This window comes from Xanthobacter pollutisoli, assembly GCF_040044995.1.
Lineage (GTDB): Bacteria > Pseudomonadota > Alphaproteobacteria > Rhizobiales > Xanthobacteraceae > Xanthobacter.
The window spans coordinates 114093-169181 of record NZ_JBDZDP010000008.1 but is presented as its reverse complement, the minus strand read 5'-3'; the positions used below and the strand labels follow the sequence as shown (position 1 = coordinate 169181).

General features: G+C 69.9%; 52 protein-coding genes (2 of these 52 running past the window's edge). 33 read left to right on the top strand and 19 right to left on the bottom strand.

Annotation, left to right across the window (positions count from 1 at the left end; translation table 11 throughout):
- The 3 genes from ABLE93_RS16720 to pap form a co-directional block, all read left to right on the top strand.
- A protein-coding gene (locus tag ABLE93_RS16720; protein WP_348840981.1) for a DnaJ C-terminal domain-containing protein crosses the window boundary here: on the top strand, positions 1–106 show its end. 842 nt of this gene lie to the left of the window's left edge; 106 of the gene's 948 nt are visible here — the last part of the coding sequence; its start codon lies off the left edge, out of view; its stop codon occupies positions 104–106.
- A 133-nt stretch (positions 107–239) separates the two neighbouring features.
- Positions 240–692, top strand: coding sequence for a MaoC family dehydratase (locus ABLE93_RS16715; RefSeq protein ID WP_348840980.1), 453 nt, complete (start codon positions 240–242; stop codon positions 690–692).
- Positions 693–734: 42 nt separating this feature from the next.
- Positions 735–2222, top strand: a complete 1488-nt coding sequence (pap, locus tag ABLE93_RS16710) for a polyphosphate:AMP phosphotransferase (RefSeq protein WP_348840979.1) — start codon at positions 735–737, stop codon at positions 2220–2222.
- Positions 2223–2649: 427 nt separating this feature from the next.
- Here pap and ABLE93_RS16705 read toward each other — a convergent pair whose 3' ends face one another.
- Both ABLE93_RS16705 and ABLE93_RS16700 read right to left on the bottom strand, forming a co-directional pair.
- The gene (locus tag ABLE93_RS16705; RefSeq protein ID WP_348840978.1) at positions 2650–3639 is read right to left on the bottom strand and encodes an MBL fold metallo-hydrolase; all 990 of its coding nucleotides are present in this window, start codon (positions 3637–3639) and stop codon (positions 2650–2652) included.
- A 53-nt stretch (positions 3640–3692) separates the two neighbouring features.
- Positions 3693–4064 (bottom strand): winged helix-turn-helix transcriptional regulator, encoded by a 372-nt coding sequence (locus ABLE93_RS16700; RefSeq protein WP_348840977.1) that lies wholly within the window; start codon positions 4062–4064, stop codon positions 3693–3695.
- Between the two features lie 215 nt (positions 4065–4279).
- On the opposite strand from ABLE93_RS16700, the gene ABLE93_RS16695 reads away from it, so the two are divergent.
- Complete coding sequence (locus ABLE93_RS16695) at positions 4280–5293, top strand: zinc-binding alcohol dehydrogenase family protein (RefSeq protein WP_348840976.1); 1014 nt, start codon at positions 4280–4282, stop codon at positions 5291–5293.
- A gap of 81 nt (positions 5294–5374) precedes the next feature.
- Here the strand turns inward: ABLE93_RS16695 and ABLE93_RS16690 are convergent, their stop codons facing one another.
- From ABLE93_RS16690 to ABLE93_RS16675, 4 genes are read right to left on the bottom strand one after another with little or no spacing between them, the layout of a single operon-like run.
- On the bottom strand, positions 5375–6049 hold the full coding sequence (locus tag ABLE93_RS16690) for a TetR/AcrR family transcriptional regulator (RefSeq protein ID WP_348840975.1): 675 nt from the start codon (positions 6047–6049) through the stop codon (positions 5375–5377).
- Complete coding sequence (locus tag ABLE93_RS16685; RefSeq protein ID WP_348840974.1) at positions 6046–6546, bottom strand: MaoC/PaaZ C-terminal domain-containing protein; 501 nt, start codon at positions 6544–6546, stop codon at positions 6046–6048. The genes ABLE93_RS16690 and ABLE93_RS16685 overlap by 4 nt, the downstream gene beginning before the upstream one ends.
- Complete coding sequence (locus ABLE93_RS16680) at positions 6546–7358, bottom strand: enoyl-CoA hydratase/isomerase family protein (protein WP_348840973.1); 813 nt, start codon at positions 7356–7358, stop codon at positions 6546–6548. The genes ABLE93_RS16685 and ABLE93_RS16680 overlap by 1 nt, the downstream gene beginning before the upstream one ends.
- On the bottom strand, positions 7355–8977 hold the full coding sequence (locus ABLE93_RS16675; protein ID WP_348840972.1) for an acyl-CoA synthetase: 1623 nt from the start codon (positions 8975–8977) through the stop codon (positions 7355–7357). Before ABLE93_RS16675 ends, ABLE93_RS16680 begins: the two co-directional genes overlap by 4 nt.
- A gap of 107 nt (positions 8978–9084) precedes the next feature.
- Here ABLE93_RS16675 and ABLE93_RS16670 point away from each other — a divergent pair, with 107 nt between their 5' ends.
- The 7 genes from ABLE93_RS16670 to ABLE93_RS16640 all read left to right on the top strand — a co-directional run bounded on the left by ABLE93_RS16670 (position 9085) and on the right by ABLE93_RS16640 (position 18270).
- Positions 9085–10290 (top strand): ABC transporter substrate-binding protein, encoded by a 1206-nt coding sequence (locus ABLE93_RS16670; protein WP_348840971.1) that lies wholly within the window; start codon positions 9085–9087, stop codon positions 10288–10290.
- Between the two features lie 60 nt (positions 10291–10350).
- Positions 10351–11949 carry an acyl-CoA carboxylase subunit beta gene (locus ABLE93_RS16665; protein WP_348840970.1) on the top strand — a complete coding sequence of 533 codons (1599 nt, stop codon included), beginning with the start codon at positions 10351–10353 and terminating at the stop codon, positions 11947–11949.
- A 5-nt stretch (positions 11950–11954) separates the two neighbouring features.
- Positions 11955–13949 (top strand): acetyl/propionyl/methylcrotonyl-CoA carboxylase subunit alpha, encoded by a 1995-nt coding sequence (locus tag ABLE93_RS16660; protein WP_348840969.1) that lies wholly within the window; start codon positions 11955–11957, stop codon positions 13947–13949.
- The gene (locus tag ABLE93_RS16655) at positions 13949–14722 is read left to right on the top strand and encodes an SDR family NAD(P)-dependent oxidoreductase (RefSeq protein WP_348840968.1); all 774 of its coding nucleotides are present in this window, start codon (positions 13949–13951) and stop codon (positions 14720–14722) included. Before ABLE93_RS16660 ends, ABLE93_RS16655 begins: the two co-directional genes overlap by 1 nt.
- A gap of 41 nt (positions 14723–14763) precedes the next feature.
- Entirely contained in the window at positions 14764–15228 is a 465-nt protein-coding gene (locus ABLE93_RS16650) for a MaoC family dehydratase (protein ID WP_348840967.1), read from the top strand.
- Positions 15225–16097 carry an HpcH/HpaI aldolase/citrate lyase family protein gene (locus ABLE93_RS16645; RefSeq protein WP_348840966.1) on the top strand — a complete coding sequence of 291 codons (873 nt, stop codon included), beginning with the start codon at positions 15225–15227 and terminating at the stop codon, positions 16095–16097. Before ABLE93_RS16650 ends, ABLE93_RS16645 begins: the two co-directional genes overlap by 4 nt.
- A gap of 259 nt (positions 16098–16356) precedes the next feature.
- On the top strand, positions 16357–18270 hold the full coding sequence (locus ABLE93_RS16640) for an ABC transporter ATP-binding protein/permease (protein WP_348841030.1): 1914 nt from the start codon (positions 16357–16359) through the stop codon (positions 18268–18270).
- A gap of 49 nt (positions 18271–18319) precedes the next feature.
- Here ABLE93_RS16640 and ABLE93_RS16635 read toward each other — a convergent pair whose 3' ends face one another.
- Positions 18320–18493 carry a hypothetical protein gene (locus tag ABLE93_RS16635; RefSeq protein ID WP_348840965.1) on the bottom strand — a complete coding sequence of 58 codons (174 nt, stop codon included), beginning with the start codon at positions 18491–18493 and terminating at the stop codon, positions 18320–18322.
- Between the two features lie 251 nt (positions 18494–18744).
- Between ABLE93_RS16635 and ssuD the strand changes: the two genes are divergently transcribed.
- The 8 genes from ssuD to ABLE93_RS16595 all read left to right on the top strand — a co-directional run bounded on the left by ssuD (position 18745) and on the right by ABLE93_RS16595 (position 27278).
- Positions 18745–19917 carry an FMNH2-dependent alkanesulfonate monooxygenase gene (gene ssuD, locus ABLE93_RS16630; protein ID WP_348840964.1) on the top strand — a complete coding sequence of 391 codons (1173 nt, stop codon included), beginning with the start codon at positions 18745–18747 and terminating at the stop codon, positions 19915–19917.
- A gap of 23 nt (positions 19918–19940) precedes the next feature.
- A complete protein-coding gene (locus ABLE93_RS16625; RefSeq protein ID WP_348840963.1) occupies positions 19941–21002 on the top strand; it encodes an ABC transporter substrate-binding protein in 1062 nt (353 codons plus the stop codon).
- Between the two features lie 11 nt (positions 21003–21013).
- Complete coding sequence (locus ABLE93_RS16620; protein ID WP_348840962.1) at positions 21014–21838, top strand: ABC transporter ATP-binding protein; 825 nt, start codon at positions 21014–21016, stop codon at positions 21836–21838.
- Positions 21831–22679, top strand: coding sequence for an ABC transporter permease (locus ABLE93_RS16615; protein WP_348840961.1), 849 nt, complete (start codon positions 21831–21833; stop codon positions 22677–22679). Before ABLE93_RS16620 ends, ABLE93_RS16615 begins: the two co-directional genes overlap by 8 nt.
- A gap of 198 nt (positions 22680–22877) precedes the next feature.
- Positions 22878–23300, top strand: coding sequence for a nucleoside-diphosphate kinase (ndk, locus tag ABLE93_RS16610; RefSeq protein WP_348840960.1), 423 nt, complete (start codon positions 22878–22880; stop codon positions 23298–23300).
- A 181-nt stretch (positions 23301–23481) separates the two neighbouring features.
- Complete coding sequence (locus ABLE93_RS16605; protein ID WP_348840959.1) at positions 23482–24186, top strand: TerC family protein; 705 nt, start codon at positions 23482–23484, stop codon at positions 24184–24186.
- A 172-nt stretch (positions 24187–24358) separates the two neighbouring features.
- Positions 24359–25096 (top strand): TerC family protein, encoded by a 738-nt coding sequence (locus ABLE93_RS16600; RefSeq protein ID WP_348840958.1) that lies wholly within the window; start codon positions 24359–24361, stop codon positions 25094–25096.
- A 64-nt stretch (positions 25097–25160) separates the two neighbouring features.
- A complete protein-coding gene (locus ABLE93_RS16595) occupies positions 25161–27278 on the top strand; it encodes a molybdopterin oxidoreductase family protein (RefSeq protein ID WP_348840957.1) in 2118 nt (705 codons plus the stop codon).
- Between the two features lie 40 nt (positions 27279–27318).
- On the opposite strand, the gene purN is transcribed toward ABLE93_RS16595, so the two are convergent.
- From purN to ABLE93_RS16580, 3 genes are all read right to left on the bottom strand, one after another.
- Complete coding sequence (gene purN, locus ABLE93_RS16590) at positions 27319–27987, bottom strand: phosphoribosylglycinamide formyltransferase (RefSeq protein WP_348840956.1); 669 nt, start codon at positions 27985–27987, stop codon at positions 27319–27321.
- The gene (purM, locus tag ABLE93_RS16585) at positions 27984–29057 is read right to left on the bottom strand and encodes a phosphoribosylformylglycinamidine cyclo-ligase (protein WP_348840955.1); all 1074 of its coding nucleotides are present in this window, start codon (positions 29055–29057) and stop codon (positions 27984–27986) included. Before purM ends, purN begins: the two co-directional genes overlap by 4 nt.
- Positions 29058–29121: 64 nt before the next feature.
- On the bottom strand, positions 29122–30018 hold the full coding sequence (locus tag ABLE93_RS16580) for a hydrogen peroxide-inducible genes activator (protein WP_348840954.1): 897 nt from the start codon (positions 30016–30018) through the stop codon (positions 29122–29124).
- 122 nt (positions 30019–30140) lie between these two features.
- Between ABLE93_RS16580 and ABLE93_RS16575 the strand changes: the two genes are divergently transcribed.
- On the top strand, positions 30141–31646 hold the full coding sequence (locus tag ABLE93_RS16575; protein ID WP_348840953.1) for a catalase: 1506 nt from the start codon (positions 30141–30143) through the stop codon (positions 31644–31646).
- A gap of 105 nt (positions 31647–31751) precedes the next feature.
- On the opposite strand, the gene aqpZ is transcribed toward ABLE93_RS16575, so the two are convergent.
- On the bottom strand, positions 31752–32441 hold the full coding sequence (aqpZ, locus tag ABLE93_RS16570; protein ID WP_348840952.1) for an aquaporin Z: 690 nt from the start codon (positions 32439–32441) through the stop codon (positions 31752–31754).
- 403 nt (positions 32442–32844) lie between these two features.
- On the opposite strand from aqpZ, the gene ABLE93_RS16565 reads away from it, so the two are divergent.
- On the top strand, positions 32845–33105 hold the full coding sequence (locus tag ABLE93_RS16565) for a hypothetical protein (RefSeq protein WP_348840951.1): 261 nt from the start codon (positions 32845–32847) through the stop codon (positions 33103–33105).
- A gap of 95 nt (positions 33106–33200) precedes the next feature.
- Entirely contained in the window at positions 33201–35783 is a 2583-nt protein-coding gene (locus ABLE93_RS16560; RefSeq protein ID WP_348840950.1) for an RHS repeat domain-containing protein, read from the top strand.
- An 88-nt stretch (positions 35784–35871) separates the two neighbouring features.
- On the opposite strand, the gene mdoH is transcribed toward ABLE93_RS16560, so the two are convergent.
- Positions 35872–37707, bottom strand: a complete 1836-nt coding sequence (gene mdoH, locus ABLE93_RS16555; protein ID WP_348840949.1) for a glucans biosynthesis glucosyltransferase MdoH — start codon at positions 37705–37707, stop codon at positions 35872–35874.
- Positions 37708–37793: 86 nt separating this feature from the next.
- Between mdoH and ABLE93_RS16550 the strand changes: the two genes are divergently transcribed.
- On the top strand, positions 37794–38810 hold the full coding sequence (locus ABLE93_RS16550) for a zinc-dependent alcohol dehydrogenase (RefSeq protein WP_348840948.1): 1017 nt from the start codon (positions 37794–37796) through the stop codon (positions 38808–38810).
- 57 nt (positions 38811–38867) lie between these two features.
- Here the strand turns inward: ABLE93_RS16550 and ABLE93_RS16545 are convergent, their stop codons facing one another.
- The gene (locus ABLE93_RS16545; RefSeq protein WP_348840947.1) at positions 38868–40466 is read right to left on the bottom strand and encodes a DHA2 family efflux MFS transporter permease subunit; all 1599 of its coding nucleotides are present in this window, start codon (positions 40464–40466) and stop codon (positions 38868–38870) included.
- 32 nt (positions 40467–40498) lie between these two features.
- Positions 40499–41785, bottom strand: a complete 1287-nt coding sequence (locus ABLE93_RS16540) for an HlyD family secretion protein (RefSeq protein WP_348840946.1) — start codon at positions 41783–41785, stop codon at positions 40499–40501.
- Between the two features lie 143 nt (positions 41786–41928).
- Here ABLE93_RS16540 and ABLE93_RS16535 point away from each other — a divergent pair, with 143 nt between their 5' ends.
- From ABLE93_RS16535 to ABLE93_RS16520, 4 genes are all read left to right on the top strand, one after another.
- Positions 41929–42597: a TetR/AcrR family transcriptional regulator gene (locus ABLE93_RS16535; protein ID WP_348840945.1), complete on the top strand. Its 669-nt coding sequence runs from the start codon at positions 41929–41931 to the stop codon at positions 42595–42597.
- A 142-nt stretch (positions 42598–42739) separates the two neighbouring features.
- Positions 42740–43186 (top strand): 6-pyruvoyl trahydropterin synthase family protein, encoded by a 447-nt coding sequence (locus ABLE93_RS16530; RefSeq protein ID WP_348840944.1) that lies wholly within the window; start codon positions 42740–42742, stop codon positions 43184–43186.
- Positions 43183–44235: a glycosyltransferase family 4 protein gene (locus tag ABLE93_RS16525; RefSeq protein ID WP_348840943.1), complete on the top strand. Its 1053-nt coding sequence runs from the start codon at positions 43183–43185 to the stop codon at positions 44233–44235. Before ABLE93_RS16530 ends, ABLE93_RS16525 begins: the two co-directional genes overlap by 4 nt.
- Positions 44232–45086 (top strand): SAM-dependent methyltransferase, encoded by an 855-nt coding sequence (locus tag ABLE93_RS16520; RefSeq protein WP_348840942.1) that lies wholly within the window; start codon positions 44232–44234, stop codon positions 45084–45086. Before ABLE93_RS16525 ends, ABLE93_RS16520 begins: the two co-directional genes overlap by 4 nt.
- A gap of 3 nt (positions 45087–45089) precedes the next feature.
- Here ABLE93_RS16520 and ftsY read toward each other — a convergent pair whose 3' ends face one another.
- From ftsY to dapF, 3 genes are read right to left on the bottom strand one after another with little or no spacing between them, the layout of a single operon-like run.
- Entirely contained in the window at positions 45090–46358 is a 1269-nt protein-coding gene (gene ftsY / locus ABLE93_RS16515) for a signal recognition particle-docking protein FtsY (RefSeq protein WP_348840941.1), read from the bottom strand.
- Positions 46359–46380: 22 nt separating this feature from the next.
- Entirely contained in the window at positions 46381–47664 is a 1284-nt protein-coding gene (mtaB, locus tag ABLE93_RS16510; protein WP_348840940.1) for a tRNA (N(6)-L-threonylcarbamoyladenosine(37)-C(2))-methylthiotransferase MtaB, read from the bottom strand.
- Positions 47664–48521 carry a diaminopimelate epimerase gene (gene dapF / locus ABLE93_RS16505; RefSeq protein ID WP_348840939.1) on the bottom strand — a complete coding sequence of 286 codons (858 nt, stop codon included), beginning with the start codon at positions 48519–48521 and terminating at the stop codon, positions 47664–47666. The genes mtaB and dapF overlap by 1 nt, the downstream gene beginning before the upstream one ends.
- Positions 48522–48711: 190 nt before the next feature.
- On the opposite strand from dapF, the gene ABLE93_RS16500 reads away from it, so the two are divergent.
- The 4 genes from ABLE93_RS16500 (at position 48712) to ABLE93_RS16485 (ending at position 52255) form a co-directional block, all read left to right on the top strand.
- Positions 48712–49437 carry a GyrI-like domain-containing protein gene (locus ABLE93_RS16500; RefSeq protein WP_348840938.1) on the top strand — a complete coding sequence of 242 codons (726 nt, stop codon included), beginning with the start codon at positions 48712–48714 and terminating at the stop codon, positions 49435–49437.
- 174 nt (positions 49438–49611) lie between these two features.
- Positions 49612–51084 carry a DUF3300 domain-containing protein gene (locus ABLE93_RS16495; protein WP_348840937.1) on the top strand — a complete coding sequence of 491 codons (1473 nt, stop codon included), beginning with the start codon at positions 49612–49614 and terminating at the stop codon, positions 51082–51084.
- Positions 51085–51252: 168 nt separating this feature from the next.
- Positions 51253–51786: an RNA 2',3'-cyclic phosphodiesterase gene (thpR, locus tag ABLE93_RS16490; protein WP_348840936.1), complete on the top strand. Its 534-nt coding sequence runs from the start codon at positions 51253–51255 to the stop codon at positions 51784–51786.
- Between the two features lie 49 nt (positions 51787–51835).
- Positions 51836–52255, top strand: a complete 420-nt coding sequence (locus ABLE93_RS16485) for a YkvA family protein (RefSeq protein WP_348840935.1) — start codon at positions 51836–51838, stop codon at positions 52253–52255.
- A gap of 6 nt (positions 52256–52261) precedes the next feature.
- On the opposite strand, the gene ABLE93_RS16480 is transcribed toward ABLE93_RS16485, so the two are convergent.
- Positions 52262–53242 (bottom strand): NADPH:quinone oxidoreductase family protein, encoded by a 981-nt coding sequence (locus ABLE93_RS16480; RefSeq protein ID WP_348840934.1) that lies wholly within the window; start codon positions 53240–53242, stop codon positions 52262–52264.
- A gap of 334 nt (positions 53243–53576) precedes the next feature.
- Here ABLE93_RS16480 and ABLE93_RS16475 point away from each other — a divergent pair, with 334 nt between their 5' ends.
- Positions 53577–54101, top strand: a complete 525-nt coding sequence (locus tag ABLE93_RS16475; RefSeq protein WP_348840933.1) for an invasion associated locus B family protein — start codon at positions 53577–53579, stop codon at positions 54099–54101.
- A gap of 62 nt (positions 54102–54163) precedes the next feature.
- Here ABLE93_RS16475 and ABLE93_RS16470 read toward each other — a convergent pair whose 3' ends face one another.
- Entirely contained in the window at positions 54164–54655 is a 492-nt protein-coding gene (locus ABLE93_RS16470; RefSeq protein ID WP_510183042.1) for a YidB family protein, read from the bottom strand.
- A gap of 164 nt (positions 54656–54819) precedes the next feature.
- Here ABLE93_RS16470 and ccmI point away from each other — a divergent pair, with 164 nt between their 5' ends.
- Positions 54820–55089, top strand: partial view of a c-type cytochrome biogenesis protein CcmI gene (gene ccmI, locus ABLE93_RS16465; RefSeq protein WP_510183045.1) — the start only. 933 nt of this gene lie beyond the right edge of the window; 270 of the gene's 1203 nt are visible here — the first part of the coding sequence; its start codon is at positions 54820–54822; its stop codon lies beyond the right edge, outside the window.

The following is a 55089-nucleotide window of genomic DNA, read 5'->3' as shown; positions in this document are numbered from 1 at the left end:
CGGTGGCCATGGCGACCTGTTGGCGCGGGTCAACATCGTGCTGCCGAAGGAGAAGGACGCGGCGCTGGAAGATCTCATGCGCAAGCTGAAGGATGCGGAGGCCTGAGGCCGCCGCGCCCACCCGCCACCCTCTTGCGCTTCCCTCCTGCTACGCTCGCGCTTGCGCCCAACGCCTGCTTTCCACGTGGGCAGGCTGCCTCTATTGTGCGCGCCCTGACCGTCACAGCGGATGCGCGCCCATGTTCCTCGAGCTGCAGAACCTCTATTTCGAAGACCTCTCCGTGGGCCGCGCCGAGCGCATCTCCAAGACCGTGTCGTCCTCCGACATCGTCGGCTTCGCCGAGCTGACGGGCGACCGCAACCCCATCCATCTCTCCCAGCACTTCGCCGCGAAGACACCCTTCGGCGGCCGCATCGCCCACGGTCTCTACACCGCGAGCCTGATCTCGGCGGTGCTGGGCACCCGCCTGCCGGGGCCGGGCGCCATCTACATCTCCCAGACGCTCAACTTCCGGGCGCCGGTGCGCATCGACGACACGGTGGAGGTGGAGGTGAAGGTGGAGGAGCTGATCCCCGAGCGCTTCCGCGCCCGCCTCTCCTGCATCTGCCGGGTGAACGGCGAGGTGGTTCTGGACGGCGAGGCGCTGGTGAAGGTGCCGTCGTCGGGCGCCCAGAAGGTTGCGTCCGCCTGAGGGCTCGGCCACCCTGCCGCCGTCCCAAGGGAGGAAAGCGGCATGTTCGAGTCCGCCAAGTTCGAGCACCATCTCGACAAGGCCGCCTTCAAGGCGATGGAGCCCAGCCTGCGCGAGGACCTGCTGAACGCGCAGTTCCAGCTCATCGAGCAGAAGCGCCGCAGCCTTATCGTGCTCATCCACGGGCCGGACGGGTCCGGCAAGGGCGCCGTGCTGAACCGGCTCTACGGCTGGCTCGACGTGCGCAAGCTGCAGACCCTCACCTTCGACATGCCCTGCGCCGAGGGCGACCGCCCCGCCATGTGGAAATACTGGCGCGAGCTGCCGCCGTTCGGCCAGATCGGCATCATGCTCGGCTCGTGGTACCATCAGCCGGTGTGCAAGCGGGTGCTGGGAGAGCTCGGCCGCGGCGGCTTCATGAGCGCGCTGGAGGAGATCCAGCGGTTCGAGGCGATGCTGCACGCCGAGGGCGTCAGCCTCTTGAAGATCTGGCTCTATCTCGACCCTGAAGAGGCCCGCCGCCGCCTCAAGGGCCTCGACAAGGGGGATTACCAGCGGCCCGTGGTGCGCGAGTGGGAGGAGCTTGCCGGGGCCGCCCCGCGCAAGCGTCTGCTCGCCGTCTCCGAGGACGCCGCCCGCGCCACCTCCACCGAGATCGCCCCGTGGCACGTGGTGCCCGCCGCCGACGAGGAATATCGCGACGCCATGGCGGGCAGCCTCCTGCTGGAGAAACTGCGGGCTTTGGCGGAGGAGCCCGAACCTGCGTCGCAACCCCTGCCGCCCAACCCCACCCGCGTGCCCGGCGCGCTGCCGGCCTTTTCCATCCTGTCCACCCTCGATTTGACGCAGAAGCTGGACGAGGAGACCTACGACCGTCAGCTGGACGCAGCGCAGAGCCGCATCACCCGCCTCACCAATTCCAAGGCGTTCGCGAAATCCGGCCTGGTGGTGGCGTTCGAGGGGTCGGACGCGGCGGGCAAGAGCTCCACCATCATGCGGCTGCGGCGTGCGCTCGATCCGCGGCGCTTCCGCGTGCACCCCATCGCCGCTCCCACCGACGAGGAGCGGGCGCGCCCCTATCTGTGGCGCTTCTGGCGCCACATCCCGGCGCACGGGCGCTCGGTCATCTTCGACCGCTCCTGGTACGGACGGGTGCTGGTGGAGCGGGTGGAGGGCCTGTGCGGCCCGGACGACTGGGGCCGGGCCTATGGCGAGATCAACGATTTCGAGGCCCAGCTCACCGCCGCCGGCTATGTGGTGGTGAAGTTCTGGCTCGCCATCAGCCAGGAGGAGCAGGCGCGCCGCTTCGAGGCGCGCGAGACGATCGCCTACAAGCGCTTCAAGCTCACCCCCGAGGACTGGCGAAACCGCGAGAAATGGCCGCTCTACGAAGCCGCCGTCACCGAGATGGTGGACCGCACCTCGACCCGCGAAGCCCCTTGGACGCTGGTGGAAGCGGAAGACAAGCAGTTCGCAAGGGTGAAGGTACTGAAGACCATCGCCGACCGGCTGGAGAAGGCGCTGGGGTAGGGCCCGGTGGGAGAGGGGGTCTCGCTGGAGCCGGTTTGACCGGAGGGCCCATCGCGCCGCCGGGCACCGGCTCTCTGTGGTGGCATGGATGCTCCGGTCAAGCCGGAGCATGACGGCTTTAAGCCGTACGCCGGCCCTCCCCCGCCGTCGCCCTCCGGCTTGACCGGAGGGCCCATCGAGCCACCGGGCACCGGCTCTCGGTGGCGGCATGGATGCTCCGGTCAAGCCGGAGCATGACGGCTTTAAGCCGAACGCCAGTCCTCCCTCGCCGTCGCCCTCCGGCTTGACCGGAGGGCCCATCGTGCAGCAGGTCGCTGGCTCTCGGTGGAGGCATGGATGCTCCGGTCAAGCCGGAGCATGACGGTCTTTGGCCGGCCACCGCCCTCCCCCGCTGTCGCCCTCCGGCGTGACCGGACGGCCCATGCTCTCATCGCGCCTGCCAGACCTCGCCGGGGTGCAGCGGCAGGAAGCGGGCGGGGGGGATGGCGGAGGCCTCAAGCGCCTCGGCGAGGGCGAGCTTGGGCGCGTCCTGCGCCTCGTCCGTGAGGCGGAAGGTTCCCCAATGGATGCCGAGGCCCTGGGCGGCGCCGGTATCCTCGAGAATGCGCACCGCCTCCTCCGGGTTGGTGTGCTGGGCCGCCATGAACCAGCGCGGCTCGTAGGCGCCGATGGGGATGAGCGCCACCCGCGGCGCGCCGAAGTCGCGGCGCACCGCCCGGAAGATGTCACCGCTGCCGTAGCCGGTGTCGCCGGCGAAATAGATGATCCCTTGCGGCGTCAGCAGGACGAACCCCGCCCACAGGGCGAAGCGGCGGTCGCTGAGCCAGCGGGCGGACCAGTGGTTGGCGGGATGCAGCACCGCGCTCACCTCCGCCCCGAGATCGAACCGCTCGCCCCAGTCGCCGGTGGTCACGTCCATGCCGGCGATGCGCCGGCGGATGACCGCGTCGTTGCCGAGGGGCGTGAGCACCCGCGGCGCATGAGCGCGCCTGAGGCGGGCGAGGGTCGCCATGTCGAGATGATCGTAGTGATTGTGGCTGAGCAGCACCCAGTCGATGCGCGGCAGCGCGTCGAAGGCGATCCCGGGCGGATTGTGGCGCTTCGGCCCGAGGAAGGGCAGCGGGCTCACCCGCTCAGACCACACCGGATCGGTGAGGATGTTGAGCCCGGCCACCTGGATGAGCAGGCTGGCGTGGCCGACCATGGTGATGCGGATGCCGTCCGCGACCTGCGCCGGCGGGGTGTCGGTGCCCGCGGCGAGGGGCGGCTGTGCCGGCCACACGCCCCGCACCTCCCGCGACCTGCGCCAGCGCAGCAGGTCCTTCGGGGTCTTGTCGGTGGAGGGATGGCCGGGATTGAAGAAGCGCGTCCCGTCGAAATGGTCCGAGGGCGCGCCCTGATGATAGGGGCGGGGCATGGCGGGTATATCTGGTGGCCGCGGCCGTTGCGCAAGCCGCGCGCCCGGCTTGCCTATTCGGCGGCCGCGCGCGGCTGGGCCGGCAGCGGGCAGGTTTCGCCCGTCAGATGGCCGCGGCCGAAATCGGCGAGCGCCAGCACCGCGCCGCGCAGCCGTTCGCCCTTGTCGGTGAGGCGGTAGCCCACCTGCGGCGGCACGGTAGGATAGACGGTGCGGTGGATGAGGCCGTCCGCCTCCATTTCGCGCAGCGCCTTGGCGAGGATGCGCTGGGTGACGTTGGGCATGCGCCGGCGCAGCTCGGAGAAGCGCTGCTCGCCCCCCAGGAGGTGATAGACGGTGGCGCCCTTCCATTTGGCGCCGATCAGCTCCAGCGTCGCCTCCACGGGGCAGCCGGTGCCGGCATAGGTGATGTGGCGCTTGGCCAAGCTGCGGGCTCCTCCTGAAGGCGCGCCGGGCCGCGCCGCGCGTCGGGCAAGTATGGCGAGGCCGGTCGTCCGGCGCCATATGGCGGGTGGGCGCGGCCGAAAGGCGGTATCACCGCTGATACCTGGCTCCCGCAGTGTGCCGTCTTGCACCTTGGCGCCGCCGATAGACATTAGGGCCACCCCGCGCGCTGCCGCGCCTCCTGCGAGATCCCCCCATGAAGGCCATCGGTTACATCTCTTCCCTCCCCGCCGACCATGCGGACGCGCTGTTCGCCTTCGAGGCGGCCGATCCCGTGCCCGGTCCGCGCGACCTTCTGGTCCGCATCAAGGCCATCTCGGTGAACCCGGTGGACACGAAGGTCCGCATGCGCCGGCAGGGCACGGCCGAGGCGCCGGTGATCCTCGGCTGGGATGCGGCGGGCGTGGTCGAGGCCGTGGGGCCTGAGGCGGCTGGCTTCGCCGTGGGCGACGAGGTCTATTATGCCGGCAGCCTCACCCGCCCCGGCACCAATGCCGAGCTGCATCTGGTGGATGCGCGCATCGCCGCGCGCAAGCCGCGGACCCTCTCCTTCGCCGAGGCGGCGGCCCTGCCGCTCACCGCGCTCACCGCCTACGAAGGCCTGTTCGACCGGCTGAAGCTCGCCCGCGGCACCGCCGACGACAGGGACGTGCTGCTCATCGTCGGCGCGGCGGGGGGCGTCGGCTCCATGGCGGTGCAACTCGCCCGGCGGCTCACCTCGGCGACCATCATCGGCACCGCCTCGCGCCCCGAGAGCGCGGCCTGGGTCAAGGAGCTCGGCGCCGACCACGTGGCCGACCACGCCCAGCCCCTGAGCGCCGAGCTGAAGCGGCTGGGCTTTCCCGATGCCCATCTCATCTTCAGCCTCACCGGCACCGCCGGCCACTGGACCGAGCTGGTGGAGGCGCTGAGGCCCCAGGGCACCATCTGCGTCATCGATGACCCCGAGACCCTGGACGCGAAGCTGCTGAAGCTGAAGAGCGGCGCGCTGGCGTGGGAATTCATGTTCACCCGCTCCATGTTCGAGACCGAGGACATGGCCGCCCAGCACCTGATCCTCTCGGAAGTGGCGGGTCTGGTGGACGAGGGGCTGCTGCGCACCACCCTCGGCGCTCATTTCGGCCCCATCACGCCGGAGAATCTCAAGCGCGCCCATCTCGCGCTGGAGAGCGGGCGCTCCATCGGCAAGATCGTGCTGGAAGGCTGGTGAGGGGCGCCGCGCCGCGGATGGCGCGCAGTCGGGCGGCGCTCAAGGCCGCCCGGCGGTGCTCACTTCCGGCTCACTTGCAGCTCACTTGCGGCTCACTTTGGGGCGCAGCACGCTGCGGGTGAAGTCGGAGGCGATCTTGTCTATGGGGAGTCGGCCGCCGGGCCGGTACCACTCGCCGGCCCAGTTCACCGCGCCCAGCAGCAGCAGCCGCACGGCGTCCTCCGAGGCGTCGTCCGGCAGCAGGCCGGCGCGGGCGGCCTCGGCGACGATCTCGCTCCAGATGGCCTCGTAGTCGCGGCGCGCCTTGCGGCAGCCCTCGCGCACGTTCTTAGGCAGGAAGGTGAAGGCGCGGATGCTGGCCGAGGTGTAGTCGGAATGCTGGAGCGAGGAGAGCAGGTGCCCGCGGATCGCCGCCTCCAGGCGGACCACGGGCCCGGCATCGGCGGGCAAGGCGGCGAGCTCCGCCTCCACCGCCTCGTGCACCACCCGCACGCCCTCGTTGACCACCTGCTGAACGATGGCGTCCTTCGACGGATAGTGATGGTAGATGCTGCCGCCCTTGATGCCGACGGCCTGGGCGATGGCGCGGACCGTGGTGGCCTCGTAGCCCTTCTCGCGCAGCAGCCGGGCGGTGGCGTCGAGGATCTGCTTCGCCGCCCCGGTGGCCGGAATGCCGGCCGGCGCCGCGGGCGCGTCCACCTTGGGTGGGGACGTCTTGCGCCTGCGCCGCCCGTCGGCTCCGGTGGTCTCACTCATCCGCTGCTCTTCACGTCCTTGTCCCCGGCGGCGAGCGCGCCCCACGTGGCGTGCGCCGGCCGGCTGCGCCGCATCAGGAGCCGCGCGGACCCCGATTGCACCAGTGTGCCGTTCTGATCAAGCATGTTGAAGGCGAGGCCCACGAGCCCGAGCTCGGGATCGCGCACGTCGCGGGCCTCGCTCACCGTGATCTCCGCCCGCACCGTGTCGCCAGGCCGCACCGGCGCCTTGAAGTCCCAGGCGACGCCGAGGAGCGCCACCACTGTCCCGTCGATGAGGTCGAGGCGGGAGGCGAGGCCGAAGGCCATGCCGATGCCCATGGGCCCGTGCGCGATGCGCCCGCCGAACGGCGTCTGGCGGGCAAACTCCTCGTCGCAATGCACCGGGTTGAAGTCGCCGGTCAGGCAGGCGAAGCCGACGATGTCGGCCTCGGTGATGGTGCGGCCGGGGGTGACGAAACGTTGCCCCACCTCAAACTCGCCGAAAACGCGACCCATCACGCCTGCTCCCCTGGCTGCGGCGCGAACGCCGGCTTGCGCTTCTCTACGAAGGCCGCCATCCCCTCGCGCCAGTCCGCGCTGTCCACCAGCGCCGACAGCGCCTCGATCCCGAACCGCCGGGCGCTGCGCAGATCCACGTCGCCCGCGAGGTGGACCGAGGCCTTGCACTGGCCGAGCGCCAGCGGGCTCAGCTGCATCAGCGCCTCGGCCAAAGCGAAGCTCTCCGCCTCGATCCGGTCGGCCGGCACCACGCGGTAGGCGAGGCCGCTCGCGGCCGCTTCCGCCGCCTCCACGTGGCGGGCAAGCAGGATCCATTCCAGCGCCTTGCCGCGGCCGATGAAGCGCGCCAGCTTCTGCACCCCGCCGGCGCCGGGCGTCGCGCCGAGCTTCGCCTCGGGCAGGCCGACGCGGGCGGTGTCGGCGAAGATGCGGAAATCGCACGCCAGCGCCAGCTCGAAGCCGCCGCCCATGGCATAGCCGTTGATGCCGGCGATCACCGGGATGCCGATGGCCTCGATGCGGTCAAACAACCGCGCGATGCGGTCGAAATAGCGGTCGCGCGTATCGAAGCGCTCGCGGAAGATGGCGTCCGGCCCCGCGAAATACTTCAGATGCGCGCCGCAGCAGAAGGCGCGGCCGCTTCCGGTGATGACGAGCACGCGGCTCTTCGCGTCGAGGGCCGCATCCATGGCGCGGTCCAGCTCCGCGATGAGCGGCAGGCTCAACGTGTTCATCTCGCTCTCGCGCGTGAGGCGCACGAGCGCGATGCCCGGGCGGGGATGGCTGAGCTCGAGGGTGGAGTAGCTCATTGCGCCGCCTCCGTGCCGTCGCGCAGGTCCTTGCGCCGGATCTTGCCGGTGATGGTCATGGGCAGGCTGCGGCGGAACTCGATCTGCCGCGGGTATTCGTGGCCGGACAGGCGCGACTTGACGTAGGCCTTCACGTCCTCTTCCAGCGCCGCGTCCACCGCCACGTCCTCGCGCGGCACGATGAAGGCCTTCACCACCTCGCCGCGCACCTTGTCCGGGATGCCGATGACCGCGACCATGGCGACCGCGGGATGCTTCATCAGGCAGTCCTCGATCTCGGTGGGACCGATGCGGTAGCCGCCCGAGATGATGACGTCGTCGTTGCGGGCGTGGAACCAGAAGTAGCCTTCCTCGTCCCTGTGTCCGGTGTCGCCGGTGAGCAGCCAGCCGTTGAGGAACTTGTCCTGCGTCGCCTCGGGCCGGTTCCAGTAGCGCAGGAAGAACACCGGGTCCGGCGCCTTCACCGCGATGGTGCCGGTCTCGCCGGGCGGAACCGGATGGCCCTCATCGTCCACCACCTCCAGCACGTGGCCGGGCACAGGCCGGCCCATGGAGCCTTCCTTCAACGTCATGATGGAGGCGCAGTTGGCGACCGTGAGGTTCGCCTCGGTCTGCCCGTAGAATTCGTTCATGGTGAAGCCGAAGGTCTGGCGGCCCCACTCCAGCATCTCCTCGCCCAGGCGCTCGCCGCCGCTGGCGATGGAGCGCATGGAATAGGTGAAGCGCTCGGTGGGGCGCGGCACCTGCCGCATCATCTTGAGCGCCGTGGGCGGCATGAAGGCATTGCGGATGCCATGCCGGCCGATCAGGGCGAAGGCCTCCTCCGGGTCGAACTTCGGCAGCCTTTTGGCCAGCACCGGCACGCCGTGGAACAGGGACGGCAGCAGTACGTCCATCAGCCCGCCAGCCCAGGCCCAGTCTGCCGGCGTCCACATGCGGTCGCCCGGCTGGGGAAAGAAATCGTGCGGCAGTTCCACCCCCGGCAGATGGCCGAGCAGGGTCCGGTGGGCATAGAGCACGCCCTTGGGATTGCCGGTGGTGCCGGAGGTGTAGACGATGATCGCCGGATCCTCCGCCGCTGTCGCGACGCGCGCGTGGTGCGGCGCGCCCTTGGCGAGAAGATCGTCCCACGCCGCGACGCCTGCGCCGGCGGGCGCGTCGATGGAGACGAGGCGCGGCTCGGCGGTGAGCCTGTCGGCGATGCCGAGGAGCTTCTCGATGCCGGCGGCATTGGAGACCACCACCTTCGCCCCGCTGTCGTTGAGGCGATATTCGATCGCCTCGGGGCCGAAGAGGGTGAAGAGCGGCAGCGCCACGGCGCCGATCCGGTAGGCCGCGAGATGAGCGACGACCGTCTCCGGGCACTGCGGCAGCAGGATGCCCAAGCGGTCGCCGCGCTGCATGCCGAGGGCGGTGAGGGCATTGGCCAGCCGGCAGGAGCGCTCCTGCAGCTGCTCGAACGTCATCTGCGCGGTGCCGCTCACCGTCTCGAACATCAAGGCGACCTTGCCCGCGCCCACGTGACGATCGCAGATCGCCTCGGCGATGTTGAAGGAGGGTGGAATCTCCCAGCGGAAATTCGCGCAGACCTCCCCGTAGCTGCGCCCAACCAGCGTCATTTGTTTTTTCCCTTGATCGTCTGCCTAACGCTTGTTAGGCATAGCGCGTTCGCAGAGCGGCGGCAAGCCGACAAGGACCGCGCAATTCACCTCGGGAGGAAAAAACCATGTCCAAATGGCCCTGGATCGCCTTAGTCGCGTCGCTTTGCGTCCCTGCCGCCGCGCATGCCCAGATTTCGGGTGATGTCGTCAAGCTCGGCGTGCTGAATGACCAGTCCGGAATCTACTCAGATCTTTCCGGACAAGGGTCAGTCATCGCCGCACGCATGGCGGTGGAAGATTTCGGCGGCAAGGTGCTGGGCAAGCCCATCGAGGTCATCTTCGCCGACCATCAGAACAAGCCGGACGTGGGCTCCACCACGGCCAGCCGCTGGTACGACGTGGAGAATGTGGACGCCATCGTCGACGTGCCGGTCTCCTCGGTCGCCCTCGCGGTGCAGGACGTGGCGCGCCAGCGCAAGCGCATCGTGCTGTTCTCCGCCGCCGGCACCTCGGACCTCACCGGCAAGGCCTGCTCGCCCTTCGGAACCCAGTGGACCTTCGACAGCATCGCGCTGGCCAAGGGCACCGCCTCGGCGGTGACCAAGTCGGGCGGCGACAGCTGGTTCTTCATCACCGCGGACTACGCCTTCGGCACCGCCATGGAGGCCGACGCCAAGCGCTATATCGGCGACAACGGCGGCAAGGTGCTGGGTAGCGTGCGCCATCCCCAGGGCACCACGGACTTCTCTTCCTTCCTGCTCCAGGCCCAGTCCTCCAAGGCGAAGGTGGTGGGGCTGGCCAATGCCGGCAACGACACCATCAACGCCATCAAGGGCGCCTCGGAATTCGGCATCACCCGCGGCGGGCAGAAGCTCGCCGCCATGCTGATCTTCCTCTCCGACATCCATTCCCTCGGGCTCGGTGTCTCCCAGGGGCTGAACCTCACCGAGAGCTTCTACTGGGACCTCAACGACGGCACGAGGACGTGGTCGAAGCGCTTCGGCGAGCGCATGGGCGGGCGGATGCCGACCATGGTGCACGCCGGCGTCTACAGCGCCGTCACCCATTATCTGAAGGCCATCCAGGCGGCCGGGACCGACGATGCGGAAAAGGTCGCCGCGAAGATGCAGGAGCTGAAGGTGTCCGACCCCATCCTGCCCTCCGCCGAGGTGCGCAAGGACGGTCGTGTGCTGCGGCCCTACTACCTCTTCGAGGTGAAGAGCCCAGCCGAATCCAAGAAGCCCTACGACTATTACAAGCTGGTGCGCGAGATCCCCGCCGAGGAGGCCGCCCGCCCGCTGAGCGAGAGCCCCTGCCCGCTGGTGAAGTGAGGCGGGCGCGTTCGATCCGGCTGGCCGCGGTACGGCCGCCCAATCCTGGAGCATGGCGAGATGCCGGTGATTGAAAGTTCGGTGCAGCGGGGTCCCGCGTTCGAGGAGAATGCCATCCTCTACGCGGACCTCCTCGCGACCCTGCGGGAGCGCCATCGGCTCGTGGCGGAAGGCGGCGGCGAGCGGCTGCGCCACCGCCATGAGGAGCGCGGCAAGATTCCGGTGCGCCGGCGCATCGACAGCCTGCTCGACCCGTTCGCGCCATTCCTCGAACTCTCCCCCCTCGCCGCCTGGGGCCTCTACAAGGGCGAGGTGCCGGCGGCGGGCATCGTCACCGGCATCGGCATGGTGTCCGGCGTGCCGTGCATGATCATCGCCAACGACGCCACCGTGAAGGGCGGCTCCTTCTTCCACGAGACGGTCAAAAAGCACCTTCGGGCGCAGGAGATCGCGTTCGAGAGCCACCTGCCATGCATCTACCTGGTGGATTGCGGCGGCGCCTTCTTGCCTGAGCAGGATCGGGTGTTTCCCGACAAGGACCATTTCGGCGGCACCTTCTATCAGCAGTGCCGCATGTCGGCGGCGGGCCTGCCGCAGATCTCCGCGGTGTTCGGCGGCTGCACCGCCGGCGGCGCCTATATTCCCGCCCTCTCCGACGAGGTGGTGATGGTGCGCGGCACCGGACGCATCCATCTCGGTGGCCCGCCCATCGTGAAGGCCGCCATCAACGAGATCGTGGACGGGGAAACCCTCGGCGGCGCCGACATGCACACCCAGGTGTCGGGCGTCAGCGACTATCTCGCCCACAACGAGCTGGAGGCGTTGGCGAAGATCCGCGACATCGTCGCCGCGCTGAACTGGCCGGCGCCGGCCGCCTCGCGCGGCCGGCCGGCGGTTCCCCCGCGCCTTGATCCGGCGGAGATCCCCGGCATCGTCGGCGTCGACCTCAAGCGCCCGTTCGACGTGCGCGAGATCATCGCCCGCATGGTGGACGACAGCGAGTTCCAGGAGTTCAAGCCGTCCTACGGATCGACGCTGGTGTGCGGCTTCGCCTGGATCCACGGCGAGCCGGTGGGCATCCTGGCCAACAACGGCGTCCTGTTCTCCGAGGCGGCGCTGAAGGGCGCGCACTTCATCGAGCTGTGCGACCAGCGGCGCATCCCGCTCCTGTTCCTCCAGAACATCACCGGCTTCATGGTGGGCACCGACGCCGAGCGGGGCGGCATCGCCAAGCATTCCGCCAAGCTGGTCTATGCGGTCTGCAACGCCCGGGTGCCGCGCTACACCGTCATCATCGGCGGCTCCTACGGCGCCGGCAATTACGGCATGTGCGGCCGGGGCTTCCAGCCGCGCTTCCTGTTCTCCTGGCCCAACGCCCGCATCGCCACCATGAGCCCCGACGTGGCGGCTACGGTGGTCACCGAGCTCAGGCGCGGCAGCCTCACCCGCGGCGGCGCCGGCGAGGCCGAGCTCGCCGCCCTCGACCAGGCGACGCGAGCCCAGTTCGACGAGCAGAGCACGCCCTATTACGCGACCGCGCGTTTGTGGGACGACGGCATCATCGAGCCGCAGCAGACCCGCGACGTCATCGGCCTGTGCCTCGCCCTCGCCGCGCGCGAGACCGCGCTGCCGGCGCAAAGCCCCGTCTACCGGATGTGACCCTCATGTTTGAGAGCGTACTGATCGCCAACCGCGGCGAGATCGCCGTCCGCATCATGCGGACCTGCCGCCGGCTCGGCATCCGCACCATCGCGGTCTATTCCGATGCGGACCGCGACGCCTGCCATGTGCGCGCCGCCGACGAGGCCGTGCGCATCGGACCGCCGGCCGCCCGCGACAGCTATCTCGATCTCGGCGCCATCATGGCCGCCGCCCGCCGCACGGGGGCGGAGGCGATCCATCCCGGCTACGGCTTCCTGTCGGAAAAGCCCGAGCTCGCCGCCGCCTGCGCCGCGGCCGGCATCGCCTTCGTCGGTCCGTCGGCGCAGGCCATCGCCGCCATGGGTCCGAAGATCGGCTCCAAGCGCCTCGCCGCGCAGGCCGGCGTGCCGAGCGTGCCCGGCTACATGGGCGACGACCAGTCCGACGCCCGCCTCGCCGCCGAGGCGCTGAAGATCGGCCTGCCGGTGATGGTGAAGGCCTCCGCCGGCGGCGGCGGCAAGGGCATGCGCCGCGTCACCTCCGAGGCGGAGCTTCCCGTCGCCATCCAGCTCGCCCGCCGCGAGGCGGAGGCCGCGTTCGGCGATCCCTCTCTGCTCATCGAGAAGCTGGTGCAGCGCCCGCGGCATCTGGAGGTGCAGGTGGCGGGCGACCGGCACGGCGCCGTGGTCCACCTGTTCGAGCGCGACTGCTCCATCCAGCGCAACAACCAGAAGCTGGTGGAGGAGGCGCCGGCGCCGAGCCTCGATCCGGCGGTGCGGGAGAAGCTGCTGACGCGCGGCGTCGCCCTCGCCCGGGCCATCGGCTACGACAATCTCGGCACGGTGGAGTTCATCCTGGAGGACGGCCAGGACGAGCCCTGGTTCCTGGAGATGAACACCCGCCTGCAGGTGGAGCATCCCGTCACCGAGTTCATCACCGGCCTCGACCTGGTGGAATGGCAGCTGCGCATCGCCGCCGGCGAGCCTTTGCCGCTTGCGCAGGAGGCGATCACCGCCACCGGCCACGCCATCGAGGCGCGCGTCACCACCGAGCGGGTCGATCAGGGCTTCAGGCCGGACATCGGCCCCATCCTCGCCTATCGTGAGCCGGCCGGCGTGCGGGTGGACAGCGGCGTCGCCGCCGGCAGCGCGGTGACGCAATTCTACGATTCCATGGTGGCGAAGGTGATCGCCTCCGGACGCGACCGCGACGCCGCGCGCACGCGCCTGTCGAGTGCGTTGCGCCGCTTCGCGCTGATGGGCCCGGCAACGACGCTCGAATTCGTCGCCGACTGCCTCGACCATCCCATCTTCGCGGAGGGACGGGCCACCACGCGCTTCATCGACGAAGCCTTCCCCGAGGGCTGGCAGCCCGCAGCCGGCGACGTGCGCCTCGCCAGCGCCATCGCCGCCCTTCTGGTGTCCCTGGACGGCGCGGCGCCCGCCGCGGCGGATGCGTGGGGGCGCCTCGCCGGCTTCCGCCTGCTGGCGCCGGCCGGGGTCGCCGCCGAGGCACATTTCCGCGTCGGCGCGCCCGGCGGCGAAATGGCCGAGGTCTCCCTCGTCCATCTGGCGGATGGCCGGGCGCGGGTGCGCGACGCCGAGGGCGAGATGACCCTCGCCATCCGCCGCGACGGCGACGAGCTGGAGGTGGAGGCCGACGGCGAGGTGTTCCACGCCATCGCCCATCGCGCGGGTCCTCGCGTGTACCTCCTGGTGCGCGGCCGAACCCACCAGATCGACGTGCTGTCGGCCGCCGAGGCGGCCTCGGGCGGCGCCGGCGCGGGCGGCGGGACGGGGGCGTTGCGCTCGCCCATGCCGGGCGTGGTGAGCGAGGTGAAGGTCGCGGTGGGCGACAAGGTCGCCGCCGGCTCCGAGGTGCTGGTGCTGGAATCCATGAAGCTGTTCATGTCGCTCGCCGCCGATGTGGCCGGCACGGTGTCCGAGGTGGGCTGCCGGCCGGGCGAAACGGTGCAGAACGGCCAGCTGCTCCTTGTCATCGAGCCGGAGCCGACCTGATGGCCGCGCGCCCGGCGGAAGCCTCGACAGCCCTCATCACCGGCGGCACCTCGGGCATCGGCCTCGCCACCGCCCTGCGGTTTGCCGCCATGGGCCACCGGGTCGTGCTCAACGGCCGCAACGTCGAGCGTGGCGCCGACGCCGTTGCGCGGGTGCGCGCGGCCACGCCCGGCGCCGAGGTCTACATGGTCGCCGCCGATGTCTCGCAGGCCGCGGGTGCCGCGCATCTGGTGGAGCGCGCGGCCAGCCTCCTCGGCGGGCGGATCGGCGTGCTGGTGAATGCGGCGGGGGGCGATTTCGTGCCCCAGCTGTTCAAGGACGCGAGCCTTGAGACCCTCGACGCCATCGTCCGCCACTGGCTTTTGTCCACGGCCTTCTGCTGCCGGGCGGCGCTGCCGCACCTGGGTCCGGGCAGCGCCATCGTCAACGTCGCCTCGGACGCGGCGAAGGTGCCGACGCCGGGCGAGGCCATCATCGGCGGCGCCATGGCCGGCATCGCCATGTTCTCGCGCACCCTCGCCATGGAGGCGAAGCGCGACGGCATAAGGGTGAACGTGGTGACGCCCTCTCTGGTGCTGGACACCCTCACCCACGCCCGGGTGACGGCCGACGGCTTCAGCGCGCGCCTGTTCGAGAAGGCGGTGGCCATGGCCCATCTCGGCCTGCCGGGACCCGACGACGTGGCGGCGCTGGTCTGCTTCCTCGCCGGCCCCGAAGCGGCGCACATCACGGGACAGGTGGTGAGCGTGAACGGCGGCATCTCGGCCGGCTGACCCGGCCGGCTTCTCTTTAAAACAGCACCGGGAGGACGATCGTGGCAGGTCTTTACTTCGAGGAATTCTCGGTGGGTCAGGTGTTCGCCCACGCCATCACCCGAACGGTGACCGAATACGACAACGTGAGCTTCAGCTGCCTGACCATGAATCCGCAGCCGCTGCACATCGACCGCCATTTCGCCGCGCGCACCGAATTCGGCCAGCCGCTGGTGAACAGCCTGTTCACGCTCGGCGTGATGATCGGCATCTCGGTGGCGGACACCACGCTGGGCACTACCGTCGCCAATCTCGGCATGACCGACGTGGTTTTCCCCAAGCCCCTGTTCCAGGGCGATACGATTCGCGTGGAGACCACCGTCCTCTCGGTGCGCGACAGCGCATCGCGGCCTGCCGCCGGGATCGTCGAGTTCCGCCACGCGGCCTTCAACCAGGATGGCATGGAGGTCGCCACCTGCCGGCGCCACGCCCTCATGCATCGCCACCCGCAGAGCCGGACCGCATGAGCCCGCGCGCCTACCTCTTCGTTCCCGGCAACGCGCCCGCCAAGATGGAGAAGGCGGCGGCGGGACCCGCCGACGCCGTCATCCTCGACCTCGAGGATTCGGTCGCCCCCGAGGCCAAGGACGCGGCGCTGGATGCAACCTGCGCCTTCCTGCACGCCGCGGGCGAGGGGGCGCGCGGCCGCTACTGGGTGCGCGTCAATGCCACCGAGCCGGCGCGCGCGCTCAGGGAAGTGGCGCGGCTCCCCCTTGAGGCCCTCGCCGGTCTCATGATCCCCAAGCTGTCGGCGCTGGAGCGCCTCCTGCCGGTGGCCCATGCCCTCGATGCGCTGGAGGCGCGGGACGGGCTTGAAGCCGGCGCGGTCGGGCTTATCGGCATCGTCACCGAGACCGCCGCCGCGCTGCTTGCGGGGGCGGACCTGGGTCGCGGCCATCCCCGCCTGAAAGGCTATTGCTGGGGGGTGGAGGATCTTTCGGCCGACATCGGCCGCCCCCAATGGCCCGAGGCGCCGGAGGCCGCGGCGCGACTGGCGCGGTGCGCTCAGGATTTCTGCCTGCTCGCCGCAACCGCCGCCGGGATCGACGCCATCGATTGTGTCGATACCGACATCCACAACGCGGCGGCGCTGGCTGCGCAAACGCGGCTTGCCGCCCAACTGGGCTTCCGCGGCAAGCTCGCCATCCATCCGGCGCAGGTGGACCCCATCCAAAAGGCCTTCCTGCCCGATCCCGAGAGCCTGACCTGGGCCCGCCAGGTGGTGGAGCTCGCCGAAGCCGGCGGCGGGCGCAGCGCCTTCCAGTTGAACGGGCGCATGATCGACCGTCCCCACATTGCCGCGGCGCGCCGCCTGCTCGGCCGGAACGGCGACTGAGACCGCCGCTGTCGCGGCGCGCGGGGGTGCGATAATCCGGCGCGCCCCAGCGTCTTACCGCCTTCCCGAACGTCGCGCCAAGCGCCGGGAGATGCCCCCGATACCGGTACGGCGCGAAGCTGGGCCGTCTCAGGAACATTCCCAATTTGCGCGCCGTTATGGGCGGATGACGACCACCGCAGACGCCCCCCCGCGTGCCACCCCAGCGCCTCGCGAATCCGACCGTGCCGAGCCCGTGCCGTCCGAACTCGACAGCGTGATGTCGGAGGATGGCCAGCCGATCGAGCCGCCTCCCCCCGACGCCATCGAGCCAGACCCTTCGCTTTCCCCGGAGGAAGTGGAGCGGCTGCGCAAATCCTACCTGCTGACGCGCTTCTGGATCAGCGCGCGCGGCTATTGGGGCGCGAAGGGCGACAAGCTCGCCTGGGTGTTCACCATCGGGCTGTTGCTGCTCATCGTCGCCAACGTCGGCGTGCAGTACGCCATCAACGTGTGGAACCGGGCGATCTTCGACGGCATCGAGAAGCGCGACGCCTCCACCGTCTTCTACCTCACCGCGGTGTTCTTCCCCCTGGCCATCGGCAGCGTGGGGCTCGGTGTGGCGCAGGTCTACGCCCGCATGGGCATGCAGCGGCGCTGGCGCGCCTGGCTTACCAGTGCGGTGGTGTCGCGCTGGCTCACCGCCGGGCGCTACTACCAGTTGAACCTCGTCTCCGGCGACCACAAGAACCCCGAATACCGCATCGCCGAGGATTTGCGCGTCGCGACCGAGGCGCCGGTGGACTTCCTCGCAGGCGTCACTGCCGCCTTCCTGTCGGCGGCGACCTTCATCGTGGTGCTGTGGACCATCGGCGGCGCGCTGACCGTGCATCTCGGCGGCACCGACATCACCATCCCCGGCTTTCTCGTGGTGGCGGCGGTGATCTACGCGGCGATCGCGTCGGGCTCCATCGTGCTCATCGGCCGCCGTTTCGTGGAAGTATCGGAAGAGAAGAACCAGGCGGAAGCGGATTACCGCTACACCCTCACCCGCGTGCGCGAGAACGGCGAGAGCATCGCTTTGCTCGGCGGCGAGCAGGAAGAGCGCGAGGGCATCAACGCCACCTTCTCCCACGTCCTGCGCCACTGGGCGCGTCTTGCCGGCCAATACATGCGCACGACTTTGGTGTCGCAGGGTTCGAGCCTGATCGCGCCGGTGGTGCCGCTGCTCCTGTGCGCGCCGAAATATCTCGAAGGCCAGATGTCCCTGGGCGAAGTGATGCAGGCCGCGTCCGCCTTCACCATCGTGCAGACGGCGTTCGGCTGGCTGGTGGACAATTATCCCCGCCTTGCCGACTGGAACGCCTGCGCCCGCCGCATCGCCTCGCTCATGATGTCCCTCGACGGGCTGGAGCGGGCGGAGAGCGGGGCGGGAATCGGCCGCATCCGGCGCGGCGAAACCGACGGCCACGCCATGCTCACCCTGAAGGATCTCTCGGTGAATCTCGACGACGGCACCGCCGTGGTGGACCAGACCGAAGTGGTCATCGAGCCCGGCGAGCGGCTGCTGGTGGCGGGCGCCTCGGGAAGCGGGAAGAGCACCCTTGTGCGGGCCGTCGCCGGCCTGTGGCCCTGGGGCGGCGGCAGCGTGAATTTCCATCCCGATGCGCGGCTCTTCATGCTGCCGCAGCGTCCCTATGTCCCCTCGGGTACGCTGCGGCGGGCGACGGCCTATCCGGGGGCCGCGGACGACTGGACGGCGGATGAGATCTGCGAGGCCTTGCACAAGGTTGGCCTCGATCACCTGAAGGGCAAGATCGAGGAAGACGCGCCGTGGGACCAGACCCTCTCCGGCGGCGAGAAGCAGCGCTTGGCCTTCGCCCGGCTGCTGCTGCACAAGCCGGATATCATCGTGCTGGACGAGGCGACATCCGCTCTCGACGACACGGGTCAGGACAACATGATGGAGCTGGTCACCACCGCTCTGCCCGAGGCCACCATCATCAGCGTCGCGCACCGCACGGAGCTTGAGGCCTTCCACAGCCGCAAGATCGTGCTGGAACGGCGCAAGGGCGGGGCGAAACTGGTGACAGACATCGAACTGATCCCCCGCCGGGGCAAGCCGAGGCTGCTCGGCCAGCTGCTGAAGCGCAGGTCTGCGCCAAGGGACGGCGCGAAGCGCGAGAGCGCTTGAGGGTTTAGGCTCGGCCAGGGGGCGCGCCGGTCGCACCCCCTGCGCATGGTCAGTCGGGCTTCTTCGCAGGGTCACGCTTTTCGCTGGGCGTCTCCTGCGGCGGCAGTTCACCGTCGAGAGGCGGGGCCTGTCCGCCCACCGCATTGCGCGATCCGGTCTCCGAGCCTTCACCCTTGCGCGGGCCTTTCGGTGCCTCGTCGCACCGCTGCGTGTGATCCGTCATGGCATCCTCCTTCCTTGCGTTTCCATCAAGGACAACGACAGGGGAACGGGGGGAGTTGCACGCCTTGGGAGAAGGGGCCCATCGCGTCGGCTCAAGCAGCCCTTCCGCGCCAGGGCGCGCTGTGTGTCCGCGCTCAGCAGCTCGAAAGGCTTCGCACTTGGGGCCTCCACGACGATTGAATTAAATCTATAAATTCGATTGACATTAGAATGAGGCGGCCGTCATGCTTGGGACACCTGACGGAGAGCGTGATGAGCAAAGCGTCCCTGGAGCCGGCTGCGCCGGACTTTTTCTGGTTCATCCCCACCCATGGCGACGGCGCCTATCTCGGCTCCGAGACGCGCCAGCGGCCGCCGGAATTCGCCTACTTTCGCGAGGTGGCGCAGGCGGTGGACCGGCTCGGCTTCAAGGGGGTGCTGCTCCCCACGGGCCAGAGTTGCGAGGACAGCTGGATCACCGCGGCGGGCCTTGCCACCGCCACCGAACGCCTGAGGTTTCTCGTCGCCTTGCGCCCCGGCGTCACCTCGCCCGCCTTCGCCGCCCGCCAGGCGGCGGCGCTCGACCGGCTCAGCGACGGACGTCTTCTGCTGAATGTGGTGGTGGGCGGCCATCCCGCCGAGCTCGCCGCCGACGGCGTCTTCCTCGAGCATGATGCGCGCTATCGGCAGGCGGCCGAATTCCTCACCATCTGGCGCGCCCTGGTGACGGGAAAGAGCGTCGATTTCTCCGGCCAGTACTACCGCGTCGACCACGGCCGGCTGGACTTCCCGATGGTGCAGTATCCCCATCCGCCCCTGTGGTTCGGCGGCTCTTCCGACGCCGGCCACGATGTCGCCGCCGAGCATGTCACCACCTATCTGTCCTGGGGTGAGCCGCCGCACATCCTGAAGGACAAGCTCGCCGACGTGCAGGCACGCGCGGCGAAGCGCGGCCGCAGGCTGAAGTTCGGCCTGCGCATCCACTTCATCGTCCGCGAGACCGAGGCCGAGGCGTGGGCGGCGGCCGACCGACTCATCTCGCGCATCTCCGACGACCAGATCGAGGCCGCCCAGAAGCGCTTCAAGGTGGAGATGGATTCCGTCGGGCAGGCGCGCATGGCGGCGCTGCTGCCGGGCGACCGCAACAGACTGGAGATCGCGCCCAATCTGTGGGCGGGCATCGGCCTGGTGCGGCGCGGCGCCGGCACAGCGCTGGTGGGCGATCCAACGAGCGTCGCGGCGCGCATTCGCGAATATCAGGACATCGGCATCGAGACCTTCATCGGCTCGGGCTATCCGCACCTGGAGGAGGCCTATCGCGTGGCCGAGCTGCTGTTCCCCGAGCTCGGCATCGACGGGCGCCGCCGCCGCGTCTCCACCGACATCGTCAACGAGTTCGCCGTGGGCTCGCACAGCGCCGAGCGGCGCATCGCTGCCGTCTCCTGAGCCCCGCCCGGAGGATCTGTCCCATGTCGACCCCTCGTCCTGCCGCGCGCCGCGGCCTCTCCCGCCGTGCCCTCTCCCACCGCGTTCTGGCGCGCCTCGCCGTCCTCAGCCTCGCGCTCGGCTCCGCCGTCGCGGCGCTGCCCGCCCGCGCCGAGGGCGTGCTACGCATCGCCCAGCAGTTCGGCACCCTCTACACGCCCTTCCACGTGATGAAGGAGAAGGGGCTCATCGAACAGCACGGAAAGGCGCTCGGCATCGACATCACGGTGGATTGGTCGCGCCTCTCCGGCGGCTCGGCGGTCAACGATGCGCTGCTGGCGGGCAACATCGACATCGCTTCCGCCGGCATCGGGCCCTTCCTCACCCTGTGGGACAAGACCCGAGGCACGGCGCAGGAAGTGAAGGTGGTGGGCGCTTTCGGCGCGCAGCCGAACTTCCTGCTCAGCAACAATCCTGACGTCAAGACCATCAAGGACCTCACTGCCCGCGATCGCATCGCCATGCCGGTGGCCGGCGTCTCGGTGCAGGCGCGCATTCTCCAGCTCGCGGCCGAGCAGGCATTCGGCCCCGGGCAGGCGAAGAAGCTCGACGGCCTGATGGTGACGCTGCCCCATCCCGACGCCACCGCCGCCCTTATCGGCGGTGGCACCGAGATCACCGCGCACCTGTCCAACGCGCCATTCCAGAACCAGGCGCTGAAGGACCCGAAGGTGCACAAGGTGTTCTCCTCCTACGACATCTTCGGCGGCCCGGTGACCCCGACGGTGGCCTATGCGACGGTGAAGTTCCGGCAGGACAATCCGAAGACCTACAAGGCCTTCCTCGATGCCTTCGCCGAAGCCACCCGCTGGGTGGAAGCGCACAAGCAGGAGGCCGCGCAGATCTATGTGAAGGTTGAGCAGTCGAAGCTCGATCCCGCCTTCGTCGCCGAGGTGCTGTCCGATCCCGAGGTGCAGTACACGCTGGTGCCCCTCGGCACCCTGAAGTTCGCGGACTTCATGAACCGCATCGGCGCCATCAAGGCCAAGCCGGCGAGCTTCCGGGACTTCACCTTCGAAGACCTGCACGCCGCCTCCGGCAGCTGAAGGGGGCCCGCGTGACCGTACTTTCCCCGATCCTGCCCCCGGTCGCGCCGGTCGCGCCCCTCGCCGCACTGCCCGTGCTGGAAGCCCGCGGGCTCACGCTGGACTATGGCCACGGCGCCGGCCGCGTCCGCGCGGTGGAGGACGTGAGTTTCACTCTGGCGGAGCGCGAGCGGCTGGTGCTGCTCGGTCCCTCCGGCTGCGGCAAGTCCTCCATCCTCAAGGCACTCGCCGGCTTCCTGAGGCCGGCGGCCGGCACAGTGAGCCGGCGCGGCAAGGCGGTCACCGGCCCGGGCCCGGACCGCATCGTGGTCTTCCAGGAGTTCGACCAGTTGCTGCCGTGGAAGAGCGTGACCGACAACGTCGCCTTCCCGCTGCGCGTCGCCGGCGGCATCGGCCGCGCCGAGGCGCGCGAGCGGGCGCAGGCGGCCCTGGTGAAGGTGGGTCTCGCCCGCGCGCTGGACGCCTATCCCCACACCCTTTCCGGCGGCATGAAGCAGCGCGCCGCCATCGCCCGTGCGCTGGCAGCCGAGCCCGACGTGCTGCTGATGGACGAGCCCTTCGCCGCCCTCGACGCCCTGACCCGCAGAACCCTGCAGGAGGATCTGCTGGCCCTGGCCGAGGCGCAGGGCTTCACGCTGGTCTTCGTCACCCACGCCATCGACGAGGCCGTGCTGGTGGGCACCCGCCTGCATCTGCTCGCCGCCCATCCAGGGCGGACGCTGGCAAGCTTCGATACCGCGGGCCTCGGCCTCGCCCAGCGCGGCACGCCCGCCTTCGAGGCGGTGGTGCGCGACGTGCACGATCTGCTGTTCGCCGATGGAGCGCGGCATGTCTGAGTCCCTCATGTCCGACGGCAGCCTCGCCGGGCGGGCAGGCGCGGGCCTGCGGCTTTCCGCGGGACTGGCGGCGCTCTGGCGGGTCGCGCTGGTGCGCCGGGCGGTGGTGCTCGCCGGGCTCGCGGTCGCGTGGCAGGTGGCGGCGGTCTGGCAGAACAACCCGCTGCTCTTCCCCACTTTCACCGACACCATCTCGGCTCTGGTGGAGGCGCTGGCGCACGAGGACCTGTTGCCGGCCTCCATCGCCTCCGTCACCGTGCTGGCGAAGGGCTACGTGCTGGCGGTGGCGCTGGCGCTCGTCTTCGTCTCGCTCGCCATCGCGGTGCCCTTCCTGAAGGAGGTCCTGCTCACCCTCACGGCCATGTTCAATCCGCTGCCCGCCATCGCCCTGCTGCCCCTCGCCATGCTGTGGCTGGGCCTCGGCGAGGCGAGCCTGCTGCTGGTGATGGTGCATGCGGTGCTCTGGCCCTTCGCCCTCGCGGCCCTCACCGGATTCGAGCAGGTGCCGGAGACGCAGCGCCTCGTGGGCCGCAACTACGGCCTCAAGGGGCCGGCCTATGTGGCGCTGATCCTGATCCCGGCGGCGCTGCCCTCGCTGCTGTCGGGCCTGAAGATCGCCTGGGCCTTCGCCTGGCGCACCCTAATCGCCGCCGAGCTGGTGTTCGGCGTGTCCTCCCGCGCCGGCGGGCTCGGCTGGTTCGTCTACCGCAACCGCAACGAACTGCTCACCGACCGCGTGTTCGCCGGCCTGGTGACGGTGATCGTCATCGGACTCCTCGTGGAGATCCTGTTCCGCCTGGTGGAGCAGCGCACGGTCCTGCGCTGGGGCATGCAGCGCTGATCTCTCGCCCGGCACGTACATCGGCGACGCACGGCCCGGACCTTCTCGCAGCGGCCCCGGCCGTACGCGTCCCGGCGCTCAGCCGGCACGACACGGCGGCGCCTTCCCTTGCCCCCCGGCACGCCCCCTGCTAAGAGCCGCGCCATCCGCGGGCATGCCGCGGCATTCCTCTTTCCAGAACAGACAGGACGGTCCCCCATGGCGATCGAGCGCACCTTCTCGATCATCAAGCCCGACGCGACGCGTCGCAACCTCACCGGCGCCATCAATGCCGTCATCGAGACCGCGGGGCTCGCCATCGTGGCCCAGAAGCGCATCCGCATGACGCGCGAGCAGGCCGAAACCTTCTACGCCGTGCACAAGGAGCGTCCCTTCTTCGGCGACCTCGTGACCTTCATGACCTCCGGCCCGGTGGTGGTCCAGGTGCTCGAAGGCGAGAACGCGGTGGCAAAGTACCGCGATGTGATGGGCGCCACCAATCCGGCCAACGCCGCGGACGGCACCATTCGCAAGCTGTTCGCCGAGTCCATCGAGGCCAATTCCGCCCACGGCTCGGACAGCGTGGACAATGCCAAGGCGGAGATTGCGCAGTTTTTTGCCGGCAACGAGATCGTCGGCTGAGCTCGCTGCGTGCATGAGGATACCGCGGCGCGCGAACGAATTTGTGCGCTGCGGTGTCCAGTTTTTCTTGAGAGCAACCTTCCCGCGGGTTAGCGTGGCCTCAAAATCCAAAATACAGCGCACCAGACGCAGAATACCAGCCCGGTGACGCTGATCTCCTTCTAGGCCCGGGGTAGGAAACATGTCGCTCGATTCACCAGTGCTATGGCTGGCACTCCTTCAGATCATATGGATCAACGTCCTCCTCTCGGGGGACAACGCGGTGGTCATTGCCCTCGCTTGCCGCTCCTTGCCGGAAAAGGCCCGGCGCACGGGCATCGTGCTCGGCGCGGGCGTGGCGGTGGTGCTCCGCATCCTGTTCACCGGCATCGTCGCCACCTTGCTCGCGCTGCCGTGGCTCAAGCTCGTCGGCTCCCTCGCGCTCATGTGGATCGCCGTGGATCTCGCCAGCCCCAATGAGGGCGGAGAGGAGAACATCCAGGCCAGCGACAGCGTGTGGAAGGCGGTGGGCACGGTCGCCGTCGCCGATATCGTCATGAGCCTCGACAATGTGGTGGCCGTGGCCGCCATCGCCGACGGCAACTGGTTCCTGCTGGCGTTCGGCCTCGCCATCTCCATCCCGCTCATCGTCGCCGGCTCGTCGCTGGTGATGGCGCTGATCGACCGCTTCCCGCTTCTGGTGTGGGCCGGCGCGGCGCTGCTCGGCTGGGTGGCTGGCGAGATGCTGCTGGGCGACGTGGCCGTCATCGAGCGGCTGGGCGAGGAGACGACGCACCATCTGCACCGCATCGTGTCCGCCGCCGGCGCAGCCCTCGTGGTAGGGCTCGCTCTGGCTCTGCGGTGGTACAAGCGGCGGTCCCACGCCCACGACGACGCGGCTGCCTAACCGCATACCCGCGCGGGCAACCGCGCAGCAAAGGGGCCGGGCGGCCCCTTTTTCTTACCCCTAAGTTGACGTAACGTAAGTATAATTCCGGGTCTGGCGTTACCCAACGGAAGTAATCTCATAGCCTTGCCTGCTGCGCAAGGCATTCGCTCTGCACAGCACGGAGTGCTCGATGGACCTTACCGCCCCGACCTTCTGGGTCGCCCTGCTTCAGATCATATGGATCGACCTGCTCCTGTCCGGCGACAACGCGGTCGTGATCGCCCTCGCCTGCCGCTCGCTGCCGCCGAACCAGCGCAAGTGGGGCATCCTGCTCGGCGCCGGCGCGGCGGTGGGCCTGCGCATCCTGTTCGCCCTCGCCGTCTCCTATCTCCTCGGCATCCCCTTCCTGAAGGTGGTGGGCGGCCTGCTACTGTTCTGGATCGCCATCAAGCTCGTCACCGACAATGACGGCGAAGCCCATGAGGTGGAGGCCTCCGACAGCCTGTGGAAGGCGGTGCGCACCATCGCCATCGCCGATGCCGTGATGAGCCTCGACAATGTGGTGGCCATCGCCGCGGCGGCGCGCGGCCATTGGGAGCTGTTCGTCTTCGGCCTGCTGCTCACCATCCCGCTCATCATCTTCGGCTCGCAGCTGCTGCTCAGCCTGCTCACCCGCTTCCCCATCCTCATCTGGGCCGGCGCGGCGCTGCTCGGCTGGATCGCGGGTGAGATGCTGGTGGGCGACGTGATGGCGCTGAACTACCTCCAGCACCTGGACCCGTCCCTGGTGAAGGTGGACGAGCACGGCATGCACCCGGCGGCGCTGCCGCACTATCTCGCGAGCGTCGTGGGCGCCACCGTGGTGCTGACCGCAGGCTACATCCTGCGCAACCGCGCCCGGACGGCCGAGGCGGGCCACGGCGCCTGAGTCTCTGCGCCCTGAGATGACGAAAGGGGGCGACGCCAGCCGTCGCCCCCTTTATTCTGGCTTCATGAACGTGCATGCCCCGAATGCCGCGCCCGCCGCCGCCCGAGCGGTCAAGTCCGGCGCCTCCGTCTGCCCCCATGATTGCCCGTCCACCTGTGCGCTGAAGGTGGACGTGATGCCCGACGGCCGCATCGGCCGGGTGCACGGGGTGAAGGAGCAGAGCTATACCGCCGGCGTCATCTGCGCCAAGGTCGCGCGCTATGCCGAGCGGGCCAACCACCCGGACCGCCTGACCCACCCGCTCCTGCGCACCGGCCCCAAGGGCTCCGGCCAGTTCGCCCGCATCTCCTGGGACGAGGCGCTGGACCGCGTCGCCGAGGGGCTCCTTGCGGCGGAGCGGGCGCACGGGGCGCAATCGGTCTGGCCCTATTTCTACGCCGGCACCATGGGTCTGGTGATGCGCGACGGCATCAACCGGCTGACCCACGCCAAGGGCTATTCCCGCTTCTTCTCCACCATCTGCGTCAATCCCGCCTGGAGTGGCTACGTCGCCGGCGCCGGGCGCATCGCCGGGGCGGACCCGCGCGAGATGCGGGTGTCGGATCTCGTCACCCTGTGGGGCACCAATGCGGTGTCCACCCAGGTCAACGTGATGACCCACGCCATCCATGCGCGGAAGACCCGCGGCGCGAAGATCGCGGTGGTGGACGTCTATCGCACGCCGACCATGGAGCAGGCGGACATCCCCCTGCTCATCCGTCCCGGCACCGACGGGGCGCTGGCCTGCGCGGTGATGCACGTGCTGTTCCGCGACGGCCACGCCGACCGCGCCTATCTTGCCGCCTACGCCCGCGATGCCGAGACGCTGGAAGTCCATCTGAAGAGCCGCACGCCGGCCTGGGCCGCCGCCATCTGCGGCCTCCCGGTGGAGGAGATCGAGGCCTATGCCCGGCTCGTGGGCGAGACGCCCCGCGCCTATTTCCGCATCGGCTACGGCTTCTCCCGCAGCCGCAACGGCGCGGTGAACATGCATGCAGTCGCCTCCATCCCGGTGGTGGCGGGCAGCTGGCAGCACGAGGGCGGCGGGGCGCTGCATTCCATGTCCGGCACCTACGGCTGGCGCAAGAAGATGATCGAGGGCCTCGACCGGCTCGATCCAACCGTGCGCGCCCTCGACCAGTCGCGCATCGGCCCCATCCTGATGGGCGAGGCAGACGCTCTCGCCGGCGGGCCGAAGGTGGCGGCCCTGTTCATCCAGAACACCAATCCGGTGGCCATCGCGCCGGAGCAGGAGAAGGTGAAGCGGGGCTTCGCGCGGGAGGACCTGTTTGTCGCCGTCCACGAGCAGTTCATGACCGACACGGCGAAGATGGCCGATATCGTCCTGCCCGCCACCATGTTCACCGAGCACGACGACCTCTATCAGGCCGGCGGGCATTCCCACATCCAGCTGGGCGCGAAGCTGGTGGAGCCGCCGGGCGAGTGCCGCTCGAACCATGACGTCATCTGCGCCCTGGCGGCGCGCGTCGGCGCCGACCATCCCGGCTTCGCCATGTCGCCGCGCGAGCTTATCGACTGGACCCTGCGCGAGAGCGGCCGCGCGCCGCTGGACGAATTGGAGCAGGCCCATTTCCTCGACGTGGCCGCGCCGTTCCGCGAAGCCCATTTCCTCGACGGCTTCGCCCATCGCGACAAGCGCTTCCACTTCGCCGTGGACTGGGCAAACCTCGCCTACCCCGCGCCGGACAAGTTCGGCCCGGTGGCGGACATGCCCGCCCTGCCGGACCATTGGGCGGTGATCGAGGAGGCGACGTCCGAGCACCCCTTCCGCCTGGTGACGGCGCCGGCCCGCAACTTCCTCAATTCCTCCTTCACCGAGACCGCCACCTCGCAGGAGCGCGAAGGTGCGCCCTCCCTGCTGATCCATCCCGAGGACGCCGCAGGCCTCGGGATCTGCGAGGGCGATGCCGTGGCGGTGGAGAACCCGCGCGGACGCGTGGAGCTCAGGGCACGGCTGTTCGACGGGCTACGGCGCGGCGTGGTGGTGTCAGAGCAGATCCAGCCCACCCGCGCACATCGCGGCGGGCGCGGCATCAATACGCTGACCGGTGCCGACCCTGTCGCGCCGGTAGGTGGCGCCGCGTTTCACGACAACCGGGTGCGGGTGGAGAAGATCGTCTGACGGGATTTGCTGGAGGGACCCAGCCTCCGGCCCAGGCCTCTCACACCGCGGGCGCCACCAGCGGCAGCAGGCCGCCCTTGGCGCCGGCGATCTCCACCCGCTCGTCGGCCACCTTCAGTCGCCCGGAGGCGAGGAGTTCCAGCCCCTTCGGATAGATGACGTGCTCCTGCTCCAGCACCCGGGCTGCGAGGACGTCGGGCGTGTCGTCGGCCTCGATGGGCACCACGGCCTGGAGGATGATGGGCCCCTCGTCCATCTCCGCCCGCACGAAATGTACGGTACAGCCGTGGAAGCGCACCCCGGTCTCCAGCGCTCGCTCGTGGGTGTGCAGGCCCTTGAAGCTCGGCAGGAGCGAGGGGTGCACGTTGATCATCCGGTTGCGCCAGCGCTCCACCAGCCAGGGGGTGAGCAGGCGCATGAAGCCGGCGAGACAGACGATCTCGATGCCCTCGGCCTTCAGGTGCGCGTCCAGCGCCGCGTCGAAGGCGAGCCGGTCGGCATAGTCCTTGTGGGACAGGACGAGGGTGGGAATACGGTGGTCGCGGGCGAAGTCGAGCCCCGCCGCATCGGCGCGGTTGGAGAGCACCAGGGCGATCTCGGCCGGGAAATCCGCGGCCTCGGCCGCCTCAACCAGCGCCGCCATGTTGGAGCCACGGCCCGAGATGAGGACGGCCGTACGCTTCGGCGCCGGGGCCTCGGCGCCGCTCATGACTTGAACCCGAAGTCGGTCGCGCCTTCGTAGACCACATGGGCGGCGCCAGCGCCGGGCTCGATCACCCCGAGGCGCACCGCGCTCTCGCCGGCGTCGGCGAAGGCGTCGGCCACCTCTTCCTCGCGCTCGGCCGACACCACCACGGCCATGCCGATGCCGCAGTTGAAGGCCCGCAGCATCTCCTCCTGCGCCACCCCGCCGATGGCGGCCAGCCAGCGGAAGACCGGGGGCACCATCAGGTTGGTGAGGTCGATGCGGGCAATGGTGCCCGCCGGCAGCACGCGCGGCAGGTTCTCGGTGATGCCGCCGCCGGTGACGTGGGCGAGCGCCTTCACCGCGCCGGTCGAGCGGATGACGGACAGCACGCTCTTCACGTAGAGACGCGTCGGCGCGAGCAGCGCCGCCCCCAGCGTGGTGCCGGGATGGAACGGGGCGTCGTCGCCCCAGCCGAGGCCGGAGCGCTCGACGATGCGGCGCACCAGCGAATAGCCATTGGAATGCACCCCGTCGGAGGCAAGGCCGATGATGACGTCGCCCGCCGCCACGTCCTTCTTGGGCAGCAGATCGCCGCGCTCCACCGCGCCGAGGGAGAAGCCTGCGAGATCGTAGTCGCCATCGCGGTACATGCCCGGCATCTCGGCGGTCTCGCCGCCCACCAGCGCGCAGCCCGCCGCCTTGCAGGCCCGGGCGATGCCGGCGACGATATGGGCGCCCACGTCGGGAGCGAGACGGCCGGTGGCGAAATAATCGAGGAACAGCAGCGGCTCGGCGCCCTGCACCACCAGATCGTTGACGCACATGGCGACGAGGTCGATGCCGATGGTGTCGTGCACCCCGGTCTCGATGGCGATCTTCAGCTTGGTGCCCACGCCGTCGGTGGTGGCGATGAGGAGCGGATCGGTAAAGCCTGCGGCCTTCAGGTCGAACACGCCGCCGAAGCCGCCGATGTCGGCATCCGCGCCGGGGCGCGCCGTCGCCTTCACCAGCGGCTTGATGAGATCGACCAGGCGGTTGCCCGCGTCGATGTCCACGCCCGCGTCGCGATAGGAAAGTCCGTCCTGAGCCATAAGGTCCTCGTCGTTGCGCGGGGCTTAGCTTTGAATGCGGGGCAAAGCAAGGCGCACGGCCGTTTCACGCCCCGGGACGGCACGCCGTGGCCATGGCGGCCACCGCCTCCACGTCCTCGGCGAAGGGCAGCGTGCGGCGCCAGGCGAGCCCGATGGTGCGCGACGGCACCGGATCGGCAAAGCGCAGAAGCCGCACCCGCGGGATGGTCCCGCCCTCCGAGGTGACGAACATCTCCGGCAGCAGGGTCACGCCCTGCCCGTTGGCCACCAGCTGCGCCAGCGTGGAGAGGCTTGAGGCGCCGAAGCGGCGCAGGCGGCGCGCATCGGCATTGCGGCACACGTTGAGCGCCTGGTCGCGCAGGCAATGGCCGTCCTCCAGGAGGAGGAGGTCGGCGGCGAGGATGGCCTCCGGCTGGGCCAGGGGCCCCGAAAAATCGGCCGAACCTTCCGGCACCGCCAGCAGGAAGGGGTCGTCGAACAGGGCGCGGGTCTCCAGCGCCGGGTGTTCGACGGGAAGGCTCAGGATCACGATGTCGAGGTCGCCATGGGCGAGGTCCGCCACCAGCTGTTCGGTCTGGCTTTCCCGGAGCGCGATCTCGATGCCGGGGAAGCGGCGCTCCATCTCCGGCAGCAGGCGGGGCAGAAGATAGGGCGCCACGGAGGGAATGACGCCGAGGCGCATGCGCCCTTCCAGCAGCCGGCCGTGATCGCGGATGGTGCGCTCCATGTCGGCGAGGGCGGTGAGGACGCCGCGCGCCCGCGCCGCCGCCTCCTCTCCCACCGGCGTGAGGCGCACGCCGCTGCGGCCGCGCTCCACCAGGCGGACGCCGAGCATCTCCTCCATCTCGCGCACCTGCATGGAGAGCGCCGGCTGGGTGACGGCGCATTCCTCCGCCGCCCGGCCGAAATGGCGGTGCCGGGCCAAAGCGTCGAAATAGCGAAGCTGACGGGTGGAGAGCATACGATAAGGTTATCTTATCATGAACGCCATGCAATCTGATTTGTACTTATTCGAGGATGCTCCCATGCTGCGGCCACGTTTACCGCCGCCGGTTGCCCCGCGCGGCCATCAGGGAGCCAGCCATGACGCGACCCACTCTGACCACCACCGCCGGCAATCCCATAGCAGACAACCAGAACACGCTGACCGCCGGCGAGCGCGGCCCCGCCTTGCTGCAGGACTATCAGCTCATCGAGAAGCTCGCCCACCAGAACCGCGAGCGCATCCCCGAGCGCGTCGTCCACGCCAAGGGCTGGGGTGCCTTCGGCACGCTCACCATTACCGGCGACATCTCCAAATACACCAAGGCAAAGGCGCTCCAGCCCGGCGCCCAGACCCCCATGCTGGCGCGCTTCTCCACCGTCGCCGGCGAGCTCGGTGCGGCGGATGCGGAGCGCGACGTGCGTGGCTTCGCGCTGAAGTTCTACACCCCCGAGGGCAATTGGGACCTCGTGGGCAACAACACGCCCGTCTTCTTTGTCCGCGACCCCTACAAATTCCCGGATTTCATCCACACCCAGAAGCGTCACCCCAAGACCAACCTGCGTTCGCCGACCGCCATGTGGGACTTCTGGTCCCTCTCGCCGGAGAGCCTGCACCAGGTGACCATCCTGTTCTCCGACCGCGGCCTGCCCGTGGGCGTGCGCAACATGAACGGCTACGGCTCGCACACCTATTCCTTCATCAATGCGGCCGGCGAGCGTTTCTGGGTGAAGTTCCACTTCAAGACCCTGCAGGGCCACAAGCACTGGACCAATGACGAGGCCACCGAGGTGGTGGGCCGCACCCGCGAATCCACCCAGGAGGATCTGTTCACCTCCATCGAGCGCGGCGAGTTCCCCAAGTGGAAGGTGCAGGTTCAGATCATGCCGGAGATGGAGGCGGAGAAGACCTCCTACAATCCGTTCGACCTCACCAAGGTGTGGCCGCACGGTGAGTATCCGCCCATCGACATCGGCATCATGGAGCTGAACCGGAACCCGGAAAACTACTTCGCGGAGATCGAGCAGGCGGCCTTCTCGCCGTCCAACATCGTGCCCGGCATCTCCTTCTCGCCGGACAAGATGCTCCAGGCGCGGATTTTCTCCTATGCGGACGCGCACCGCTACCGGCTCGGCACCCACTATGAGCACCTGCCGGTGAATGCCGCCAAGTGCCCGGTGCACCACTATCACAAGGACGGCGCCATGCGCTTCTTCCCGCAGCTGACGGGGAGCACCGACGCCTATTACGAGCCCAACTCCTTCAACGGCGCCACCGAGGACGCCAAGTTCGCCGAGCCGCCGCTCAAGATCAAAGGCGATGCGGAGCGCTACAATCACCGCATCGGCAATGACGACTACTCCCAGCCCCGCGCGCTGTTCGAGCTGTTCGACGCCGGCCAACGGCAGCGGCTCTACGACAACCTCGCGGCCGGCATGTACGGCATCCCGCAGGAGATCGCCGACCGGCAGATCGCCCTGTTCACCAAGGTGCATCCGGAGTACGGGGCGGGCGTGCAGGCCGCCCTCGAGCATGTCACCCGCGCCAAGGCCGCCGAGACCGCCCAGCAGCAGAAGAACCCGGCCGGCCCCGTCGCCGCCGAGTGAGCCTTTCGTGAGCGGGGGAAGCCGGACGGCACACCCGTCCGGCGCCCGGAACAGGGATGCGCCCTCCGCGCATCCCTGTTCTTTTTTGCCGGAGCGAAGGCCGGACTAGTCCTCCAGCACCTTCAGCTTGAACAGCAGGCCGGCGAGATAGGCGCCAACCATCGGAACCACGATGAACAGCCACAGCTGGGACATCGCCTTGCCGCCGGCGAACAGCGCCGGGCCGATGGAGCGGGCCGGGTTCACCGACACACCCGTCACGGGAATGAAGACGATGTGGATCATCACCAGCGACAGACCGATGGCGAGACCCGCTGCCTGGGTGATGCCGGCCTTCGAGGTGGAGCCGAGGATCACCACCAGGAAGACGAAGGTGCCCACCAGCTCGGCCACGATGGCGGCACCGAGACCGTAGCCGCCGATATAGCCCTCGCCCCAGCCGTTCTGTCCGAGCCCGGCCGTCGCCACGTCGAAGCCGGCGAGCTTGCCGGAGGCGATGATGAAGAGGATCGCCGCGCCGGCGATGCCGCCGAGCACCTGCGCCAGCCAGTAGATGGGCACCTCCGACGTGGGAATGCGTCCGGCCGCCCAGACGCCCACGGTTACGGCGGGGTTGATGTGGCAGCCGGAGACGTGGCCGATGCCATAGGCCATGGCGGTCACCGCGAGGCCGAACGCGAAGCCGATCGCGAGCATGCCGATTGGCGCGGCACCGTATCCGGTCAGCACGGCGGAGCCGCAGCCGAACAGAACCAGCACGGCGGTCCCGATGAACTCGGCGACATATTTGTTCATGGCGTTCTCCCCAGCGCGGCCGCTTCGCCCGCTGTGGGGGGACGGCACGCATCCTCTTTGTCAGGTGCCAGTATCGCCGCCGAGGCCGGTGGAACCCTGCGGATCTGCTCCGCCCCACGTCGCCCGAACAGAAGGCCCCGCCCAGCCAAGCTCTACAGTGCGCCCCAGATCAAGACTGCAACCGGTGATCGGAGGCGCGCACCCCCACCTTTTTGGCGTGCACCCGCGAAGGCCGCGATGCTGCACTCGCGAAAAGATGAACGAACGGTGAAGCCGCGTGACTGCACGGGTTCAGGCGCGCCGTCGTATGAGAAGCGAAGAAACATCCTCCATTGAGGGGACGACCGGGCGGGGTTCGGCGTTTATGCCGGTGCCACGCGACGGACGAGTTCGAGATCAGATCATGAAGACGTCTTCCATCCTTGCGACTGCCGTGACCACGCTCATCGCCGCCGGCCTTCTGGGCGGCGATCTGGTGCGGGCTTTTCCCACCAGCTCCGAACCTGCGGAGGTGGTCGCGACAGACTCTAAGGCGCCCTATCGCTGGCGCGATTACTGGGAGCGGCCGGCTGCCGCCACCGCCACCGCCTGCCCGGCCCGCAAGAGCCTCAGCCTCTCCTGGGAAGGTCCCCGGATGACGTGGCAGAGGAGCTGCGGCGCCTAGCCTCCCACCGGTACCGAGCTGCCCGCCCCCACCTGACGCTCGCCAGCGGACATGGTACTGCTGCGCCGCCCCGACGATCGGGAGGGAGGGTGTTCATGACGCGACTTTGGACCGGTGCCCCGGCCGCAGCGCTCGCCGCGGCCGCGATGCTATGGACCGCGAATGGGCAGGCCCAGCAGGCCCCACCCGCTCCGCAGGCGCAGGCGCAGGTTGCCGCCCCCGACGCCCCCTTGCCGTGGCCTCGCGATTTCGACCTGCCCGACAACCAGCTGCTCCAGCTCTACCAGCCCCAGGTGGACAGCTGGAACGGTGACCAGATGGCGGGCCGTGCCGCGGTCGCCATCGGCCCCAAGGCAAGCGCGCCGACCTACGGCATGGTCCGTTTCTCCGCCCGAGTCGCCATCGACAAGCCGGCGGGCATCGTCCATTTCGCCACCCTGAGCATCGACGGCGTCGAGGTGCCCACCGAGCCGGCGAAGGCGGCGGTGATCCGCTCGGCCCTGCAGTCGCGGCTGCCCCAGGGCGGTATGACCATTCCGCTCGACCAATTGCAGGCGAGCTATGCCGTCAACCAGGAGCTGGCCAAGCTGAAGACCCAACCGGTGGACAACGCGCCGCCGCAGATCCTGTTTGCCACCTCCGCCACCATCCTCATTCCGGTCGCGGGAGATCCCGTGCTGCGCCCGATCAAGGGCGTCAGCGGCTTCCGCAGAGTCATCAACACCCGTCCTCTGCTGCTGCTCGACGATGCCGGCACCTATCACCTGGAGGCGGCGGGCCATTGGTACGAGACGCCCAACCTCTCCGGCACCTGGATCGTGACGCCGCAGGTGCCCGATGCGCTGGCCGCCGCCGGCAAGGCAGCCAACGCCGAGATCGGCGCCGACCCGCTCCTGAGCAGCGAGCACAAGCCCATCGACCCGGCCCCCGCCATCATCGTGGCGACGAAGCCCGCCGAGCTCATCCAGACCGAAGGCCAGCCGCAGATGCTGCCGGTGGTCGGCACCAACCTGCTCTCCATGAACAATGCCGACCACGCGGTGTTCATGGAGACCACCTCCAATTCCTATTTCGTGCTCATCTCCGGCCGCTGGTTCAAGGCGCCGGACCTGAAGGGGCCGTGGACCTTCATCGCCGCGAACGCGCTGCCCAAGGACTTCGCCAAGATCTCCCCGAACGATCCCAAGGCCAACGTGCTGGTCTCGGTGGCCGGCACACCGCAGGCCAAGGAGGCGGCCATCGCCGCCACCATCCCGCAGACCGCGAGCGTCAAGCGCACGGTGGACCTCAAGGTCGCCTATGACGGACAGGCGAAATTCGAGCCCATCGCCGGCACCCAGCTCGCCTATGCGGTGAACACCCCCACCCCGGTCATCCGTCTCGACGCCGAGCGGTTCTATGCGGTCAATGACGGTGCATGGTTCGTCGCCACCAGCGCCGCCGGACCCTGGCGGGTGGCGGACGTGGTGCCGGACGTGATCTACACCATCCCCGTCTCCTCGCCGGTCCACTACGTCACCTACGTGCGCATCTACGGCACGACGCCGGACGCGGTGGTGGTGGGCTATACCCCCGGCTACATGGGCGTCGTCGTGGCGCCGGACGGCACGGTGGTCTACGGCTCCGGCTACACCTGCCCGGGCTATGTGGGCACCTACTGGTTCTCCTGCCCCGTCACCTACGGCGTGGGCGCCGGCTTCGCGCTCGGCATTGACACCGGCTTCGCCTTCGGCTTCGCCACCGGCTGGGCCTGGGGTGCGGCGGTGTGGCCGGCCTGGGGTCCCTACTGGCATCCCTGGGGTCCCGGCCCGTGGGGTCCCTGGGGTCCGCATCCCTACGGCCCGTACGGCCCGTGGGGCGGCCACTGGGGCTATACCAACATCAACCAGACCAACATCTATGGCCGCTGGGGCGGCGCCGCGACGGTGAACCACGCCTGGGGCACCACCTGGAACGGCACCGAGTGGTCGGGCCGCGACTGGCACGGCACCACGGCGGGCGACACCCACTTCGCCGGGCGCTCCGGCGCTGCGTTCAACCCCTACAGCGGCAATTACGCCGCCGGCCGGGAAAATGCCCGCTACAATCCGGAGACCGGCGCCCGCGGCGAGTCCCGCGCCGGGGTGGCCGGCAATGCCTACACCGGCAATGCCGTGGCCGGCCGCGAATCGGCCGGCGTCAATCCCACCACCGGCACTGCCCACGCCTCGCAGACCACCGTCACTGACAAGGACGGCAATGTGAACGTGAACAGCCGCGGCGTCGCCGCCAATGCCCGCACCGACACCGCCGCGGCCTGGCACAACGGCAACGTGGTCGTCGACCATGACGGCAACGTCTACAAGCACACCGACAATGGCGGCTGGAGCCGGAACACCGGCTCGGGCTGGCAGAACGTGGACCGCAACGCCGATACCTCGGCCCTCGACAACGAGAGCCGCGCCCGCTCGTGGGGCGACCAGCGCGTCTCCAGCTATGGCGGCGACGGCTTCGGCGGCGACGCCTACGGCCGCGGCGACAGCTTCGGCGGCGACCGCTACGGCTCCGGCGGCTTCGACCGCGACTTCGGCGGCTACGGCGGCGGTGACCGTTTCGGCGGAGACCGTTTCGGGGGCGGCTTCGGCGGTGGGTTCGGCGGCATGCGCGGCGGCTTCGGGGGTGGCTTCGGCCGCCGCTGATCCCCCTCACCCTCCCAGCACTGACAGACGAAAAAGGCCGGGCCAGCGCCCGGCCTTTTTCATGGTCCCGCCGCTGCGACGGCCGCGATCAGGCGGCCTTGAGGAGTGGCGTACCGCCGGCGGCGAGTCGGCGCTGGACCTCGGAGGGGGCGAACTCCTCCGGCACCGCGCACAGGCCGGTCCGCACGCACCAGCGCCCCAGGCGCGGATCCGCAGTGAGGACGGTGAAGGGAATGGCGAGGACGTAGCCCGCCAGCACCGGCGCGGCCCACAGCACCAGCACGGGCGCCACCGCGACAAGCCCTGCAAGCACCGCGACGCCGAAGACAGTCTGCGGCCAGAAGGCGCGCGCCGCATCGCGCCAGTGCACGCCGTGCCCGTCGCGGGCCTGCGCCCGCCAGCCCGAGCCGGCCCGGCCCACGAGCAGGCGCCCCATCTCCAGCGTCACGGCCATGGCGGTGATGGCGCCGAGGAGGAAGGAAAAGACGAACTCCACCGCCACCGACCAGAGGAAACGCACGCCGCCGCCGTAGCGCGCGATGCCGCCAGCGGTCAGCGCCACGTCGGCGACGCCGGCGAGCTTCGGCGCCAGCGCCATGGCCATCATGCCGGCATAGAGCGCCATGGCGAGCCCGGCGGGATAGTCCGCGCCCGCCTCGGCGGCCGCAAACGGCAGCAGAGCGACGAGCAGCGGATGGGCCGGCACGGTGACGAACATAAGGATCGCCCACACCAGCTGGAACCGGCTCATCGGCAGCAGCCCCGCGGCGAAGCCCGGCTGCGCCAGGAGCCGCAGGTATTGGAGGTTGCCCCGGCACCAGCGCAGGTCGCGGCCGACGAAATCGGTGGCGGCGGGCGGGTTCTCCTCGAAGCTCTCGCTCTCCACCGGCAGCACACGCACCTCGTAGCCGGCGGCACGCATGAGCGCGGCCTCCACCTGGTCGTGGGACAGGATGGGCCCACCCAAGGGCGGCGCGCCGGGCAGGTGCGGCAGGGCGCAGGCGTCGCGGAAGGGGACGATGCGGATGAGCGCATTGTGGCCCCAGAACGGGCCGCAATCGCCCGCCCACCAGCTGGCGCCGAGGGTGTAGCAGCGCATGCCGTGACGCATGCCGAACTGGAAGATGCGCCCGAACGCGCTCTGCGACGGCAGCCCGACCACGAGGCTCTGCAGGATGCCGATGCGCGGGAAGGCCGCCATGATCCGCACCATGGAGAGGATGGTGCGCGCGCCCATCAGGCTGTCGGCGTCGAGGGGCAGCATGAATTCGGTGCGCGAGCCCGCCGCCTCGCAGAAGGCGCGGATGTTGCCGGCCTTGAAATCCGTATTGTGCGCTCGCCGGCGGTAGAAGATGCGGCCCGCGCCTTCCTCTGCCCTCCACTCGGACACCAGCGCTTCCTCGACAGCTGCGATCTCGGGTCGCGAGGTGTCGCTCAGGACATGGAAATCGAAGGCGGCGCCGTTACCCGTGGCGTCGAGGTCCGCCTTGACCGCCTTGAGGCGGGCGAGGGCGCGGGACGGGTCCTCGTTGCGCACGGTGAGAAGGATGGCGGTGCGCGCCGTCACCTCGCCCTCAGGAACCGGGGGCGAAAGGAAGGGGGCGGCGGCCTCCATCCCGTTGCGGCGCCCGTGCAGCAGCCAGAGCCCGACGGCGGCGTTCCACAGGCCGATGGAATTCCACGGGGTGATGGCGAGGGCGCAGATCAGCAGCAATCCGTCCACCAGGGAGATGCCGCCCGGGGCGACAAGCGCCGCCATGCCCGCTCCCACGACGACCAGGGTGACGATGTTGGCCGCCAGCATGAAACGCCGCCGCTTCCTCAACACTGCCAGCGGCTGGAGCAGGGCCGGGGTGCAGGCGGTGGCGGGATCGCCGGAACGCGGACCGGGGAAGGCTGACGGTGGACCGGACCGCGAGGACATGCATAGCTCCCTTGAAGCCGGCGAAGTGGCGGCAGGTCCTTCGGACCGGTGCGTTCAAGCCCGGATCGCTATACGAGAGCGCAAGCATGGCCGGCGAGACTGCGTCGAATTGCCTCAACCCCCACACCGCACGCGCCCTCTGGTACTGCGCTCCCGCCCGCAGCGAGCTGAGGGCGGAGACGCTGCCCGATCCGTCCCCCGGCTCGGCGCGCGTCGCAACCCTGTGGAGCGGCATCAGCCGCGGCACCGAACGGCTGGTGGCCGCCGGCCTGACCGATCCCGTCCACCGCGATCGCATGCGCGCGCCGATGCAGGCGGGCGAGTTTCCTTTCCCGGTAAAGTACGGCTATTGCGCGGTCGGCCGGGTGGAAGACGGGCCCGAGGCCCGATCCCACGGCCTTGCCGGGCGTCTGGTGTTCGCGCTGGCGCCGCATCAGGACCGCTTCGTCGCCCCCGCCGACGCGCTGGTGCCCGTGCCCGCGGCGGTACCCGCCCGTAGGGCGACCCTCGCTGCCAACATGGAAACCGCGCTCAACGCGTTGTGGGACGCCGGCGCAGGCCCGGGCGACCGCATCGCCGTGGTCGGCGCGGGGCTGGTGGGGCTCTGCATCACCTATCTGTGCGCGGGCCTGCCCGGCGCCGACGTGACGGCGATCGACCCCGACGCCGGCCGCGCGCCCCTCGCCCGCCTGTTCGGCGCGGCCTTCGCGGCAACTGCGCCGGACGGCATGGAGGCCGACATCGTCTTTCACACCAGCGGCACTTCGGCCGGGCTCAAGGCCGCCCTCGCCTGCTGCGGCGACGAGGGGCGGGTGGTGGAAATGAGCTGGTACGGCGATCGGCCCGTGGAGGTGACGCTGGGCGGCGGCTTTCACCACCGCCGGCTGGCGCTTCTCTCGTCACAGGTGGGCGCGGTGAGCCCCGGCCGCAGGCCGCGCTGGAGCCATCGCAGGCGCCTCGCCAAGGCCCTCGACCTCCTCGCCGACCCGCGCCTCGATGCGCTCATCACCCGCGAAGTCGCGTTCGACGACCTGCCGGCGGAGCTGCCCCGCATCCTGGGACCCGACCCTGAGGGCATCGCCACCGTGGTGCGCTACGGCTAGAGCAGCTCAGGGCGCGGATGCGCCGGGACATGCGCAACCGCATCTTCATCAGCGCCTTCAGTGTCCCCCGCCCCCGCCGCCTCCGGGCCTGGGCCGGCGCATGAGCGGCGCCGCGATCACGAGGGCGATGAAGAGGAAGCTGAGCAGGTAGAAGACGTCTGAGAAGGCCATCACCAGCGCCTGCTGGCGTACGATGGCGGCCATCTGCTTCAGCGCCGCCACCGGAGCGTCGGAGCCGAGCCTCGCGAAGCCCGCGGTCATGGAATCAAGGCGCTCCAGCGCGGCCTCGCTGGCCCATTCCACCTGCTCATGCAGGCGCGCGAGGTGCAGGTCCCAGCGGTTGTTCAGCACCGTGTTGATGAGGGCCAGCCCCACCGCCCCGCCCAGATTGCGCATCAGGTTGAACAGGCCGGAGGCATTCTTCATCTGCGCCGGCGGCATGGTGCCGAGCGAGATGTTGTTGATGGGGATCATCGCGATCATCAAGCCGACGCCGCGCAGGATCTGCGGGATGAACAGCTCCCAGAAATCCCAGTCCTTGGTGATGAAGGTCACCCACCAGGTGCCGACCGCGAAGGCCGCGAAGCCCGCGCCCATCATGATGCGCGGGTCGATCTTCGTCATCAGCCGCCCGGCGATGGGCGCGGTCATGAACATGGCGATGCCAGTGACGAACATGGTCTCGCCGATCTGCAGCGCCGAGTAGCCGCGCACCCGCCCGAGGAAGACGGGATAGAGATAGGTAAGCCCGTAGAGCCCGATGCCCATGACGAAGCTGAAGGCGGAGCCGATGGAGAAGTTACGGTTCTCGAATGCCCTGAGGTCCACCACCGGATGGTCGGTGGAGAAGACCCGGGCAAAGAAGGCGAGCGCCGAGACCGCGCAGACGACCGCAAAGGCCAGGATGTACTGATCCTCGAACCAGTCGTTGGTGGGCCCCTCCTCCAGCACGAACTCCAGGCTGCCGAGGAAGCCCGCCATGAAGAGGAGGCCCCACCAGTCGAACTTGTCGAGGAGCGAAAAGTCCGGCTCGTCGAAGTCGATCAGCGTCACCGCCGCCAGCACCACGAAGATGCCGGGGATGACGTTGATGAGGAACAGCCAGTGCCAGGAGAACAGGTCGGTGAGATAGCCGCCCACCGTCGGCCCGATGGTGGGCGCCAGCGTCGCCACGAGGCCGATCATGGGCGCCACGATGGGCTGCTTCTCGCGCGGGAACACCGTATAGGCGGCGGCGAAGACGGTGGGGATCATGCCGCCGCCGAGAAAGCCCTGCAGCGCCCGGTAGACGATCATCTCGTTGATGGAGGAGGCCGTCGCGCACATGAAGCTCATGACCGTGAAGCCCGCCGCCGAGGCCGCGAACAGCCAGCGGGTGGAGAGCGCGCGCGACAGGAAGCCCGAGAGCGGGATCATCACCACCTCGGCGATGAGGTAGCTGGTCTGCACCCAGGAGATTTCGTCGGACGAGGCGGCAAGGCCCGCCTGGATCTCGGACAAGGAGGCGGAGACGATCTGGATGTCCAGGATCGCCATGAACATGCCGAACACCATGCACAGGAAGGCGAACATGCGCCTTCCGTCCACATGACCAGCAGCCATGCCGCCGGCACCGGCGGCGGCGGGCGATGGCTTGAGCGTCAGGGTGTCGGCCATGGCCGCAGCTCCTGTCTATGCCCCGAGCGCGCTCAGGACGCCGGCGACGCGGCGGGCGCGGAGGCGGTGGAAGTGGACGGCGAGGACTTGGTGTCCACCGTCGCCGTCACCGACATGCCGGGGCGCAGTTCGTGCTTGGCCAGCACGGCGGGGTCGATGGCGATGCGCACCGGGATGCGCTGCACGATCTTGGTGAAGTTGCCGGTGGCGTTCTCCGGCGGCAGCAGGCTGAACACCGAGCCGGAGGCGGGCGAGACGCTCACCACCTTGCCGGTGAAGTCGTGGTCCGGATAGGCGTCCACATAGACGTCGACGCTCTGGCCGGGCTTCAGGCGGCCGAGCTGGGTCTCCTTGAAGTTGGCGTCCACATAGACGCTCTCCAGGGGCACCACCGCCACGAGGCGCGTGCCGGTCTGCACCAATTGACCCACCTGCACGGCACGGTTGCCCACCACGCCGTCGATGGGCGCGCGCACGACGGTGAAGTCCAGGTCGCGCTGGGCCTGGTCGCGGGCGGTGCGGAGTTCGTCCAGCACGTGGGCGGCCTCGGTGCGCTGGGCCTCCAGCACCACCACCTGCGCCTGCGCCGAGGCGATGGCGGCCTTTGCGGCTTCCACGTTGGCGGCGGTCTTGTCCTTGTCGGCCCGGGCGTTGTCGAGGGTGGAGCGGCTGGCGAAATCGGAGCGGGCCAGCTTGTCCTGGCGATCGAACTCCGACTGGGCGCGCTTCTGGTCCGCCTCCGCCGAGGTGAGCTGCGCCTTGGCCTGGTCGACGCTGGCGCGGGCCGCGGTCTCCTGCTGGTCGAAGCGGGAGAGGGTGGCCTCCTGGGTGGCGATCTTGTTCTCGGCCGCCTGGAGCGCGAGGCGGTAGTCGCCGTCGTCGATGCGCACCAGCACGTCGCCGGCCTTGACCCACTGGTTGGTCTCGACCTCCATGCGGGTGACGTAGCCGGCGACCTTCGCCGCGACGACGGACGTGTCGGCCGCGACATAAGCGTCGTCGGTGGCCACCTGGAAGCGGCCCACCTGCCACCAGTGAAGACCGAACCAGCCGCCCCCGGCCACCAGCGCGGCGAGCACCGCGCCGATGATCAGGCGCTTGCGCGAGCGCGGCTTGGCCGGCGGCTCGCTGGCGGGGGTTTCCGCAGGAGGCGCGGCAACCTCGTCGCGGCGCGCCTTAAGCACGGTCACGTCGGCGGACCCGGCGGAGGTCTCCCGCAGGGGCGCCCGCTCGTCCAATGTCTCTTGCTCCGCCTGCTGCGGGTCCCGCGCCCGGGCGGGGCCGGCCGAGCCGGCGTCCATCCTGCTGATCTGAGCCATTCCCTATCTCCCCGGCCAGCTCAACCGACTGAACGGTTTAGTCAGAACTCGGTTCCGAGTATATTGAACTGAACGGTTTAGTCAATTACTTTGACAAATGGCTGCATCGGTCGCATGCAGGTAGCCGCCGGAGGAGGGCGGAGATGAGCGAAGCACTTGAACGCGCGAAGGTGGGGGCCGCCCCCGCCCCCGCGGAGCAGGACGTGGAGGCGAAGAAGCGGCTCGACATCATCGATGGCGCGCGGCGGGTCTTCTTCCGCAAGGGCTTCGACGGCGCGAGCATGGACGAGATCGCGCGCGCCGCGGCGGTCTCCAAGGCCACCATCTACGTCTATTTCCAGAGCAAGGCCGACCTGTTCGGCGCCCTGGTGCAGGCCGACCGCCGCAAGTCCGCCGAGCGTCTGTTCGAGTTCGACGAGACGGACAGCGACGTCGCGAGCCTGCTCCACCGCATCGGCGTCACCTTCCTCACCATGATGATCCGGCCGGATCACATCCGCCTGGTGCGCATGGTGATCGGCGTGGCGGAGAAATTTCCCGCCGTGGGCGAGACCTTCTTCGAAGCCGGCCCGTGCCACGGCGGCCGACGCCTCGCCGATCTCCTGCGGCGCCAGACCGAGCTCGGGCGCCTGGACGTGGACGATTGCGAGGCCGCCGCCTTCGAATTCCTCAACCTCTGCAACGGCAAGCTGGTCAAGGGGCTGATGTTCGGACTGTCGGGCCAGCCGACGCCGGAGGCCATCGAGGCTTTGGTGGGACGTGCCGTCCGCGTCTTTCTCGCCGCCTACGGGCCGAAGGACGCGGCGCTCTGACGCCTCGGCGGGGCGATCCGCGCGCCCCGCGTCCTCCGGTCCAGCACACGGACCCTGAACCTCCCGCAATGACACCGTGAATGACGCCCGGCCGCCGATCGACTATGACCCGAGCCTGAGGCAACCACACGGAGATCGGCCCATGTACGCGGTGGAAGTGCGGGACCACATCATGATCGCCCATTCCTTCCGGGGCGAGCTGTTCGGCCCGGCGCAAGCCCTGCACGGCGCCACCTTCGTGGTGGATGTGGCCTTTTTCCGCCGCGATCTCACCGAGGAGGGCGTGGTGGTCGACATCGCCCGCGCCCACGACGCCCTCAAGGCCGTATTGGGTCCGCTCAACTACCGCAACCTCGATGACATCCCGGCCTTCGCCGGCCGCAACACCACGACGGAAGTGCTGGCCCGCCACGTCTTCGACCATATGGCGAACGCTGCGCGCACCGGCGCCCTCGGCACCGGCGGAGACGGCATCGCCCGCATCCGCGTGAGCCTGCACGAATCCCACGTGGCCCGCGCCTGGTACGAGGCGGACCTTGCGGACGCCCGGCCGGCCGAGGGCGACGTGCTGGCGTCGATGCTCTCGTGAGCGCGGGCGGGCCGGCGGTCGCGCTGGTCCATCCCGGCGACATCGCGACGCCCAGCGGCGGCTACGCCTATGACCGGCGGATCCTCGACGGGCTGAGCGCGCTCGGCTTCGCCATCCGCCCGCTGCGGCTCGACGGCGGATTTCCCTTGCCTTCGCAATCGGAGATCGCGGCCGCCCTTGCCACCCTGGCGGCCGCCCCGCCCGGCACGGTTCTTCTGGCGGACGGTCTCGCCCTCGGCGCCCTGCCGGCCGAGGGGCTGAAGGCGCTCGGCCGCCCCATCGTGGCTCTCGTGCATCATCCTCTGGCGCTGGAGCGCGGCCTCGATGCCGCCACCGCCGATCGCCTGCTGGCAAGCGAGCGGGGCGCCTTGTCCGTGGCCAAGGCGGTGATTGCGGTAAGCCCGGAGACCCGCCGCATGCTGGTGACGCGCTATGGTGTCCCGGCCGAGAGGATCACCCTCGCTCTGCCCGGAACGGCCCCCGCTCCCCGCGCGGCGGCGGACGGCATCCCCGCGCGGCTCATCGCCGTGGGCTCCCTCACGCCGCGCAAGGGCTACGACATTCTGCTCGACGCCCTCGACAGCCTCGCCGACCTCGACTGGAGCCTCACCATCGTCGGCAGTCCCGCCTTCGATCCGCCCACCGCCGCCGCCGTGGCCCGGCGCGCCGCCGGCTTCGACGGCCGCATCCGCCTTGCCGGCGCGCTGGACACCGCGGCCCTCGATGCGGCCTATGGCGCAGCGGACATCCTCGTCCACCCCTCCTTGTACGAAGGCTACGGCATGGCTCTGGCGGAAGCCCTCAAGCGCGGCCTTCCCATCGTCGCCACCACCGGCGGCGCTGCGGGCGAGACCGTCCCGGACGGCGCCGGCCTCAAAGTCCCGCCCGGCGATGCGCCGGCGCTGGCAGCGGCTTTGCGCACGCTCCTCATCGCTCCGCATCTGCGGCGCAGGATGGCCGATGCCGCCTTCGCCGCCGGGACCGCCCTGCCCGACTGGCCGCAGACCTGCGCCACCATCGGCCGCGTGCTGAGCGCGGTGCGCCCATGACCGCGAGCGAGGCCGCCACCTTCTCCGCCGGCTGGCTGGCGTTGCGCGAGGCCGCCGACCATCGCGCCCGCTCCGCCGCGCTGGAGGCGCAGCTGGCCAAGGCGGTGGCCGGCCATGATGAGCTGCGGATCGTCGATCTGGGCGCCGGCAGCGGCTCGAACCTGCGGGCGCTGGCACCGCGGCTCGGGCCGCGTCAGCATTGGACCCTCCTCGACCACGACGGCGCCTTGGCCGAGGCGGCGCGCTCCGCCCTCGCCGCGAACGCCGACCGCGCGCACACGGAAGGCGAGACGCTGGTGCTGGACCTTGCCGGGCGGCGGGTGGCGGTGGATTTCGCCATCGCCGACCTTGCCGCCGACCCCGCGGCGGCGCGCGCCCACCATCCGCACCTCGTGACCGCGTCGGCCTTCTACGATCTCGTCTCGGCCGACTGGTGCCGCGGCTTCGCGCAAACGCTCAGGGGCAGCGGCATCGTCGTTCATGCCGCCCTCACCTGCGACGGGCGCGATTCCTGGCATCCGCCCCACGCCGCGGACGCGGCGATCGCCTCGGCCTTCAGCGCCCATCAGGCCAGCGACAAGGGCTTCGGCCCGGCCGCGGGGGCGCAGGCCGCCGCGGTGCTCGCCGCGGCGCTGGCGAATGCGGGCTATGCGATCACGACGGCCGACAGCCCATGGCGCCTCGGCCCGGACGACCGCGCCTTGATCGCCGCCCTGGCGGCGGGGACAGCTGAGGCCGCCCGCGACAGCGGACAGGTCGATGCTGCGACGGCGCAGGCGTGGGCCGAAGCACGGACGCAGGCCGGGTCCTGCGTTATCGGCCATGTGGATCTGCTGGCGCTGCCGGCCTGAGACTCAGTTCAGCCCGGCGATGGCGCGGGCGAAGTCGCGGGCGGCGAAGGGCTGGAGATCGTCCGCCCCCTCCCCCACCCCGATGAGATGGATGGGCAGCTTGTGCTTGGCGGCGATGGCCACGAGGATGCCGCCGCGCGCGGTGCCATCGAGCTTGGTCATGACGAGGCCCGTCACCCCCGCGGTGCGGGCGAAGGCCTCCACCTGAGACAAGGCGTTCTGGCCCACCGTGGCGTCGAGCACGAGCAGCACCGCATGGGGCGCGGTCGGCTCCAGCTTCTTGATGACGCGGACCACCTTCTCCAGCTCCGCCATCAGCTCGGCGCGGTTCTGCAGGCGTCCCGCCGTGTCGATCATCAGGATGTCGGCGCCGGAAGCCCGTGCCTCGGTGATGGCGTCGTGGGCGACGCCGGCGGCATCGGCGCCCTGCTCGCGGGCGATCACGGTGGCGCCCGTGCGCTGGCCCCAGACCTTGAGCTGCTCGATGGCGGCGGCGCGGAAGGTGTCCCCGGCCGCCAGCACCACCTTGCGGCCTTCGTCCCGCCACTGGGCGGCGAGCTTGCCGATGGTGGTGGTCTTGCCCGATCCGTTGACGCCCACCATCAGCACGATGAAGGGCTTTTGCGTGGCATCCACCACCAGCGGCTTTGCCACGGGGGCGAGGATGGACTCCACCTCGCCGGCGATGAGGGCCTTCACCTCCTCCGGCGCGATCATCTTGTCGTGCCGGCCCCGCCCCACCTCCTCGACGATGCGCATGGAGGTCTCGACCCCGAGATCGGCGCGAATCAGCACGTCCTCCAGCTCCTCCAGCGTCTCGGCATCGAGCTTGCGCTTGGAGACGAGGTCGGTGATGCCCTGCCCCAGGCTGGAAGCGGTGCGGGCCAGCCCCGAGGCAAGGCGGCTCCAGAAACCCTTCTTGGGCGCGGGCTCGTCCGAAGCCGAGACCTCTGCGGCCGGCTCCGACGGGGGCGGCTCCGGGACGGGGGGAAGCACGTCCGCGGGTGGCTGGACGGGCTCGGGCTCCGCTTCGTCGGCAAGCTCAGGCTCGGCCGGGGCCACCACGTCGGGCGTCAGTTCAACGGCGGGGGGCGCTTGCGAGGCCACGGCCTCAGCCGCCTCGGCCACTTCGTCGGGTGTTTCAGCCGCGTCGTCGCGGCTGGGCTCCGTCGCGGGCGCCGGCTCGGGGGCCTCGCCGGTCAGCCAGCCCCAGAAGCCGCGCTTGCGCTTGGCATCCTTGGGAGCTGTGCCCTGGGGATCGTCCTCGCTCATGCCTGCCGTTCCTTGAAGGGGCTCACGCCGCGATCAGCCGTGCGCCGTCGTGGCCGGCGATGCGCAGATCGGCGAGGCTGCCGCGCGTCGCCGGCCGGGCGATGCGCACCGGGGTGAAATGTTCGGTATGGCCGCGCCCGCCGGCCTCCACCAGCACCGAGCGGCGCTGGCCGATCTCGGACGAGAGGTGCCGGCGCAGCAGCACCGCTGCGGTCTCGCGCAGCCGCGCGGCGCGGTCCGAGACGGTGCCGCCCGAAAGCTGCGGCATGCGCGCCGCCGCGGTGCCCTGGCGCGGGGAATAGGGAAAGACGTGGAGGAAGGCGAGGCCCGACTCTTCCACGAAGTCGCGGGTGGCGCGGGCCTGCGCCTCGGTCTCGGTGGGAAAGCCGGCGATGATGTCGGCGCCCAGCGCGACCTGCGGCCGCGCCCGGCGCAGCGCCGCGATGAAGGCCAGTGCCTCGCGCCGCGAATGACGCCGCTTCATGCGCTTCAGGATCACGTCGTCGCCCGACTGAAGGGACAGGTGGAGATGGGGCATGAGCCGCTCCTCCTCCGCCAGCGCGTGCATCAGCGCCGCATCGGCCTCCACCGCGTCGAGAGAGGAGAGGCGCAGCCGCTTCAGCTCCGGCACGGCGGCGAGCACCGCCTTGACCAGACGTCCGAGAGTGGGCGCCCCGGGCAGGTCTGCGCCATAGGCGGTGAGGTCGACGCCGGTGAGGACGACTTCCGCATGGCCTGCCTCCACGAGGCGGCGCACCTGCTGCACCACGGCGCCCATGGGCACGCTGCGGGCGGGGCCGCGGGCGAAGGGGATGATGCAGAATGTGCAGCGGTGATCGCAGCCGTTCTGCACCTCGACGAAGGCGCGGGTGTGCCCCTCGAAGCGGTCGGCGAGATGGGGCGTGGCCTCGCGCACCGCCGCCATGTCCTGCACCCGCACCTTGGCGTCGGCGGCGATGCCGAAGTCGAGTGCGGCCCGCACGCTTTGCCAGGTGGCGAGATCGCTCTTCGCGACATTGCCGAGGACGAGGTCCACCTCGTCCATGGCGCCGAAGGTGGCGGGCTCGGTCTGGGCGGCGCAGCCGGTGACCACGATGGGACGGCCCGGCTCGTCCCGCCGCGCCCGGCGGATGGCCTGGCGCGCCTGCCGCACCGCCTCGCCGGTCACCGCGCAGGTGTTGACCACCAGCGCCCGGCTGAGCCCGGCTCCGGCGGCGGCGCGGGCGATCCCGTCCCCCTCCAGCGCATTGAGGCGGCAGCCGAAATTCACCACCTCCACCGCGGTGTCGCAGGCGCTGCCCGCCATCAGGCGGCCTCTTCCAGCATGGCGGGGGTGAGGGTGCCGGCGAACTCATGCTCCACCGGGCCGGTCATCAGCACATGATCGTCGCGCTCGCGCCAAAAAATTTGCAGCGGCCCGCCGGGCAGGGTCACACGCACCTGCCGGCCTGTCCGGCCGGTCAGCGCTGCCGCGACCGCGGTGGCGCAGGCGGCGGTGCCGCAGGCGCGGGTGCGGCCGGCGCCGCGTTCCCACACATGCAGCAGGATGCTGTCCGGCGCGGTGAGGCTGGCGAAGGAGATGTTGGCCCGCTCGGGAAATAGCGGATGATGCTCCAGCGCGCGGCCAAGCCCTTCCACGTCCACCGTGTCCGCATCGGCCGCGAAGAAGATCGCGTGGGGATTGCCCATGCTGACGAGGCAGGCCGGCCCTAGCGCCTCGAAGCCGGGGATGACGACGGCCGCGGTATCCCCCACGTCGCGGGCGAGGGGGATGTCCCGCCAGCCGCGGCGGGGGGCGCCCATGTCCACTTCCACCTGCCCGTCGGCGCGCACGAGGCAGTCGAGCAGGCCGGCCTCGCTCTCGAACAGCACGTGGGGGGCGCCGGTGCGCTCCGCCTCGAGGGCGGCGATGCAGCGTGTGCCGTTGCCGCAGGCGGCGGAAAGCGAACCGTCGGAATTGAGGATGCGCACGAAGGCGGCCGTTCCGTCCTGCCGGGGCGGATAGAGCACCATTGCCTGGTCAAAGGGCAGCACCTGGGGCCGCGCCAGCGCCCGCGCCGCAGCAGGCGTCACCTCCACCGGATCGGCGCGCAGGTCGAGGACGAGGATCTCGTTGCCGAGACCGTTCATCTTCACGAAGGGGCGATGGGCAAGGGGGTTCACGGGCGTTCCAGGCGGCTGAACGGAAGGTGTCGCGCCTTATATGGCGCCGAACCGCCGGCGACACCACCCCCGCGCGCCGCAGCGCCGGAAATCGCGCTGGCGCGCCCGCGCCGCCGCAATCGTGCCGAACTGGCGACGGAGAACATGGTAGACAGCATAACACCGCCGCGGCGGTGCCGGAGGATGAACGATGGCGCGGTTCGGGCTGGCGGGAGCGGCGGCGGAGGTCTCGGGCGGACGGATCGCGGTTGGATGGCGTCCGACCGGCGCGAAGGCCGTGGCCGTCACCCTGCGCGCGATGCTCCTGGCGGCGCTGGCGCTGGGCACGGCCGGCCTGGCGCCCGCTTCCGCCCAGCAGGCGCCCGCCAATCCCCCCGCGGCCGACAGCCTCACGCCCCCGCCCGTGGTGGATCCCAAGCGGGTGGAGACGACGCCCATCACGCCCGGCGCGCCCACCTTCACCCCCGAGGAGATCACCCTCACCCCCGTGCCGGTGCTGACGCTGTCCGGCGCCGCATCCTGGGAGGAGGCCTACGACCGCCTCGTGGCCGGCGTGAAGGAAGCGGATGCCGAGCTGAAGCGCCTCGGCCTCACCCGCTCGGGCGATGTCTTCATCATGTACACCACCAGCGACGAGCGCGGCTTCGACTACGAAATCCAGATGCCGTTCTCCGGAACCACGAGCCAGAAGCCGCAGGCCCCCATGAAGCTCGGCGGATCGTTCGCCGGGAAGGTGCTGAAATTCGTCCACACCGGCTCGTTCAGCGACATGGACAACACCTACGAGCAGATCGCCAATTATCTGGACGAGAAGAACATCGACCAGAACGATCTCTATATCGAGCGCTACCGCAGCGACCTCGCGACTGCCTCCCCCGAAGCGCTGGAGATCGAGGTCCTGGTACCGCTGCCGTAGAGCACGCCACCGCATAGCACCGCCCACCCACGTGAGCGCCTCCGCTCTTCGATCAAGACGGGGCGAAAACGGACGCAACCTGCTGGCGCGGGAACAATTTCGCGCCAAGATGTGACCCGAATCGACGGCTTGGGCGTTACCCATGCGGGACGCTCGTCGCCGAGGGAGAAGCGCATGGCAACCATATCCATAAGACATTGCGTGAAGGGGCGTTCGGGCAACCTGTCCCGCATCGCCGTGGCCGCGGTATTCGGATGGTCGACGGCGATCTATCCGGTTCTCGCGCAGACCACCGCACCGGATCCGCAGGCCCAACCCGCGCCGACCCCCATGCCCCCGCCGCCGCCCGCGCCCGCTGCACCGCCCGCGGATCAGGCTGCCCCGCCGCCCCAGTCGGCCCAGCCGGCCGATCCCAATGCCCAGACGGGTCCAGTCTATTCGATGACCGACCTTGAATACATTCTCGGGCCGGTGGCGCTCTATCCCGACCCGCTGCTCGCCATCCTGTTCCCGGCGACGCTCTATCCGCAGCAGATCGTCGAGGCCTATGACTGGATCAAGGCCAATCCGCGCGACACCAAGGCCCGCCGCTTTGCCGCGGTAGATGCAAAGCCCTGGGATGACAACGTCAAGGCGCTGGTGCGCTTCCCCGACGTCATCATCCTGCTGCGCGAGCACATGGAATGGGCCGAGTCCCTCGGGCTCGCCTTCTCGTCCCAGCCTGACGATGTCTCGCGCACCATCCAGCTGCTGCGCGCCAAGGCGCAGGAGGTGGGCAACCTGAAGACCACCGAGCAGCAGGTGGTGCGCACCGAAGAAAGCGGCGGACAGCGCACCATCTACATCGCGCCGGCCAATCCCGAGCAGATCTACGTGCCGGCCTATGACAGCTCGGAAGTGTTCACCACGTTCACCACCGGCGCTCTGATCTTCGGCAGCGCCGTGCTGGTCGGGTCCTACTGGAACAACCGCTGGGGCTGGAACAACCGGCCGTGGAACTCGGTGTGGGCCGTGCCGCCGCGCTGGAACCGGCCGCCCCATTGGGGACCCGGCTGGGGCGGCGGACGTCCGCCGAACTGGGGCCCCGGCCCGTGGCGTCCCGGTCGTCCGGGGCCCGGCGGTCCCGGACCCGGTCGTCCTGGCTTCCCTGACCGCCCCGGCTTCCCTGACCGCCCCGGCGCAGGACGTCCCGGCTTCCCCGATCGGCCCGGACCCGGACGGCCCGGATTCCCGGATCGGCCCGGCGTAAACGGACGGCCCGGCATCGCCGACCGGCCTGGTGTCGGACCCGGGCGGCCCGGCATTCCCGATCGGCCCGGCGTCGGCCCCAATCGTCCCGGCGTGCCCGATCGTCCCGGCGCGGGGGCCAACCGCCCCGACCGGCCCGACCGCCCGGCGGCCGGCCAGAACCGGCCGAACCGCCCGTCGGCCAAGCCGAACCGTCCGGCCAACGCGCGCCCGGCCCAGCGGCCCCAGGCGCGGCCCCGGCCGCAGCAGGTGCGTCCCAAGCAGGTGCGGCCGCAGCAGCGGGTGCGGCCGGCGCAGCGGGTGAGGCCCGCCCAGCAGGCGCGGCCCAGGCCGCAGGCCCGCCCGCATCGCGCCATGCCCCAGCACCGGGCCCGTCCGGCGGGGCGCGGCCGCCATTGACGCAACGTCCGCTGCCCGCGACCGCGGGCAGCGGACTCCTTCGGCGCCAGCACCCTTTCCTTCCGCGCGCGAATCTCCTTCACTGGCGCGGAGCCGCCTTGCCGGGCGCCGGTCCGACGGCCGCTACGAGGCCGCCACCGCTGCCGCCGGGCCATCGCGGAGGGTTTGATGCCGCGACTGTTCACCGCCATCGAAATTCCCCGCGAGGTCGGCCTCAGCCTGTCCATGCTGCGGGGCGGGCTCTCCGGCGCGCGCTGGATCGACCCCGAGAACTATCATGTCACGCTGCGCTTCGTGGGCGACGTGGACGACGCCACAGGCCGCGACATCATGCTGATGCTGGGCCAGGTGCGGCGCCCCGCCTTCGATCTGGTGCTGGACGGCCTCGACCAGTTCGGCGGCCACAAGCCCCGCGCCGTCTTCGCTGCTGTGAAGTCCAATCCGGCGCTGATGGAGCTGCAGGCCGAGCAGGAGCGCATCATGCAGCGCCTCGGCCTCGGGGCCGAGGGCCGCAACTACAAGCCCCATGTCACCCTCGCCCGGCTGCGCGACGCCTCCTCGCGGCAGGTGGCCGACTATCTGGCGACCCGCGGCCCCTACCGCAGCGCCACGTTTCGGGTGCCCCGCTTCGTGCTGTTCTCCTCGCGCGATTCCGTGGGCGGTGGCCCCTATCTGGTGGAAGCCGCCTATCCTCTGCTCTGAGGGCAATCGGGGGACTTGCGGCGCCGCGCACCATCCCCATGTGACCTGCATGAGCACGCGCCCCTTCGACGCCGCCACCGCCGGCCAACTCACTGACGCCGACCTCTCCGAGGAGGCCCGCGCCCAGGCGGCGCGCGACGAGGCCAAGGTACGCCGGGGCTTCTGGCGCAAGATGCGCGGCGCCGCCCGCCACGTCCCCTTTGCCGAGGATGCGGTGGCGACCTATTACGCCGCGTTCGACCGCGAGACGCCGCTGAAGGTGCGGGCGACCCTGCTCGCCGCCCTCGCCTATTTCGTCCTGCCGATCGACATCGCGCCGGACCTGCTGCCGATCATCGGCTTCGGCGACGATGCGGCCGTGCTGATGGGCGCGCTCAAGCTGATCTCGGGCTATGTGAAACCCGAGCATTACGATGCCGCGCGGGATGCGCTGTCCGGCGCGGAGCCGTCGGACACCCCGTCAGCCTGACGCGACTCAGCCGTCGACGGTCAGCACCACCTTGCCCTTGACCCGGCGCCCGGCGATCTCGCCCAGGGCGTCGGCGCAGCGCTCCAGCGGGAACGTCTTGTCCACATGGGCCGAGAGGCGCCCGTCGCGGGCGAGCGCCATGAGCTCGGAGACCACGCCCCGCAGCCACGTGGGATTGGAGCGCGCCTGCGCCCCGAAGGCAACGCCGCGGGCATCGCAATTCTTCACCAGCAGCAGATTGAGCGGGATCTTCGGGATCTCGCCGGCGGCGAAGCCCACCACCAGGAAGCGGCCGAGGGGGCCGAGCGCCCGCAGGGCCTGCTCCGCCATCTCGCCGCCCACCGGATCATAAACGAGGTCGAGGCCGTCGGGGCCGCCGAACGTCTTGAGCGCGGCCTTCAGGTCGCCTTCGGCATAGTTGAAGCCTTCGTCGGCCCCGTGGTCGAGGGCGAAGCGCACCTTCTCCGCCGAGGAGGCGCAGGCGATGATGCGGGCGCCCAGCACACGGCCGAGCTCCACCGCCGCAAGCCCCACCCCGCCCGAAGCGCCCAGCACGGCGAGCCGCTCGCCGGGCTTGATCTCGCCCCGATCGCGGAGCGCGTACATGGCGGTGCCGTAGGTGACGATGAGCCCCGCCGCTTTCACCAGATCCACATCTGCCGGCACATGGGCGAGGAAGGCGGCGGGCACCACCACGCGCTCGCGGGCCATGCCGTGGGTGAGATAGCCGCAGACCCGGTCGCCCGCGGCAAATCCCGTCACCCCCGCGCCCACCGCCGCCACGTGGCCGGAGAATTCCGCACCGGGCGAGAAGGGCAGCTGGGGCTTCACCTGATAGAGATCGCGGATGATGAGCGTGTCGAAGAAATTGAGGCCGATGGCCTTCACGCTGACCACCACTTCGCCGGGACCCGGCTGCGGATCCGGCAGGTCGTGGATCTCAAGCTCCTCGGGAGGACCATGCCGCACGCACACGACCGCTTTCATGGGCTCTCCTTCCCTTTCCGCCGGCGGGGCGGATTACCAAAAATTAACCCAAGGAGCCGCAATCAACGGCTAAAGACGGGCTTTCCGCGGCGGCAGACCTGCCCGCCAGATGCCCGCCTTGCGCTCCCGGCCGGAGCCGGACAGTCTCCAAATCCCTACGGCGCAACGAATCGCACGGGATTCGGCATCCGGCGCATTGAGCGGAGCGGACCCTTTGGTTTAGGAAAACGCAAGACGGCCTCGCCATTTTTTTGACCGCCTGCGCCGCTACCCGACGTGACGCGGTCAAGCCACAGTCCGGCTCGCCTCAGGGCCCCAGCGAATTGGAGAAGCCATGACGCTTCCTCGTGTCCATCCTGCTCTCCTGGGCGTCATCCTCGCCTGCGCCGCAGCGGCGCCCGCCGCAGCCCAGGCCCAGGCCCAATCCAAGTCCGTGGCGCAGTTCGGCGACTGGAGCGTCTATGTGTCCACCGCGAGCCCGAAGGTCTGCTACGCCATCACCCAGCCGAAGGCGCGTGCGCCCGAGGGGCTGAAGCGCGACCCGGCCTATTTCTTCGTCTCCACCCGCCCGGGGGAGAATGTGAAGAACGAGGTGACGGTGACCGTCGGCTTTCCCCTCAAGGAGGGGTCGGACGCCACCCTCACCATCACCAACGGCATGACTCTCCAGCTCTACACCAAGGACCAGGGCGCCTGGGTGCGCAACGTGGCCGACGAGGCGAAGCTGGTGGAAGCCATGAAGCGCGGCAAGGACCTGACCGTTGCCTCCACGTCGCTGCGGGGCAACGTGACCACCGACAAATATTCACTCGTCGGCCTCGGTCAGGCCCTCGACCGGGTGGCGCAGGAATGCAAGTGAGCTTGCTCGGGCGCAGGACTTGAGGATCGGTCGGGCGCGGGCATCGCCCGCCCCGCTCGGCCTCAGCTGCCGGGCAGCTCCAGCACGCCGTTGGGGCTGAAATGGTCGATAATGGTCGGCAGGTGCTTGGCGAGAAGCTCCGGCAGCATGTCCGCCTGAAGTCCGAGAGAGCCGGCCGCGGCCTCGAGGGGCTCCGGGCCAAGGGCCGTCACGATCTCATCCGCGCTGACCGGCACGTTGGGCTCGGTGGAGATCCAGCTGTCCACCTCGTGGCCGAGCCCCGCCTCGCGGAGCCGGGCCAGCACACCTTCGATGCTGCCGTAGGGCGTCTTCGCCAAAGCGCCATTGAGGATGCCCGGCAGCGCCTGGGCCATGGGGCCGTTCAGCAGGGTCTCGATGAGCGCGCCGGCGCCGTCGGGACCGGCCTTGCTCAGCATGTTGCCGAGCATCCCGCCCATCATGCCGCCCATCATCTGGTCGAACAGGCCCATGCCGAAGCTCCCCGGCTGCCGCGCGGGCGGCGCACATCGCGGCCACGCTCCGCTGCGCTGCACGATGCGGCGCGATCCGGCTTGGTGTACCGGATCGCCGGAACGCTGTCGATCAGCCGGGCGCGGGTCACGATCGCTTCATCGCCTGCGGCCCCGCGCCGCTGGGACGGCGTGTGACCTATGCATCAGCATGATCTGCCGTTAACGGCTCGCAGGTGATGATCCCACTGCCCTTGTTTGCAGCCCTCGCGCTCATGACCGCGCTCGCCGCGTTGGCCGTGCTGTGGCCGCTGTCGCGCGCCCGTACCGCGAAGGCGACCCGCGAGGCGGATCTCGCGGTCTACCGCGACCAGCTGGCGGAAATCGCCCGCGACGCCAAGGCCGGGCGCCTGCCCGCCGCCGAGGCGGAGGCCGCCCGCGTCGAGGTCGCCCGCCGCATGCTCGCCGCCGACGCGCTGCGCGAGGGCGAAAGCAGCGCAACCACGCCCGCCGGCCTG

What these genes read in the sequence shown, in the direction of transcription:
- ABLE93_RS16715 (WP_348840980.1), top strand. Translation starts at nt 240, where the DNA reads ATGTTCCTCGAGCTGCAGAACCTCTATTTCGAAGACCTCTCCGTGGGC.
- pap (WP_348840979.1), top strand. Translation starts at nt 735, where the DNA reads ATGTTCGAGTCCGCCAAGTTCGAGCACCATCTCGACAAGGCCGCCTTC.
- ABLE93_RS16705 (WP_348840978.1), bottom strand. Translation starts at nt 3,639, where the DNA reads ATGCCCCGCCCCTATCATCAGGGCGCGCCCTCGGACCATTTCGACGGG.
- ABLE93_RS16695 (WP_348840976.1), top strand. Translation starts at nt 4,280, where the DNA reads ATGAAGGCCATCGGTTACATCTCTTCCCTCCCCGCCGACCATGCGGAC.
- ABLE93_RS16690 (WP_348840975.1), bottom strand. Translation starts at nt 6,049, where the DNA reads ATGAGTGAGACCACCGGAGCCGACGGGCGGCGCAGGCGCAAGACGTCC.
- ABLE93_RS16685 (WP_348840974.1), bottom strand. Translation starts at nt 6,546, where the DNA reads ATGGGTCGCGTTTTCGGCGAGTTTGAGGTGGGGCAACGTTTCGTCACC.
- ABLE93_RS16680 (WP_348840973.1), bottom strand. Translation starts at nt 7,358, where the DNA reads ATGAGCTACTCCACCCTCGAGCTCAGCCATCCCCGCCCGGGCATCGCG.
- ABLE93_RS16675 (WP_348840972.1), bottom strand. Translation starts at nt 8,977, where the DNA reads ATGACGCTGGTTGGGCGCAGCTACGGGGAGGTCTGCGCGAATTTCCGC.
- ABLE93_RS16670 (WP_348840971.1), top strand. Translation starts at nt 9,085, where the DNA reads ATGTCCAAATGGCCCTGGATCGCCTTAGTCGCGTCGCTTTGCGTCCCT.
- ABLE93_RS16665 (WP_348840970.1), top strand. Translation starts at nt 10,351, where the DNA reads ATGCCGGTGATTGAAAGTTCGGTGCAGCGGGGTCCCGCGTTCGAGGAG.
- ABLE93_RS16660 (WP_348840969.1), top strand. Translation starts at nt 11,955, where the DNA reads ATGTTTGAGAGCGTACTGATCGCCAACCGCGGCGAGATCGCCGTCCGC.
- ABLE93_RS16655 (WP_348840968.1), top strand. Translation starts at nt 13,949, where the DNA reads ATGGCCGCGCGCCCGGCGGAAGCCTCGACAGCCCTCATCACCGGCGGC.
- ABLE93_RS16645 (WP_348840966.1), top strand. Translation starts at nt 15,225, where the DNA reads ATGAGCCCGCGCGCCTACCTCTTCGTTCCCGGCAACGCGCCCGCCAAG.
- ABLE93_RS16640 (WP_348841030.1), top strand. Translation starts at nt 16,357, where the DNA reads ATGTCGGAGGATGGCCAGCCGATCGAGCCGCCTCCCCCCGACGCCATC.
- ABLE93_RS16635 (WP_348840965.1), bottom strand. Translation starts at nt 18,493, where the DNA reads ATGACGGATCACACGCAGCGGTGCGACGAGGCACCGAAAGGCCCGCGC.
- ssuD (WP_348840964.1), top strand. Translation starts at nt 18,745, where the DNA reads ATGAGCAAAGCGTCCCTGGAGCCGGCTGCGCCGGACTTTTTCTGGTTC.
- ABLE93_RS16625 (WP_348840963.1), top strand. Translation starts at nt 19,941, where the DNA reads ATGTCGACCCCTCGTCCTGCCGCGCGCCGCGGCCTCTCCCGCCGTGCC.
- ABLE93_RS16615 (WP_348840961.1), top strand. Translation starts at nt 21,831, where the DNA reads ATGTCTGAGTCCCTCATGTCCGACGGCAGCCTCGCCGGGCGGGCAGGC.
- ndk (WP_348840960.1), top strand. Translation starts at nt 22,878, where the DNA reads ATGGCGATCGAGCGCACCTTCTCGATCATCAAGCCCGACGCGACGCGT.
- ABLE93_RS16605 (WP_348840959.1), top strand. Translation starts at nt 23,482, where the DNA reads ATGTCGCTCGATTCACCAGTGCTATGGCTGGCACTCCTTCAGATCATA.
- ABLE93_RS16600 (WP_348840958.1), top strand. Translation starts at nt 24,359, where the DNA reads ATGGACCTTACCGCCCCGACCTTCTGGGTCGCCCTGCTTCAGATCATA.
- ABLE93_RS16595 (WP_348840957.1), top strand. Translation starts at nt 25,161, where the DNA reads ATGAACGTGCATGCCCCGAATGCCGCGCCCGCCGCCGCCCGAGCGGTC.
- purN (WP_348840956.1), bottom strand. Translation starts at nt 27,987, where the DNA reads ATGAGCGGCGCCGAGGCCCCGGCGCCGAAGCGTACGGCCGTCCTCATC.
- purM (WP_348840955.1), bottom strand. Translation starts at nt 29,057, where the DNA reads ATGGCTCAGGACGGACTTTCCTATCGCGACGCGGGCGTGGACATCGAC.
- ABLE93_RS16580 (WP_348840954.1), bottom strand. Translation starts at nt 30,018, where the DNA reads ATGCTCTCCACCCGTCAGCTTCGCTATTTCGACGCTTTGGCCCGGCAC.
- ABLE93_RS16575 (WP_348840953.1), top strand. Translation starts at nt 30,141, where the DNA reads ATGACGCGACCCACTCTGACCACCACCGCCGGCAATCCCATAGCAGAC.
- aqpZ (WP_348840952.1), bottom strand. Translation starts at nt 32,441, where the DNA reads ATGAACAAATATGTCGCCGAGTTCATCGGGACCGCCGTGCTGGTTCTG.
- ABLE93_RS16565 (WP_348840951.1), top strand. Translation starts at nt 32,845, where the DNA reads ATGAAGACGTCTTCCATCCTTGCGACTGCCGTGACCACGCTCATCGCC.
- ABLE93_RS16560 (WP_348840950.1), top strand. Translation starts at nt 33,201, where the DNA reads ATGACGCGACTTTGGACCGGTGCCCCGGCCGCAGCGCTCGCCGCGGCC.
- mdoH (WP_348840949.1), bottom strand. Translation starts at nt 37,707, where the DNA reads ATGTCCTCGCGGTCCGGTCCACCGTCAGCCTTCCCCGGTCCGCGTTCC.
- ABLE93_RS16550 (WP_348840948.1), top strand. Translation starts at nt 37,794, where the DNA reads ATGGCCGGCGAGACTGCGTCGAATTGCCTCAACCCCCACACCGCACGC.
- ABLE93_RS16545 (WP_348840947.1), bottom strand. Translation starts at nt 40,466, where the DNA reads ATGGCCGACACCCTGACGCTCAAGCCATCGCCCGCCGCCGCCGGTGCC.
- ABLE93_RS16540 (WP_348840946.1), bottom strand. Translation starts at nt 41,785, where the DNA reads ATGGCTCAGATCAGCAGGATGGACGCCGGCTCGGCCGGCCCCGCCCGG.
- ABLE93_RS16535 (WP_348840945.1), top strand. Translation starts at nt 41,929, where the DNA reads ATGAGCGAAGCACTTGAACGCGCGAAGGTGGGGGCCGCCCCCGCCCCC.
- ABLE93_RS16530 (WP_348840944.1), top strand. Translation starts at nt 42,740, where the DNA reads ATGTACGCGGTGGAAGTGCGGGACCACATCATGATCGCCCATTCCTTC.
- ABLE93_RS16520 (WP_348840942.1), top strand. Translation starts at nt 44,232, where the DNA reads ATGACCGCGAGCGAGGCCGCCACCTTCTCCGCCGGCTGGCTGGCGTTG.
- ftsY (WP_348840941.1), bottom strand. Translation starts at nt 46,358, where the DNA reads ATGAGCGAGGACGATCCCCAGGGCACAGCTCCCAAGGATGCCAAGCGC.
- mtaB (WP_348840940.1), bottom strand. Translation starts at nt 47,664, where the DNA reads ATGGCGGGCAGCGCCTGCGACACCGCGGTGGAGGTGGTGAATTTCGGC.
- ABLE93_RS16500 (WP_348840938.1), top strand. Translation starts at nt 48,712, where the DNA reads ATGGCGCGGTTCGGGCTGGCGGGAGCGGCGGCGGAGGTCTCGGGCGGA.
- ABLE93_RS16495 (WP_348840937.1), top strand. Translation starts at nt 49,612, where the DNA reads ATGGCAACCATATCCATAAGACATTGCGTGAAGGGGCGTTCGGGCAAC.
- thpR (WP_348840936.1), top strand. Translation starts at nt 51,253, where the DNA reads ATGCCGCGACTGTTCACCGCCATCGAAATTCCCCGCGAGGTCGGCCTC.
- ABLE93_RS16485 (WP_348840935.1), top strand. Translation starts at nt 51,836, where the DNA reads ATGAGCACGCGCCCCTTCGACGCCGCCACCGCCGGCCAACTCACTGAC.
- ABLE93_RS16480 (WP_348840934.1), bottom strand. Translation starts at nt 53,242, where the DNA reads ATGAAAGCGGTCGTGTGCGTGCGGCATGGTCCTCCCGAGGAGCTTGAG.
- ABLE93_RS16475 (WP_348840933.1), top strand. Translation starts at nt 53,577, where the DNA reads ATGACGCTTCCTCGTGTCCATCCTGCTCTCCTGGGCGTCATCCTCGCC.